We start from the raw sequence: 56801 nt of genomic DNA, 5'->3' as shown, positions 1-56801 counted from the left end.
GTGATCGACATCAAGGACCTCATCGACGACCCTGAGAAGTACAAGGCCAGCCAGCGTGCGCGTCAGGCGGATGAGTCCGCTGTGGACAAGCTCATCGCAGCGCATGAGGCTCGGTCTGCGGCCATCACTCGGTTCGAGACCCTGCGGGCTGAGCAGAAGGCCCACGGCAAGAAGGTGGCCCAGGCTGAGGGTGAGGCCAAGCAGCAGCTGCTGGCCGAGGTCAAGCAGCTGGCCGAGGAGGTCAAACGCGCCGAGGCCGCCTCCGCACAGGCGCAGGACCAGCTGCGCAGCCTGCAGGCGTCCTTCCCGAATCTCATCCACCCCGAGGTCCCGGCCGGCGGGGAGGAGGACTTCGTCACCCTGCGCACCGAAGGCACTCCCCGGGATTTCGCCGCCGAAGGGTTTGAGCCCAAGGATCACCTGGAGCTGGCCGAAGCGGTGGGCGCGGTGGACATGGAGCGCGGCGCCAAAGTCTCCGGCGCACGGTTCTACTTCCTGACCGGCATCGGTGCTCGGTTGGAGCTGGCCATGATGCAGATGGGGCTGGACCAGGCGCTTCAGGCCGGCTTCACGCCGATGATCACTCCGACTCTTGTCCGCCCTGAGGCGATGGCGGGCACCGGGTACCTGGAGGCCCACGACGACGTCTACCACCTCGAGCGTGACGATATGTACCTGGTGGGGACCTCCGAGGTGGCGCTGGCCGGATATCACGGCGACGAGATCCTGGACCTCTCCGGCGGGCCGAAGCGCTATGCCGGATGGTCCACCTGCTACCGGCGGGAGGCCGGCTCGCACGGCAAGGACACCCGAGGCATCATCCGGGTCCACCAGTTCAACAAGCTGGAGATGTTCGTCTACTGCCGCGAGGAGGACTCCATCGCCGAGCATGAGAAGCTGCTGGCCTGGGAGGAGCAGATGCTGCACAAGATGGAGCTGCCCTACCGGGTGATCGACACCGCCGCCGGGGATCTGGGTCTCTCTGCGGCCCGCAAGTTCGACTGCGAAGCCTGGGTGCCCTCCCAGGGCACCTACCGGGAGCTGACCTCCACCTCCGACACCACCACGTTCCAGGCGCGGCGGCTGAACATCCGCGAACGCACTGTGAACCCGGACGGCTCCAAAGGCGCCACCCGTCCGGTGGCGACCCTCAATGGGACCCTGACCACTACGCGCTGGCTGGTGGCCATCCTGGAGAACCATCAGCAGGCCGACGGCTCCATCCGGGTGCCTGAGGCTCTGCGCGGCTACCTCGGCGGCCTGGAGGTCATCGAGCCGCTGGGCTGAACGCCGGGCAGCGCTGACCGGCACAGCAGCATCAACTGCACTGCCAGAGAACATTCAGCCATCTTTCAGGTGCGGCCGGAAGCATCGGGAGATGAGCGACGTCTCCGAGATGTAGGAGGGTGGACATGACTCAGAAGAATGCGGACTACACCGTTCCCGGCCTGGGCAAGGACAACGGCGAGGAGATCGCCGGACTCCTGCAGGGACGGCTGCATGCGCTCAACGATCTGCAGTTGGTGCTCAAGCACGTGCACTGGAACGTGGTCGGCCCCAACTTCATTGCGGTCCACGAGATGCTCGACCCCCAGACCGTCACGGTGCGGGGATTCGTCGACGAGATCGCTGAGCGCATGGCGACCCTGGGCACTGCGCCCTCTGGGCTGGCCGGCGAGCTGGTCTCCGAGCGAACCTGGAACGACTATCCGCTGTTCAAGGCCGACGTCGCCGACCACCTCAAGGAACTGGACAAGGTCTATACCGGACTCATTGAGGACCACCGCCAGGTGATGAGCAAGGTGGGCGACACCGACCCGATCACCGAGGACATTCTGATCGGCCAGATCAAGGAGCTGGAGCAGTTCCAGTGGTTCATCCGCAGCCACTTGGAGAAGATCAGCTAGCTCTACGGCCCCGCCGGTGCCCCGCGGCCTTCAGCAGGCCGGCGGGGCAGATGCGGCACAGACAGTCTGAAGCGCGCCCGGGTGCGGAGGCTCAGCACTCCGCTCCCGGGCGCTGCTGTGCCTGCCCGGCGTCGCCCTACTCCGTCTCCGCCGCTGACTCTGAGGAGAACCAACAGGCGGCGCTGCGCTATCTCGACGAGCACCTTTTCAACGAGGAATATGTGGACCGAATGCTGGAGACCGGCAACATTCCGCCCCTTCAAGGCTTGGGCGAAGAGATCGAGCAGGCCGAGAGCAGCGAGTTCCTGGGCTATGTCTACGATTCTGTGCGGCAGGCTCCCAGCTTCCAGCTCTCCTGGGACCAAGCAGTCGATCCAAGTCAGGAGCAGGCGCTGCTGGAGAATCTCGATCTGGAGTTTCAGCAGGAGATCACCCCTGAGCAGTTCGCTGAGAATATGAATGCCACCCAGCCAGAGGCGTGAGGGGTGTGATCTGGTTGACACCCACCCCGGGACTATTTAGTCTTTCGGCAAGACGAAAAGGGATCACTCGTAACCTGCAGCGTCCCACCCCAGCGCGCGCGACTGACGGGCCTGGTAGACGGACCGTCGCGCCGCCGTCCTGGTGCGGGACCTGCGACATGGAGAAAGGAATAACACGATGACGCGTCACCGGAAGATTCGCACCGGCACCGCCGGACTGGCTGCAGCCTCACTGCTGGCCCTGACCGCCTGCGGAGGCGGCGGCGGGGGAGAGGGCGCCAATGCCTGGATCCTCACCGGAGGGGGCTGGCCCGCTATCGAGGAGGACCTCGACCGCTTCAACGAGTCCCATGATGAGGACATCAGCGTCGAAGCCATGGAGAACGACGCCTATAAGCAGCAGATCCGCACTGCTGTGGGATCCGGCGACGCTCCCACGCTGATTATGTCCTGGACCGGCGGGACGCTGCTGGAATACGTGGAGGAAGACCGCGTGGTGCCCCTGGACGACCACGTCGGGGAGCTCCAGGAGCGTGTCCACGAGTCCGTCTGGCAGAACGGCGTCGTCGACGACTCCGTCTACGCCGTGCCCATGAACGACGTGCAGCCAGTGGTGCTCTACTACAACCAGGACGTCCTGGATGAGCATGGGCTGGAGGTGCCGGAGACCTGGAGCGACGTGGAGGAGATCGTCGACACTCTCGCCGACGTCGAGGATGTCGACGCTTTCTCCCTGGCCGGCGGTTCCATCTGGCCGGCACTGATGTGGCTGCAGTACCTCACGGACCGCCACGGCGGGGAAGGCGTATTCGCCTCTGTGGTGGAGGGCGAAGAGGGAGCCTGGGACAACGAATCCATCCTCTTCGCGCTGGAGACCCTCCAGGAGCTGGGTGAGGAAGGCTTCGTCGACAACTACAACGCCGTCGACGCCGCACAGAATGAGGATGCTCAGCTGCTGGCCGATGGCCGCGCAGCGTTCCTGCTGCAGGGCTCGTGGGTCTATGCCACGATCAACCAGGACTTCCCCGAGTTCGCGGACTCCGGTGCTTTCGGCTACGCCCCCTTCCCGCAGTTGGAGGACGGTGCTGGTGACCCGAGCAATATCGTCGGCAATCCGGCCAATTTCTGGTCGGTCTCCGCTGACGCCTCCGAGGAAGCGCAGCAGGTCGCGTTCGACTACCTCTCCGAGCACCTCTACAACGACGAGGCGGTCGACGACATGCTCAATGCCGGATCTCTGCCGCCGCTCAATGATGTGGAAGACCGCATCGCCGGCACAGAGGCCGAGGACTTCCTGACCTTCGCCAACGACTTGGTCGGCGAGGCGAACCACTTCCAGCTCTCCTGGGACCAGGCGGTCCATCCTGATCAGCAGCAGCCGCTGATGGACAATGTGGCAGCCATCCTGCAGGGCAATATGACCCCGCAGGAGTTCGTGGACGATATGAACGCCCGGCAGTGATGCGGGCCTGAGAGCCGAAAGGCACCGACCAACTTCGTATGTTTGATACTGCCTCGTCTGCCTCCGGGGCCAGGGCCGCCGGCCGGCGCCGTCAGGGACCCAGCTTCCTGATGGCGCTGCCGGCCGTCCTGTTCTTCGGCTTCTTCGCACTGGTGCCCCTGATTGGGGTCCTGCTGATCTCCTTCATGGAGTGGAACGTGCTGTCCAGCCCCACGTGGGTGGGACTGGACAACTGGGACACTGTGATCAGCGACCGCCCCTTCACATGGCGGGCACTCACCCTGACCGGCATCTTCGTCCTGGGGTCCTATCTCTTCCAAGCACCGGTGGCGCTGCTGCTGGGCGTGTTCATGGCCGGCCAGCAGCGCTACCGCGCATTGCTGGCGGTGCTGTACTTTCTTCCGCTGCTGTTCAGCTCAGTGGCGGTTGGACTGACCTTCCAGTCGCTGCTGAGCCCCTACTACGGCATCTCAGCCGCTCTGCCGTTCGACTGGCTTCCCAGCGACTGGCTGTCCAACAGCGATCTGGTCATGTACGTGATGATCTTCGTGGTCGGCTGGTGCTTCATCCCCTTCCACGCGCTGCTCTACCAGGCCGGCGTGCGGCAGATCCCCACTGACATGTATGAGGCGGCAACCATCGACGGCGCGGGGCGGATCAGGCGCTTCTTCTCCATCACACTGCCTCAGCTGCGCTACACCATCATCACCTCCTCCACCCTGATGCTGGTGGGGTCGCTGACCTACTTCGACCTGATCTACGTGCTCACCGGCGGGCAGCCGCAGGACGCGGTGCGGATTCTGCCGCTGGACATGTACATCACCGGATTCGGGGCCAATAACCTGGGGCACGCCTCAGTGATCGCTGTGTTCCTGGTGGCCATCGGCCTGACCATGTCGCTGCTGCTCAACAAGATCTCCGGCTCCACAAAGATGGAGTCTGACAAGGCAGGTGCCTAGAGCTATGACACATGCAGCATCATCCACCGCAGCAACCCCCGATGCCGGTCAGGCGCTGGAGCTCACCCAGCCTGCCGGTGGAGCGCGCGGGGCCGGGCGTCCTGCCCGGACGGGAACCCGCAAACCGGGGGAGCGGCCGAACCTGATCGCCGGAGCTTTCGGCTGGTTCTGGCTGGCCGTGATCATCCTGCCGATCTACTACATCGTCATCACCTCATTCCGCACCAGCCAGGATCTGCGCGCCAATAACCAGCTGGTGCCCAGCAGTGAGCCGACCGTCGCGCCGTTCATACGCGTCATCGAGAATGATTTCTTTCAGTTCTTCCTCAACTCGGTGATCGTGACGGTCTCCACGGTCGCAGTGGTCCTCGCCGTCTCCCTGATGGCTGCCTACTACATCACCCGGTCCACCTCGCTGGGCGGCAGCCGGCTCTTTCAGCTGATCCTGCTGGGCATCGCGATCCCGGTTCAGGCCACTATCATCCCGGTGTACTACCTGATCCGGGAGCTGGGTCTCTATGACACCCTGTGGGCGCTGATCCTGCCGCAGATCGCCTTCGCGATCCCGCTGAGCGTGCTGATCATCGTCAACTTCGTACGTGACATCCCCAATGAGCTCTTCGAATCGATGCGGGTCGACGGCGCCGGGGAGTGGAAGATCCTGGGCAGTCTGGTGCTGCCGATGTCCAAGCCGGCGCTGATGACTGTGGGGATCTACCAGGCGCTTCAGGTCTGGAACGGATTCCTCTTTCCGCTGGTGCTCACCCAATCCCGCGATGTGCGCGTGCTGCCGCTCTCGCTGTGGGAGTATCAGGGACAGTTCGGCGTCGATGTTCCCGCGACCCTGGCCGCCGTGGTGCTCTCAGCAGTGCCGCTGCTGATCGCCTACATTGTGGGACGCCGCTACATTGTGGCCGGTCTGACCGCAGGATTCAGCAAGTGAATGCACACCCGAGCGCCCGCTCCCGCTGCACCGGTCATTTCTGCCGCTGATTGACGCCGCACGCGCGGGAATTAGCGGCACAAGTGGCCATTGGAACCAGAACGAAGGAGACTGACTATGACCCAGCGTGCGGCCGAACATGTGACCGGACCGTGGAACGACCCCGAACTGCCCGTCGACGAGAGGGTGGAGTCCCTGCTGGGCCAGATGACCCTGGAGGAGAAGGTCTCCCAGCTCGGCTCGCATTGGGAGATGCGCGAGGATGAGGAGGCTCAGGGCGAAGTCGCTCCCATGGAGGACGCCATGTCCTCGGGCAAACTGCCCTTCGAGCGCGAGATCGTCGACGGCGAAGGCCACCTGACCAGAACCTACGGCACCGTCGCGCTCTCGGTGCCGGAGGGGGCTGCTGATCTGCGCCGACGGCAGGCCGCCATTGTGGAGGCCAACCGGTTCGGCATCCCTGCCATCGCCCACGAGGAGTGCCTGACCGGCTACACCGCCTATCAGGCCACGGTCTACCCCACCTCGCTGGCTTGGGGCGCGACCTTCAACCCGGAGCTGATCGAGCAGATGGCCGCGGCCATCGGGCGGGATATGGCCGCCACCGGCGTCCAGCAGGGCCTCTCCCCGGTGCTGGACGTGGTCCGCGACGCACGCTGGGGCCGGGTCGAGGAGACGATGGGCGAGGACCCCTACGTGGTGGGCACACTGGGCACCGCCTACGTCAAAGGTCTGCAGTCAGCCGGAATCATCGCCACCCTCAAGCACTTCGCCGGCTACGCGGCATCCCGGGCCGCCCGCAACCACGCCCCGGTGCATATGGGCCGCCGCGAGCTGATGGATCTGATCTTCTTCCCCTTTGAGATGGCAGTCCGCGAGGGCAAGGTCGGCTCAGTGATGAACTCGTATGCCGACATCGACGGCGAGGCGCCGGCGGCGTCGAAATGGCTGCTCACCGACGTGCTGCGGGACCAGTGGGGCTTCGACGGCACAGTCGTGGCCGACTACTGGTCCGTAGCCTTCCTGGAGAAGATGCACCGGGTGGCAGTCGACCAGGCCGACGCCGCACGGCTGGCGATCTCCGCCGGGCTGGATGTGGAGCTTCCGCACACCGGCGGCTACCGCACTCTCTCCCAGCAGGTGCGCGAGGGACGCATCGACGAGGCCGTGATCGACCGTTCGGTGAGGCGGGTGCTGCGTCAGAAGGTGGAGCTGGGTCTGCTGGACCTCACCGAGGACGGAAAGCCGTGGCAGCCTCAGATCGACGAGTCGGTGGATCTGGACTCGGAGTCCAACCGGCGCCTGGCCCGCCGGGTGGCCGCCGAGTCGCTGGTGCTGGTGAAGAACGACGGCGGCACACTGCCGGCGGCTCCTGAGGAGCTGGCCGGCAAGCGGATCGCGGTGGTGGGCCCCTCGGCGGATGAGCCGCGCACCATGATGGGCTGCTATTCCTTCCCCAACCACGTGCTGGCGAAGTATCCGGCCGGCACATTCCCGCACAAGGGAATCGGTCTGCCGATGCCCACAATCCTGGAATCGCTGCGGCAGGCCTACGCCGATTCGGAGGTCACCTACAGCGTCGGCGCGGCGATTGTGGAGCACGACGCCTCGCAGATCGAGCAGGCGGCCCGGGCTGCAGCGGAAGCTGATATGGCCGTGGTGACGGTCGGAGACGTGGCCGGCATGTTCGGCGCCGGCACATCCGGCGAAGGATGCGATGCAGAGGACCTGCGTCTGCCCGGGGCGCAGCAGGAGCTGGTGGAGGCAGTGCTGGCCACCGGCACTCCCACTGTGCTGGTTGTCATCTCCGGGCGCCCCTACGCGCTGGGTGACGTGGCCGAGAAGTGCGCAGCCATTGTGCAGGGCTTCTTCCCCGGGGAGGAGGGCGGCCCTGCTGTGGCGGATCTGCTCACCGGCACCGCCGAACCCGCCGGCCGGCTGCCCATCAGCATTCCCGCCGCACCGGGTGGCCAGCCCTCCGGCTACATCGCCGCGCCCCTGGGCCAGAACAGCCAGGGAGTCTCCAATCTGGACCCGACACCGCTGTATCCCTTCGGGCACGGGCTGAGCTACACCACTGTGGAGTACTCCGACCTGTCCATCGAGTCTGAGGAGATCGCGGTGGACGGGACGGTGAACATCTCCGCCCGGGTGACCAACACGGGGCAGCGGCCGGCCAGCGAGGTGGTGCAGATCTACTTCGGAGACCGCAACGCCCAGGTGGCACGGCCGGTGCGCCAGCTGCTCTCCTACGCGCGGGTTGAGCTGCAGCCCGGGGAGACCAAGGAGGTCACCTTCTGGGTGCACGCAGACCGCTTCGCCTTCACCGGGCTGGACTACACCCGCATTGTGGAGCCCGGTGCGATCGACATCTGGGTCGGCCCCTCGTCCGGGGACCTGCCCCTGTCCGGTGAGCTGCTGCTGGTGGGCCAGACCCGCGAGGTCACCGGAGATCGGGTGATGACCACGCCGGCGCGCATCAGCTGATCACGGCGGCGTCGTGCGGGGTCACACGCGGTCTCCGGCATCGGTGCTGCCGGTAGATTCGTGCCTATGACCGATCAGAGCCCTACTCCCGCTGAGCTGCTCGCCGCCCGCTACGGTTCCGACCCCGGATTCGATCCGCCGCAGTGGAACCAGACGCTGACCACGCTGCTGCAGCACCGCTCGGTGCGCCGCTGGCTGGACCGTCCGGTCTCGGAGGACACCATCCGCACCATCGTCGCGGCGGCGCAGTCGGCCTCGACCAGTTCGAATAAGCAGATCGTCTCAGTGGTGGCAGTGCGCGATGCAGAGCAGAAGCGAGCCCTGGCGGAGGTGGGAGGACCGCGGCAGGCCGCGCATATCTCCACTGCGCCGGTGGTGCTCGTGTGGCTGATCGACACCTCTCGGATCCGCGCCTCGGTGGAACGGGCGCGGAGGGAGAAGCCGGTGATCGAATACACCGCTGCGGAGTACCTCGACGAGGTGCTGGTGGGCGCCTGCGATGTAGGCATCAATGCGCAGAACGCGGTGATCGCGGCCCGCTCCCTGGGGTTGGGAACCTGCTTCCTCGGCTCGCTGCGCAACGACGCCGAACGGGTGGGGGAGATCATCGGCGCCCCGGAGCACGTGGTGCCCTTTGTGGGCCTGGAGATCGGCTATGCGGACCCGGAGGAGCCGGCCGGGGTCAAGCCGCGCATCCCGCAGGGGGCCTATCTTCACTGGGACCGCTACGACGCCGACGCCGCCACCGATGTGGGTGAGTATGACCGTATCCTGGCCGACTACTTCGCCCAGTATGACCAGCCCGGCTCCTGGTCCGCGGGGCTGGTCTCCCGGGTCGGGCCCAAGGCGGTGAAGGTGGCCAAGCGTCACCTGCTGCGAGGGGTGTTCGAACGTGCCGGATTCAGCCTGAAGTAGCGCTGCTCACGTCACCGGCCCGCTGCCGGGCTCCACGAGGTCGGCGTGGATCTGGATGATCATCGGCCGCACGATGCGGGCCAGCAGCACCAGCATGAATGAGGCCAGCAGAAGCAGCACCCAGTCGGACCAGAAGAACACGACTGCTCCGGCGAGGATGGTGGTGCTGATGATGCCCAGTGCTCCCAGCGGGGCAGAGGCTGTCCCGTACATCACTACGCTGAACAGGTCGCGGGTGCGGAAGGTGAAGTTGGCTACGATCACCAGCAGGGCCACCGCGACGATCGCCGCTGCGCAGGCAATGATGATGCCGCCGAGGATGAAGACCCTCGGCACGTCGGCGTAGGCGGTGTTAAAGGCCACCAGCGCGCACAGCGCCACTGCCGGGGTCCAGACGATCATCGACTGTTTGAACGACTCGATCCAGCCCTTCCAGAACCGCAGCCACGGCACAATGTCCTGGTCTGCGCGCCAGGCGTAGATGCCCGCTGAGATGGCGGGACCGAAGAACAGCGCGAACCCCGCGTAGAGCGGGATATTGCTCGGATGCCGCTCGATGAACCGGCCTGGGAATGATGGAGGCTCGGTGAATCAGGCTGCAGCGGTGTTGCTGCGGTCTTGGTGAGCATCATAGTAGGCCTGCTCGAACTCCTCCGGGGGGATGTCTGCGAGGCCGCCGTGCAGGCGTTGGTGGTTGTACCAGTAGACCCACTCGGCGGTGGCGGCCTCGACCTGTCTCCACGAGGACCAGGTGGACCTCTCGTGGTCGATGACCTCGACCTTGTAGAGCCCGATCGTGGACTCCATCAGCGCATTGTCCAGCGCGTCCCCGACTGATCCGATGGACCCGGTGATGCCTGCCTCGGCCAGCGCCTCGGTGAAGGCCAACGACGTGTATTGCTCGGATTCAACTGGTCGTAGCAACACCTTGATCATGGAGGTGTGCAATGGGAAGACCATCAGCATGGGTGCAACAGTTCACAGGCCGTTCAGCGATGAAGTCGCCGGGGGCTCCGTCTCATCGGCAGGAGGTCGAACGAGAGTTCTGGAAGCACATCGCCACCGGGATCGCCGATGGATGTCGGCCGGGAGTACTGTCAGCCGCGCAGATGAGGGGCGACCGAGCGGCTGAAGGCCTCAGCGGTGCGAGCCGCGGTGACGGCGGGGTCCTGGTCCCAGATGGCTGCGTGGAAGATCTCCACCTCAATATCGCCGCGGTAGCCGGTGTCCTCCACCGCCCGGGTCATCGCAGATAAGTCGATGACGCCGTCGCCGGGGAGATGGCGGCTCAGCAGCACGTCCTCTTCCAGCGGTGTGCGCCAGTCGCAGACCTGGTAGGTGGCGATGCGCCCGGCCGCACCAGCGCGGCGGATCTGGGCATAGACTGCCGGGTCCCACCAGATGTGGAAGGAGTCCACCACCACACCGACGTGCTGCGACGCGGTCTCCTCGGCCAGGTCCAGGGCCTGCGCCAAGGTGGAGATCACGGCCCGGTCTGAGGCGTACATCGGGTGCAGCGGCTCGATCGCCAGGGTGACCCCGGCCCCGGCTGCAGCCGGGATGAGCTGACTCAGCCCGTCGAAGAATCGCTGCCGGGCGGCCTCGATGGTTCCGCCGGCCGGTATGCCTCCCGCCACCAGCACCAGCACCGGTGCCGAGCCGTCGGCCCCAGCCTCCGCCAGGGCGGCGGTCTCCTCGATGGCGCGCCTATTGTCCTCCACAGAGGCGGCGAACTCCTCGTCGTCATCGGTGGTGAGGAAGCCGCCGCGGCACAGGCTGGAGAAGCGCAGCCCAGAGCTGCGCAGCGCAGCGCAGGCCGCCTCGAGGCCCACCTCCGCCACCGGTTCGCGCCACAGCCCGATGCTGCCGATCCCCGCCTCGGCGGTGACCTTCAGGGCTTGGTCCAGCGACGCGTGCTTGATGGTGGCTTGGTTCAGCGACAGGCGAGGGTGTGCGCTGCTCATCAGGCGCCTCCGATTCCATGCAGATCCAGCAGCTGGTGCCACCGGGCGTGGGCAAATTCAGGCTTCTCCAGTGCGCCGCAGTCATTGGCCAGCTCCACGATGCGGCTCAGATGCGGCAGGCTGCGTGCGGCATGCAGGCCGCCGACCATCGCCGGGCTGGCCTGGTGACCGTTGAGCCAGGAGAGGAAGGCCACCCCGGTCTTGTAGTAGAAGGTCGGCACGGCGAAGACCTGCCGGCTCAGCTCCTGGGTGGGCAGCAGGATCCGCCGGTACAGATCATGGTCTCCGGCGTCGAGGGCCTGCACTGCGGCTGAGGCATTCGGTGCCAGCACGCTGAAGGCGCCCAGCAGGGCGTCGGAGTAGCGGCCGTCGTCGTCGGTGTCGATCAGGCCCACGTAGTTGAAGTCATCGCCGGTGAACATAGTTGCGGTCTCCGGCAGCCGTGCACGCACTGCCTTCTCCGCCTCGGCGTCCAGCAGGCTCATCTTCACGCCGCTGACCTTCTGCGGGTGGGCCTCGATGATGCTGATCAGCGTCTCGGCCGCCTGGCGCCAGTCGGTGGAGCCGAAGTAGCCGCGCAGCTGCGGATCGAATGCCTCGCCCAGCCAGTGGATGATCACCGGGGTCTGGGCCTGCTGCAGCAGGCTGCCGTAGATTCGCCGGTAGTCCTCGGCGTCGCGGGCGGCGCGCGCCAGATGGCGGGAGGCCATCAGCACCGGGATGGCGCCGCGGGACTCGGCGAAGCTCAGCTGGCCCTGGTAGGCGGCTTCGATCTCATCCAGGGTCAAGTCCTGCTCTGTGCGGGCGTCGGTGTTGACGCCCACGGCCACCGAGGCGCCCTCCTCCTTGGCCACTGCCGCCGAGCGAGCGATCAGCTCCCGGGTGGCCTCGGCGTCCAGCCCCATATTGCGCTGGGCGGTGTCCATGGCGTCGGCCACACCCAGTCCCCAGGAGAACAGCTGACGCCGGTAGTTCAGCGTGGCGTCCCAGTCCAGCTCCGCCGGTTCGCCCGGCACCGTCTCGCTCAGCGGGTCGGGCACCACGTGGGCGGCGGCGAACAGGGTCCGGGAGGACAGCGGCTGCTCAGGGCGGCGGAAGTCCGGTGCGCTCAGCAGCGGGGCGGTGACCAGCTGGCGGTCGGCGTCGATGAGCCGCAGCTGCAGTCCGGTCTCACTACGGGTGCTCAGCGGATCGGTGCTCATGCTCCGGCCTCCTTCCCCGCGCCGGCGGAGAGCGCCTGGGCGTGCTCAGTCAGCGTGACGCGGCGGCCCTGCTCGTGGGAGGCCAGCGCGGCCTCGGCCAGCAGCATGCCGGCGGCTCCGGAGCGGAAGTCGAAGCGGTGCTCCCCGGCGCCGAGTACCGAGCGCAGGAACTCCACCCACTGGAGTTTGAAGCCGTTCTCCGGCTCCTCGTTCTGCGGAACCGGCTGCCAGGTGGCGGAGTAGTCGATGGGATCGGGGATATCCGGGTTCCACACCGGCTTCGGGGTGGCGTTGCGCTCCTGGATCTTGGCGGAGAACAGGCCGACGACGGCGGAGCCGCGGGTTCCGTCCACATGCAGCTCCACCAGCTCATCGCGGTTCACCCGAGTGGTCCAGGAGGAGTTGAACTGCACCAGCGGGCCGTCCTGCAGCTCGAAGATCGCGTAGGCGGCGTCGTCGGCGGTGGCGGTGTAGGTCTTGCCCGACTCATCGACTCGCTGCGGAATATGGGTGCGGGTGGTGGTGTAGACGGTTTCGATCTGACCGAAGAGGTTCTCGATGACGTAGTTCCAGTGCGGGAACATGTCCACCACAATGCCGCCGCCGTCCTCGCTTCGGTAGTTCCAGCTGGGCCGCTGGGCAGGCTGCCAGTCGCCTTCGAAGACCCAGTAGCCGAACTCGCCGCGGACCGAGAGGATCTCGCCGAAGAAGCCGGAGTCGATCAGACGGCGCAGCTTCAGCAGTCCGGGCAGGTAGAGCTTGTCGTGCACCACCCCGTTGTGGATGCCGGCGGCCTCGGCCTCCTCGGCCAGTGCCAGCGCCTCCGCATAGGACTCGGCGGTGGGCTTCTCGGTGTAGATGTGCTTGCCGGCTGCGATGGCCTTGCGGATGGCCGGTACGCGCAGCTGGGTGATCAGTGCATCAAAGTAGATGGGGAAGCCCTCGGTAGCCAGGGCCTCGTCCAGGTCGGTGGTCCAGCGCTCGATGCCGTGGGCGGCTGAGACTTCGGCGAGCTTCTCCGCGTTGCGGCCCACCAGCAGCAGCTCGATGGGGCGGCGGCTGCCATCGGGCAGCGGCACCCCGCCCTCGTCGCGCAGGGCCAGCAGGGAGCGCACTAGGTGCTGACGGTAGCCCATGCGCCCGGTGGCGCCGTTGACGATGATGCCAAGGGGTTCTGCGGTCATGTCCCCATCCGTTCTGCTTCAGCGCGTGAATACGTGGTGAATGCGTTCTCAGGTCAGGCCGGCAGCGGCCGGCAAGTCATCGGTGACGTGAGTCACAGCGTATGGGAAAGCGTTTACCGGCGCAAGTGCAGACCGTCATGCGGAGCAACGGGGGTCGGGGGAGTGAAGGGTCACAAGACGGCGGGCGGCTGGGCCTGCCGGGGGCGAGAGGGCCGCGCGGCGCAGACCCAGGACGGTCGGCGCCGCCAAGGTCGGCGCAGGCGCGCAGCTCAGCGCTGCGGAGTGGAACCGCGCAGGATGACCGAGGTTCCCAGCTGGAGGCTCTCGGGTGCGGGATCCTCGGCCAAAGCCAGCTTCACCGCGCGGTAGCCGGCCTCTTCGAGGGGGACGTCCACGGTGGTCAGCGCCGGGGTGACGTCCTCGGCCAGGGCAATGTTGTCGAATCCCGCCAGGGAGATGTCCTGCCCCGGGATCACACCGGCTGAGCGCATAGCGGTGGCGGCCCCGAAGGCCATCAGGTCGCTGGTGGCGAAGACGGTGTCCAGCTGAAGCTCCTCGCGGCGGCCCAGCAGCTCGGTCATGGCGGTGAAGCCGCCGTCGCGGGTGAACGGCGCCTCGGCGATCGCGCCGTCGGCCAGACTCAGACCGCGCTCGGCCAGCCCGTCGGTGAACCCGGCGATCCGGTCCACGTTGGTGCGCAGGCTCCGCCGGCCGGCAGCGATGCCGAAGCTGCGCCCGCCGCGGTCCACCAGCGCATGAGCCAGCTGCTTGGCGCCGTCGTAGTTCTGGATCTCCACCAGGTCGAAAGGGGAGGGGCCCTGGGAGATGAGCACCACGTGGCCGCCGGAGTCCCGGTAGGTCTGCAGCTGGTTCTCAATCTCGGCGGTCCGCTCATCGGGCTCCTGCCGGGAGCCGACCACAATGATCGCCCGCGGCCGCTGGGCGCGGAAGGTGCGGATCATCTCCAGCTCATCCTCGCTGCGGCGCTCCGAGGTGGCCATGGTGACCATCAGCCCAGCCTCCCGGGCCCCGGCCATCACCCCGGCGCTGATGGAGCTGAAGTACGGGTCGGCGATATCGCTGACCAGCACCGCCACCACCGGGGCGGCCCCCTTGACCACCGTCTGGGCGGAGAGGTTCGGCAGGTAGCCGAGCTCTTCGGCGGTCTGCGCCACCCGCTGGCGGATATCCTCGCTGACTTTGCGGGTACTGCCGTTGATGGCTCGGGATGCGGTGGCGATGGAGACTCCAGCGGCCGCGGCCACCTGGGCCAGGGTCACGTGGGTGCTGTGCGGCATAGCGGCTCCTGCAGGTCGTTTCGGCGTCGGATTCGGCAGGCGCTCACGCCGGCCGCCGGGTGGCATAAGGTGGTCATTGCATAGGGTAAACGTTTTCCTTTAGGCTGTGAAGCGGATCACGGCGTCTAAGGAGTCTGTCATATGTCCAAAATCAGGGCCGGCATCATCGGAGCCGGCGGAATTGCCACCATTGCACATCTGCCCACGCTGAAGGCGCACCAGGACCGCGTGGAGGTGGCTGCCATCGCCGATATCAACGAAGAGGCCGTGGTCAAGGTCGCCGAGGAGTGGAACATCCCCGGGCGGCACACCGACGTGGACCAGCTGCTGGAGGCGGAGAAGCCGGATCTGCTCATTGTGTGCACGCCCCCTTCGGCGCATAAGGAGGCCGTGATCAAGGGCCTGCAGGCCGGCGCGTGGGTCTGGTGCGAGAAGCCGCCGATGCTCACCCTCTCCGACTATGACGAGGTGGAGGCCTATGAGCGTGAGGGCGGCCCCTATGCCAGCTATGTGTTCCAGCACCGCTTCGGCTCCGGAGCGACTGCGCTGAAGAAGCATGTGGCCGAAGGCAGCCTCGGCAAGCCGCTGGTGGCGCTGTGCAACACCCTCTGGTACCGGCCCCACGCCTACTACGACGTCCCCTGGCGCGGTAAGTGGGCCACCGAGGGCGGCGGGCCGGCCATGGGCCACGGCATCCACCAGATGGACCTGCTCTTCGAGGTGCTCGGCGACTGGACCGAGGTCACCGCTATGGCCGACACCCTGGACCGGAACATCGAGACCGAGGACGTCTCCTTCGCGGTGGTGAAGTTCGAATCCGGCGCGATGGCCTCCATCGTCAACTCGGTTCTCTCCCCGCGGGAGACCAGTTACCTGCGCTTCGACTTCCAGGACGCCACCGTGGAGGTGGAGCACCTCTACGGCTATGACAACTCCTCCTGGCGGTGGACGCCGGCCCCCCACCGGGCCGAGGACACCGCCGCAGTGGAGTCGTGGGCCCCGCAGGAGAACATCCCCAGCTCGCATAAGCAGCAGCTGGCTGAGCTGCTCGACGCCATGGAGTCCGGGGTCCGCCCGCGCGCCTCCGGGCACGACGGCCGGCGCACTCTGGAGTTCATCGCCGCTCTCTACCAGTCGGCCGAGACCGGCCAGCGGGTGCGCCGCAGCGAGCTGACCAAGGACGGCATCTACTACACCGGCATGCATGATGAGAACTACGTCTACGGAGGACCCCAGTGACCAGCTTCGAGGTTGAGCACCACGACGGCGGCGCCACCATCGGCGTGCGCGCCGGTGAGGTGGAGATCGCCCGCTATGAGACAGACCCCAACTCTCCGCAGGATGAGGCGCCCAAGCCCTATCTCTACCCGCTGAGGTTCACCGACGGCGGCGAAGCCTCCATCCGCCGTCCCTGGGACCACCGGTGGCACACCGGCCTGCAGTTCACCTGGTCCCACGTCGACGACCAGAACTTCTGGGGCGGAGGCAGCTTCGACAAAGAGACCCAGTGGTACGTGGACAAGGACAACCTGGGCACCATGAAGCACCTGCGCTTCCGCTCCGAACCCACCGGCGGCGACGACGTCGTCCTGGATGAGGACCTGCAGTGGATCACCGCGGCCGGGGAGCACTGGATCGATGAGCACCGCATCCAGCGGATCCACTCCCTGGACCTCCACCGCGGAGTCTGGGCGGTGGACCTGACCACCTCCATCACCAACGTGCGCGGCAGCACCATCGACCTGGGCAGCCCCACCACCGCCGGGCGCCCCAACGCCGGCTACACCGGGTGGTTCTGGCGCGGCCCCCGGGCATGGAACGGCTGCGCGATCACCTCAGCCACCGGGCTGAGCGATGAGGCCGAGATTATGGGCACCGAGTCCGAATGGGTCGCGTTCTCCTCGGCCCACGATGACCTCGACGGCGGAGGCACCGTGCTGGTCTACTCCGGCACCTCCGCCTCGCCGGACACCGAGGTGCCCCCGGTGAAGTGGTTCACCCGCACCGGCATCTTCGCCGTCGCCAGCCCCTCCCCGGCCTTCGACCAGGAGATTCACCTGCCGCACGAGGGTACGCTGAACCTCAACCACCGCTTCGTGTTCGTCGCCCGGCAGTTGGAGGGAGACGAACTGACCGCGACGGCGAAGGAGTACGCACTGTGAGTGCACAGCCCACTTCACCGGTGAGCCGGGCGCTGCCGGGATTCCCCGGCGGCACATCGGTTAGCCACCTCTGCGTCTACGACTGGGAGGCCGCTGACGGATTCCACGGCGGCTCCCCCCACCTGCACACCCTCTCCACCGAGGCCTACGTGGTCACCGCCGGAGAGGGTGAGGTGCACACTGTCAGCTCCGACGGGCCCGCCCGCGATGAGCTGAAGCCCGGTTCGCTGCTGTGGTTCACCCCCGGCACGGTGCACCGCCTGGTCAACCACTCCGGACTGGAGCTGGCAGTGGTGATGTCCAATGCCGGGCTGCCCGAGGCCGGGGACGCGGTGCTGACCTTCCCGGAGGAGATCCTGGCCGACCCGGACAAGTACGCCGCTGCGGTGGCTCTGCCGGAGGATGAGGACGCCAAGGCCGAGGCCGCCCGCGCCCGCCGGGACCTGGCCCTCCAGGGCTACCAGCAGCTGTTCAGCGCCATCGAGTCCGACGGCGTTCAGGAGGCCCTGGGCCGGCTGCACCGCCACGCGGTGAACCTGGTGCAGCTCAAGACTGAGCGCTGGAAGGAGATCTTCGAGGCCAATGTGGCCTCCGAGACCCGCCGCGTTCAGCAGCAGCTGGCCGCACTCTCCGGAGGCGACGGCCACCACCTGGGGGAGGCCTCCGTCATTCGCGGCGAGCCCAAGCCCGGCCCCCGCCTCTACGGGATGTGCGGGCGCCTGCAGACCTGGAAGGCCTGACCCGGTTACATCATTAGCCCGACTTAGCTAAGATGGATGTATGGTGGGTATCCAGGTGAACATGCACGAGGCCAAATCGCAGCTCTCGTCCCTAGTGGAGAAGGTAGTCGCAGGTCAGAAGGTGACAATTGCCCGCGCCGGTGTTCCGGTGGCTGATCTGGTGCCTCATCAGGACAAGCAGGTGGTCTTCGGCCTGGGCAGGGGGGAGCAGCTCCCAGACCCCGAGGTGTTCGACGGGCCGGATGAGGAGATCAACGCCATGTTCTACGGGCAGAATCCTTGATGCTGCTGGACACAAATGCCCTGCTCTGGGTCTATGCGGACAGCTCTCATCTAGGTGCCCAGGCGCGAGAGCACATCACCCAGGCCGGGACCGCCTTCTTCTCCGGAGTGTCGATCGCCGAGATTCAGATCAAGCACATGCTCGGTAAGCTCAGTCTCCCCGGGGGTGAGCACTTTCCGGACGTCTTCCCCCGGTCGGGGCTGGAGGAGCTCCCACTCGGTTCTGCCCACATTGCGGCCATGCGGCACTTCCCAGATCTTGCCCGGCATGATCCCTTTGACCGGATGATCCTCGCGCAGGCCCAGGCGGAGAACCTCGACCTGCTCACCTCAGACCGGACGCTGCTGAGCCTCGGACTGCCGTGGGTACGTGACGCCCGGGTTTAGGACCAGCGAAGGCTGCTCAGCTGGGGCGGACCTGCTGGCAGCGGCAGAGGGTTCGCTTCAGGGCCGTTCGGCGAAGAGATGGCGCCGCTCGGCGTAGCGTTCGCGGACGAACCGGGCGGGCTCGGCGCTGAAGGTGGTCACCGACGACGCCGTCCACTGCGGCGGCTCCGCGGCCCCGGAGAGCACCCATGCGGCTTGGCGGGCTGCGCCGTCGGCCACATACTCCCCGGGCTCAGGAACCTGGATATCGCGTTCGAAGATCGCCGGGGCGATCTGCTGCACCGCCGCCGAGCGCGCAGCTCCGCCGATCAGCTGGATGGAGTTCACCGGTACGCCGAGGTCCGTCATCGCCTCCAGACCATCGGCGAGCCCGCACAGCAGGCCCTCCACCGCGGCGCGGGCCACATCCTGCGGGTTCATCGATGCCAGCGAGAGCCCCACAAAGGAGCCGGTGGCCCGCGGAAGGTTCGGCGTCCGCTCGCCCTCCAGGTACGGCACCAGAGTCAGCCCGTGAGCTCCCGGCTCGGCCTGCAGCGCAAGCTCGGCCAACTGGGTGTGGTCCACACCGAGCATGCGGGCAGCCCCATCGAGCACGCGCGAACCATTCAGAGTCACCGCCAGCGGCAGAAACTCCCCGGTGGCTGAGGCGAACCCGGCGATCAGTCCGCTGGGATCCCGCATCGGCTGCGGAGACACCGCCGCGACCACACCGGAGGTGCCGATGGAGATGGACACATCCCCGGTGCTCATCCCCAGCCCCAGGGAAGCGGTCGCATTGTCCCCGGCGCCGGGCCCCAGGATCATCGCGCCCCAGCCCCGGGACGCATCACCGGTGCCGACCTGCTCACTGGGGCCGGCCACCTTCGGCAGGATGATCTGGCGCGCCTGGTCTTCGCTGATGCGCAGCGCCTGGGCCAGCAGGTCATAGCGGTACTGGCCGGCCGCGGCGTCGTAGTAGCCGGTTCCGGAGACCTCGGACCGGTCAGTGGCCAGATCCTCCAGACGCTGGGCTCCTGAGATCTTCCAGGTCAGCCAATCGTGGGGGAGGGCGACGGCGGCCACGCGCTGTGCGTTCTCCGGCTCGGCGTCGGCCAGCCACCGCAGTTTGGTCACCGTCAGCGAGGCCACCGGGACCGAACCGACCATCCTCGCCCAGGCCGCCTTGCCGGTCTCGGCGCCGCCGTGCTCAGCGATCAGCGCCTCCGCCGCCTCGGCCGAGCGGGTGTCATTCCACAGCAGTGCGTCGCGGATCACCTGACCCTCAGCATCCAGGGCCACCAGACCGTGCTGCTGGCCCCCGACTGATGCGGCGGCAACGTCGTCCAGGCCGCCGGCTGCCTCAGCGGCCTGCAGGAACGCCTCCCACCAGGCCTGCGGGTTCACCTCAGTGCCGTCAGGGTGCTTCGCCGAGCCGGAACGGACCAGTTCGCCGGTCTCGGCATCGCGGATGACGATCTTGCAGGACTGAGTGGAGGAATCGATGCCTGCCACGAGCGTTGCCACGGGTTACTCCTTCGCAGAACGGGCGCTGGGGACTCCCACCAGGAACTGAACGGTCATGCCTTCAACATACAGCGAGCGGCCAGTGCGAGGCCTCGCCGACGCCCACAGCGCTGGCCCGGTCCACGCATCGGCCGCTCGCGTCGCCAGGTGAGCCGCTCAGCCCACCAGGTGCTTCAGCGCCAGCTGGTTGAGCCGGACAAAGCCGAAGTTCCGCTCCGCGGCCTTCTCCGGGTCGAAGTCCTCATAGGCGCTGCGGTCATTGAGCAGATCGCTGATCGACTCGCCGGCCGCCAGCGTGGGCTCGGCCAGCTCGAAGATGCCGGACTGTTCGAAAGCCTCCTGCACCTCCGGGTCGGCGCGGTAGGCCTTGGCCTTATCCGCCAGCATGGTGACCATCTCGGCATTGGCCTTGGCAGAGTCCCAGATGCCGTCCAGGTAGTCGGTGCGCGAGGGCTTGTAGTCGAAGTGCAGCCAGCCGTCGTAGCGCGGCCCGCCGTTGGGGAAGCCGTTGACCAGCAGGTCGATGGTGAAGAACGCGGAGATCAGATCACCGTGGCCGAACACCAGGTCCTGGTCATACTTGATGGAGCGCTGACCGTTGAGGTCGATGTGGAACAGCTTCCCGGCCCACAGCGCCTGGGCGATGCCGTGGGTGAAGTTCAGCCCGGCCATCTGCTCGTGACCGGTCTCCGGGTTCAGGCCCACGATGTCGCCGTTGTCCAGCTTCGCGATCAGAGCCAGGGCGTGGCCGATGGTGGGGAGGAAGATATCGCCGCGCGGCTCATTGGGCTTCGGCTCCAGCGCAATGCGCAGATCGTAGCCCTTCTCCTTGATATAGGCGGCCACGGTGTCCACGCCCTCGGCGTAGCGCTCGTGGGCGGCGTTGAGGTCCTTGGCGTTGTCATACTCCGAGCCTTCGCGCCCGCCCCACATCACAAAGGTCTCCGCGCCGAACTCTGCGGCCCGGTCCACATTGCGCAGCAGCTTGCGCAGGCCGAAGCGGCGCACAGACCGGTCGTTGGAGGTCAGCCCGCCGTCCTTGAACACCGGATGGGAGAAGGTGTTGGTGGTGACCATCTCCACCTTCAGCCCCACCTGCTCCGCGGTCTCCTTGAACCTGGTGAAGTACTTCTCCCGCTCGGCGTCGTCGGTGCCGAAGGGTGCCACGTCGTCGTCGTGGAATGTCACCCCGGAGGCGCCGGCCTCCTTGAGCTTGGGCAGGTAGTCCCAGGGCTCCAGTGCGGGCCGTGAGGCCTCGCCGAACTGGTCGCGGGCGGTCCAGCCGACGGTCCACAGGCCGAAGGAGAGTTTGTAGTCAGCAGGCGTCGATGTCATGGGTTCCTCCACAGGTTAGGGTGGCGAGTCGAGACGGATCGCCGCGATGTCCCCAGCGGAGGGGGCACGACGGCGGCCGGTGATCCGCGTCTCATTTTGTTTCTAGATGAAACCTAATTGCTCGTAGGGCTAAGATCAAGTCCATGATTCGCAACGGCGCCGGTTCGACGACGCCCAGCTCCTTCGCGCGCTTGGGACGGCGGTCGCTGACGCGCGCCTTCGGGCTCAACGGCGGCAGCAACGGGCAGGGCCGCCACGACTTTCAGCGCCCGCAGCGGCGCGACCGGCCGCCGCACCACGAGGCGCTGCGCCCCGGGGCCCGGCAGGAGACGCTGCGGGAGGCCAACCTGCTGCTGATCACCGAGGAGATCTTCGCCTCCACGGAGGCGCTCTCCCGGGCCGACCTGTCCATCCGCACCGGTATGACCCGCTCCACCGTCTCGCGTCTGGTCGATGACTTGCTGGCCGCGGGCATCGTGTGTGAGGGGTCCCCGGTGGTCGGCGGCACCCGCGGGCGCCCGGCCGTACCGCTGACACCTGCCCGCCGCACCCTGGTGGGGCTGGGGGTGGAGGTCAACGTGGATTTCATGGCCGCCCGGGCGCTGGACCTGACCGGCGCGGTGCTGGCCGAGGAGATCATCTGGGCCGACTACCGCTCCTCCGATCCGGCCGCTGTACTGGTGGAGGCTGGCCGGCTGGCGCTGCGGGTGGCTGATGAGGCCGCCCGTGCCGGGGCCCGCACCGTGGGAACTGTGCTGGCCGTGCCCGGCCTGGTGGACTCTGATGAACGCACGCTGCTGCTGGCTCCGAACCTGGGCTGGAAGGACGTGGACCTCGTCGCCCTGCTGGGCCGAGCCTCAGAGGCAGGCGAGGGCGACGAGGGCTTCGGCTCCTTCATCACGGCGGCCAATGAGGCCAAGCTCGCCGCACTGGCGGTGGCCCAGGAGCTGACCCGCGAGGAGGATAAGGAGCAGACGTTCCTCTATGTCTCCGCGCAGATGGGCATCGGCTCGGCCGTGGTGGTCGACGGAGTGGTAGAGGCCGGTCCGCACGGCTGGGGCGGGGAGATCGGCCACGTCGCAGTCGAGCCCAACGGGCCGGAGTGCGGCTGCGGCTCCACCGGATGCCTGGAGGTCTACGCGGGCAAGCGGGCGCTGATGGCCTCGGCCGGGTTGCCGGCCGGGGTGACGGCGGAGGATCTCTACGTCCTCACCCAGTGCTCGGCCCCGGAGAGCGCAGCGAGCACCGCAGTCGAGGCGGTGGAGCGTGCCGGCTGGGCACTGGGAGTGGCGCTGTCGGCTGCGATGAACGTGCTGGACGTCCACGACGTGGTGCTCGGCGGAGAGTTCGGCCCGCTGACCGACCTGCTGCGCCCCTGCATCGAGGAGGAGCTGCAGCGCCGGGTGCTGGCCTCGCCGTGGACCCAGTTCAGCGTCCGCCAGCGCGACACCGGCAACGCCCCGGCCACCACCGGCGGTGCGCTGCGTGCCCTGCGCGCGGTGGTGGATGCCCCGCAGGACTGGATCCCCGCCGCCTGACAGCCGGGCTGGAGGGCAGCCAGGCAGGGGTAGCGCTAGCGGCGGATGGCTTCGATGCTGTAGCCCACGCGCACCCACGGGCTGGGCGTCGCCGCGCCGTCGTCGTCGCCTCCTGCGGTGAGCGTCATCAGATCCTCACCGGAGTTGAAGGCATCCGGCGGGCAGGTCATCGGCTCCACGGCAACCCCGGCGCGGCTGATCCGGTCCCCGGTGTAGACCTGGGCCCACGGGGTGTCAGAGATCATCCGCACCACCAGTCCGCTGGGCCCGTGCTGCAGCTCCGCACTCCAGCCCTCCTGGGGCAGGTCGGTGTAGGCGTGGTCGATCCGCAGTCCGGCCAGCAGCGGTCCGTCGGTGAGATCCAGATCCCCGGAGACGGGCTGCCTCCCGGTCACCCGCCCATTGGCCTGGGTCTGGGCCACGGTGGAAGCCGGAAGTCGGAGGCGGCAGGCCTTCAGCGGTGCATCATCGGCGGTGAGGTAGGGATGGAACCCGACGCCGAAGGGCGCGCTGGTCCCCGGCTCGGCCCCATCCTCGGCAGCCGGCGCGAAGCGGGTGCTCAGGGTGGCAGTCAGCCCCAGATGCCCGGCTACGCGGTAGACCAGCGAGACCTCCAGGCGGAAGGGGTAGCCCTCGCTGGGCGGCAGCACTCCGGCGAGGTGGACCTCATTGTCCTTCTGGTGCTGCACCTGCAGCAGCGTGCTGAACAGCAGCCCGTGCAGCGCGGCGCCGGTCTCCTGCTCATTGGCGGTCAGCGAGTACTCGGTGCCCTCATAGGTGTAGCTGGCCCCGGCAATCCGGTTCGGCCAGGGCGCCAGCACCATCCCTGGGTAGGCGCCTTCGCCGCGCTCGGCGGGCACCACCAGGTTCTGTGCCTTCCCGCTGGCGGGGTCGGCGCTGGTCAGGGACAGCAGCTGGCCTCCCCGCAGGGCGATCTCAGCGGTGTATCCATCTGCGGTGATGGTCACCGACGGCGTCGTCGTGCTCATCAGGTAAAGCTCCTCACGTCAGGGCCTGGGACTCGCGCTCGCAGAGCACGCCAGGTGACAACTGGGTCAACATCGGGCAAACAGCACACGACGCCGCCCACTCGCCCTGCGGCGGCGTCGTACACTGATCATCCTATGGATTCTGCACTCTACACCGCTGAAGGGCACCGTCAGGCAGATTTTTCCGTGCCGTCGGCAGGCGATGGCGGAAGCTTCGCCCACCAGCCCGGAAAGAAGATGGTCTGCCTGGACGTCGACGGCACCATCGTCAACCACGACGGTCACATGTCAGAAGCGGTGCGTCAGGCCGGCCGCGCCCTGGTGGGGGACGGGCACACTGTGGTGATCTCCACCGGCCGGTCACTGCCTGCGGTGCTTCCGATCATCGAGAAGTTCGGCATCACGCACGGCTATGCAGTCTGCTCCAACGGCGGGGTGACCCTGCGGATTGATGCACGCAGCCCGGAAGAGGGCGGGCTGGAGGACGGCTATGAGGTGATCGATCAGCAGGTGTTCGATCCGGAGCCGGCCCTGCGCGCCCTCCACGAGCGGCTGCCCACCGCCCGATTCGCGGTGGAGACCTCGGCCGGGCACTTCATCGCCACCGAGCGCTTCGACGACCTCACCTTCGGCATGGCGCCGGAGGTGATGGGTCTGAAGGAGATGAAGCAGATCGAGGCGGTGCGCCTGGTGGTGAATTCCGATGACTCCACCGCCCAGGAGTTCGCCCGGACTGTGGAGGACATCGGCCTGCACGGAGTGACCTACTCGGTGGGGTGGTCAGCCTGGCTGGACATCGCAGCCAAGGGTGTGACCAAAGGTTCATCCCTGGAGGCCCTGCGGGACTCCTTGGGCATCCCGAGGGAGCAGACCCTCGCCTGCGGGGACGGGCGCAATGACATAGAGATGCTGCAGTGGGCCCACCGCGGCATCGCCATGGGGCAGGCGGTCGAGGAGGTCAAGGCTGTGGCCGATGAGGTCACCGGCACTGTGGAGGAGGACGGCCTGGTCCCGGTGCTCTGCTCTGTCCTGGAGCAGGACTGACTCTTCGCAGGCGGTTCTCAGCGCAGCTGTCCGGCCAGCTCCCCGATCGCCTCAGGTCCCACCAGGTCGCCGCCGAGCATCGGGAGAGCGTCCAGCGGCGTCTGCGGCAGCAGCCGGCGCAGCTCGTCCAGATGCCGCTGCTCCTGCTCGCGCCGCCGGGCCAAAAACTCCCCCTGGTCCTTCGGGGCCAGACGGTTGACCACCACACCTCCGACGTCGACTCCCAGCCGGTCGAGTTCGGCAGTCAGCTCCGCGGACTCCAGCACCGGGAGCCGCTCGGCGGTGAGCACCACCACGAAGCTGCACCTCGAGGAATCAGTCACCAGGTCGCGCAGCCGCTCAAACCGCTGGCGCCGGGCGGTGAGCACCTGCCGGATCCGCCGGTCCCGGTTGGCGGCCTGCGAGGAGGCGGGGTCGTCGTCGCCGTCCAGGGCGCGCACCGCCGCGCCGAACCGTTCAGCTTTGGTGCGCCGCTGCAGCAGACCCTCGGTCCAGGCGGACATGATCTCTGGAAGCGCCAGCAGTCGTGCGGTATGGCCGGAGGGCGCGGTGTCGAACAGGATGAGGTCATAGTCGCCGGCGGCATCCTGGGTCAGCTGCGCGATGCGCTCCAGGATCGCCGACTCATGGGTGCCCGGGGACTGGGCAGCCAGGCGCAGGTGCTCGTCGACCTGCTTGTGCAGATGCTCCGGCATGAAGTCCCGCAGTGTGGCACCCACCTGCCGCAGATGGTCCTCAATAGTGGCCTGCGGGTCGACCTCCACTCCGGCGAGCACCCCGCCGGCGTCGTCATCGGCCAGCAGCACCGGCTCATCACCGACCGGCCTGCCCCACAGATGCCCCAGGTTATGGGCCGGGTCGGTGGAGACCAGCAGCACTCGCCGTCCCGCCTGCGCCTGAGACAGGCCGACGGCGGAGGCCACCGAGGTTTTGCCCACACCGCCCTTGCCGCCGATGAACAGGACCTCGCGTCCCTGTGCCAGCTCTAGCAGCATGAGAACCCATCGATGGGGGAGCGGTCCAGGCCCTGGCGGATGTGCCAGTCATGCATCCGGTCCAGCATCTCCGGCAGCAGCTCCAGGGTCGCCCCGGAGGCAGGATTGGGCACGCCCAGCGCTTCGGAGAGCACCAGCATCATAAACAGGTCCTCCTCGTCGCGCTTAGCCCGGCCGAAGATACGCCGATAGGGGGCCGCGTAGAACTCACGCAGCCCCCTCTCAGCGGTGCTGAACCAACCCATAGCACCGAGCCTACGGGGTGGAACCGGAGATCTTCTCCTCCTCGGTGAGCGCGACGTCGTCCTCCGGCTCCTTGGGACCCTTCCACGCCTTGAGCATGGACAGCACGGCCTCCAGCAGCACCCAGGTGGCGGCCACCACGATCACCACATCAAGGATGAACAGCAGCCAGTCCCCGGCCACGAACAGATCCACCAGCTGCACCAGCGCGGCGTAGATGGTCATGAACAGCACGAACACCGCCGGCAGCAGCACCGGCAGGAACGGCCGGCCCTTCCGGATGAGCATCACCGTCAGAATGGTCAGCGTCAGGCCGGCCAGCAGCTGATTGGTGGTGCCGAACAGCGGCCACAGCCGCATACCGCCGGAGGCATCGGCCCCCTGGGAGAAGGTCAGGCCGAAGGCCAGCACCACGGCGATGACCGTAGCCACCACGGTGGGAACCTTCACCCCGGCGATCTGTCCGATCTCCTGAATCACGAACCGCTTCAGACGGGTCGCCGTGTCCAAGGTGGTGGCGGCGAACAGGATGGTCATCGTCGCCAGGATGGTGGCGGCCAGGTCGTTGGGCACGCCCAGTCCCGCATTCACGATGCTCGCGCCGCCTTCGACGAACAGCGGCACACCGCCGGCATCGAAGGAGGAGTAGAGCTCGCGCCACTGTGCAGCGGTCTGGAACCCGGCTGTGGTGGCGATGATCGCGCCCAGGGCCAGCAGACCTTCGCCCACCGCGCCGAAGTAGCCCACGAACTTCGCATCGGTCTCCAGGTTCAGCTGCTTGGAGCTGGTTCCCGAGGAGACGATGCCGTGGAACCCGGAGATCGCACCGCAGGCGATGGTGACGAACAGCAGCGGCACGATGGAGGGCGTATCCTCCGGCAGGGCGTCGTTGACCGCCGGGGCCACCACCGACGGGGTGGCGAACAGCACCGCCGCGTAGATGATGCCCAGGCCGATGAACAGCTGGACGCCGTTGATGAAGTCGCGCGGCTGCAGCAGCACCCAGACCGGCAGCATCGAGGCCACACCGCTGTAGAGGAACAGCAGAATGATCCAGATCGCATTCGGGGTCAGGCCGGCCACGCCCTCCTCGGGAAGCGAGATCGGGTAGGCGTTGCCCAGCAGGATCAGCGCGTAGAGGGCGACGACGCCGACCGCGGTCACTGCCATCAGATTCCACTTGAACCGGTAGATCGCCTGGCCTACCAGCACAGCCACCACCAGGGCGCCCCAGGTGGGGATCACCGCCCCGGGCTGAGCGACCAGCAGGTTGGAGATCACCACAGCGAAAGCGGCCAGCACCATCAGAATGAGCAGGAAGATGACCACCAGGAACAGGTTGCGGCCCCGGTTGCCGATGTAGGTGCCGGAGAGCGCGCCCATCGACTTGCCCCGGTTGCGGACCGAGGCCCACAGGGCGCCGAAGTCGTGCATACCGGCGATGAACACCGTCCCGATGGTGACCCAGAGGAAAGCGGGAAGCCATCCCCAGATCACCGCGACGGCAGGACCGACGATCGGCGCCGCTCCGGCCACCGAGGTGAAGTGGTGGCCCCAGAGCACGTAGCGGTTGGTGGGCACGAAGTCCACGCCGTCGTTGAACTGGTGAGCAGGGGTCTTGAACTCAGCATTGAGCTTGTAGACCTTCTTGGCCAGGAATTTTGAGTACAGGAAGTAGCCGGCCAGCATCATCACGATGCCGATGATGGCCAGCACCAGGGAATTCGGCGCGTCCATGTCGATCTCCTGTCCAGCGGAAACGAGTGACTCGTAGGTGCGGTGCGGTCGCCTGAGGTCCGCATGAGGCTCAAACGGGCTGGGGCCAGTATATGGCCCTGTGTTATCCGGGACACGCACCGGGCGCGCCGTGGGCCCGCGGAGGTAAGCAAACGTCCAGGTCACGCTGATTGGCTGGTGTTCACCGCACCGCAGGGGGCAGGACGCCGTCGGTATGAGTCCCCGACCAGGAAGCCGTTGCAGCCATGGCCTATTCACACAGCTCACACCCCACCACCGGCAGCATCCGCGTGCCGGAACCAGTCTCCTCGGCAGCCGGGCCCAATGCGGTGCAGAACCCGCTGCCGAGGGCCACCGCTGCCGAAACAGCTCAAATACTGGCGGAGGTGGAGCTTCCCACCGTTGCCAAGGGCCCGATCATCCGCCGTCCGAGGGTGGTCGCCGCCGTCGAGCGTTTCGGCCTGGAGGCCAGGGCGGTGAAGTGGATGCAGGCGGTGGCTGAGAAGTACGGCAAAGGCCCGCTGATGCTGAAAGTGCCGGGCAGGAACATGGCGCTGGTGCTGGACCCAGAGCATGTGCACCGCATTCTGGAGGAATCTCCGGAGCCCTTCGCGCCGGCGGAGACGCTCAAGCGGCATGCGCTGAAGCACTTCGAGCCGAAGGTCGCGCTGGTCTCCCACGGATCCGAGCGGCGGCGACGCCGCCAGGTCAACGAGGAGGCCCTGGACCATGGACATCCGATCCACCGGATGGCCGAGCAGTTCATGCCGGCCGTGCGCCAGGAGGCTGCCGCGCTGCTGCGGGAGGTGGACGCCGCCGGCGGCCGGCTGGACTACAGCGCCTACTTCGCCGCCTGGTTCCGCATGGTCAACCGGGTAGTGCTGGGGGACTCCTACCGCGACGACGACGAACTGCTGGAGCTGATGGAGACCCAGCGGGCACGCGGCAACTGGGCGTTCCTGCGGCCGGTGGACACCGAGGCGCGGCAGCAGATTCCGGACCGGATTCAGCAGGCCATCGACCGGGCTGAGCCCGGCAGCATCGCCGCATTCATGGGGCAGCAGGACTACCAGGCCGAGGACGCCCCCGAGCAGCAGGTTCCCCAGTGGCTCTTCGCCTTCGACCCCGCCGGAATGGCCAGTTACCGCGGGCTGGCGCTGCTTGCCAGCCACCCGGACCGGCTGCAGTCCGCGCGGCTGCAGATCACCGAGCAGGCCGCCGAAACCGCGCCCACGCTGCCGCTGCTGCGCGCCACGGTGCTGGAGTCCCTGAGGCTCTGGGCCACCACCCCGATGCTGCTGCGCGAGACCACCCGGGAGGTGGAGTTTGAGCACGGCGTGATGCCCCGCGGCACCTCAGTGCTGATCTTCACGCCGTTCTTCCACCGCGATGAGCGCAACCTGGACTTCGCCCACCGGTTCGTCCCGGAAGTGGGGGACCACGAGCGAACGCGCGAGGAGTGGCCGCTGGTGCCGTTCAGCGCCGGTCCCGGAATCTGCCCGGGACGTCATCTGGTGCTGCTGCTGACCAGCACGTTTATGGCGGAGCTGCTGGCCGAGCGGCAGATCGAAGTCACCAGCCACCAGCTGGTTCCCGGGGAGCTGCCGGCCCTGCTGAACAACTTCTCCTTAGAGTTCGCGCTGTCCTGAAGGGCGGCGGCGCCGGCGGGCCACGGCATAGGGTGGTCGCATGAGTGAGTTCCGCCTCCACGCCGATCACCCTGCCCACACTCTGGAGGAGGTGTGGCCCCCATTCGGGCTGCGCATCGAGTCTCCCCGCCTGGTGCTGAGGCAGCTGCGCGAGACCGACTTCCCCGCCTATCTGGCTGCCGCGTCCTCGGGGGTGCGCAACTCGCAGAAGTGTCCCTTCATCTCCCCCTGGGATGAGAACTCTCCCGAAGAGATGGCGCGGAACTCGCTGACCTGGGTCTATTCGCGCCGTGCGAGCATCGGCCCCGACTCCTGGTTCCTGATGCTGGCGGTCTTCGAGAAGGACGACGACGGCGGCGAAGGACGGCTGATCGGGATGCAGGACGTCTCCGCGGACCGCTGGCAGGTGCTGCGCACAGTTGTGACCGGCTCCTGGATGCGCCGCGACGCCCAGGGGCAGGGCTACGGCAAGGAGATGCGCGCCGCCATGCTGATGTGGGCCTTCGACCATTTCGGCGCCCAGTACGCCGAATCCGGGGCCTATGAGTGGAATGAGCCGTCCAAGCGGGTCTCCCAGTCCCTGGGGTACTTCGTCTCCGGCACCAAACGGGTCGCTGATGCCTACGGCGAGCAGGCCGAGTGGGAGCTGCAGTTCCGCATGGCCGCCGACGACTTCCTGCGCCCGCCGTGGACTGTGACGGTGAAAGGCAGCGACCGGCTGAAGTCGTTCTACCAGTTGGAGGACACCGAGGTATGAGCACCACTGAATGGCCAGCCGTACGTGCCGGCCTGGAGCACCGGCTGGCGGGGCGCAGCCGGTGAGCGGAGGAACCGGGGCCGTGCTGCAGACCGGCCGGCTGCGGCTGCGTCCGCCGGTGCAGCAGGACCTCGAGTTCGTCCTGGACATGTACTCCCGTCCGGAGGTGGTCCGATACATCGGCAAGGGCGAGGTGCAGACCACTCGCGAGCAGGCTGCGGCGCGGATCGAGCGCTACGGCTCCCTGTTCGGCCCGGCAAGCGGTGTGTGGCTGGTCGAGCGCCGTGCCCGGGGCGCCGCGGATCCCGAGCCCGCCGGATTCGCGCTGCTGAAGCCCATTCCCCTCTCCGACGGGGTATCCGGGCAGCAGGATGAGACGGAGATCGGCTGGCACCTGCACCCCACAGCCTGGGGACAGGGCATCGCCTCCGAGTCAGCCCAGGCGCTGGTGGAGCATGCCTGCGCCCAGGGGCTGGCCAGACTGGTAGCGGTCACCCATCCGGACAACGCTGCCTCCCAGGCCGTGGCCCGGCGGCTCGGCATGACCTATCGGGGCACCACCCGCCGCTACTACAACACTGTCTGCGAGCTCTTCGACCTTGAACTCTGAGGCGCCCCGGAGCGTGTCGCGGTGCCGTGGCAGGATGGGGCCTGTGACTGCCGACACAATCCCGGTCACCCAGGAGTGGGTGCGTGCCGCCGTCGTCTCTGCCCAAAGGATCCCCGATCCGAGCGGTCCGGGTGAGTACAGCACTGCGGCCGATGTTCTGCGTTCTGCTGGGCTGATCCAGCTCGATCCGCTCATGCGGGTCTCCACCGCTCAGCGGCTGACCTGTCTGACCCGGCTGCCCCGGCAGCACCGGGCCGACGACGTCGATGCGTCCCTGTGGCCTCAGAAGAGTCCGGTCTCCTTCGAGGCGTTCACCAAAGTGGCCTGCCTGTTCCCGATGCAGGACTGGCCGCTGCTGGAGCTGCGCAGACAGTATTTCCGCGAGCGGGCCCGCCAGCGCTACGCCGGGACGCTCACCCCCGCGCTGCGCTCGCAGATCCGCGAGGTGGTCGGCGCCCAACCCCGCGGTGTGCAGATCGGCACCATAGAGAAGGCCCTCGGTTCGGCGCGGACCACCGGATGGAACTGGTCAGAGGTGAAACAGGCTGCCGAGTATATGGTCAGGACCGGGGAGCTGGTGATCACCGCCCGCGACGGCGTCGTGCGGCTCTTTGACCTGCCCGAGCGGGCCCTGCCGGCCGCCGTGCGCGAGGCCGAGCACGACCCGCCGGACGCGCTGCGTGCCCGCCTGGCGCAGCGTGCCGCCGCGCATTTGGGCGTGATGACCGCCGCGGACTTCGCCCACCACTATCACCTCAGCCGGCCCGACGCCGAGCAGGGCATTGCTCTGGCACAGCTGGCGCAGCTGACCGTGCCCGGCTGGAAAGAGACGGCGTACTGCCTGCCGGAGCTGCTGGATGCCCCGATGCCGGAGGACCACGGGCTGGGAGAAGCCCGGACTGCGCGGCTGATCGGCCCATTCGACCCGCTGCTGCGTGACCGCGGCCGGGCCCGGCGGATCTTCGGCTTTGACTACACCTTCGAGGCCTATGTTCCGCGCAGCAAACGGATCTACGGCCACTATGTGATGGCTCTGCTCTCGGGTCACCGGCTGATCGGACGGGTGGATCTGCAGCGCGCCGGCGGCCTGCTGCAGGTCAACACGGTCTTCCCCGAACCGGGCGTACCGACCCGCAGCGTGACGGCTCGGGTGAAGACTGCCGGCCGCACGCTGGCCCGGCAGCTTGGTGTAGAGCTGAGCCTGCCGAGCTGAACAGCGCTGCTGCAGGGGACTCTTCTCGCAGCTGCGGTGGAAAGTCCGGGGCGGAGTGCACGCCGGATACGGCGCCGTTGCCTGTCCGCAGCGGTCCGTACAGCGAAACGTCGCTTAGATGAGGTGCATCACGCAGCTGAATGATAGGGCTGTCACCCCGACTCTTTCCCCGAGCCTTCAGCAGAGGAGCAGCGCCCCGATGCCCATCTACACCCGGGCCCACGGCCAGGAGCAGCCGTATTGGCCCCTCGGCCCCTTCAAGATCCGTCTGCCGCTGGTGCATTACCGGTTGGAGCTTCCCGAGTTCATCCAGGGCATGGTCATGTTCGTGGTCGGCCTGGGCCTGATCCCGCTGCTGCAGCAGACCATGGGCATGTCCTTCGAGGTGGCGCTGGCCTTCGTGATCACGTTCAAAGTCTTCATGCTCGCAGGCATCGCTCTAGGAGTGCCGATGTTCCCGGGATTCATCACTGCCGGGATCCCGATCGTGCTGATCTACCTCAGCGACTGCGAACCCGGTCCGGAAGCAGTCCAGGCCGTCTTTGCCCTGCAGCTGCTGGTCTTCGCGCTGATGACGGTGCTGGGTGTGACGAGACTGGGTGGGAAGCTGGTCACCAATCTGCCGAAGTTCATCAAGGCTGGAATCCTCATCGGGGCCGGGATCGCCGCGTTGCTGGGCGAGATCTCCGAGGGCGAATCCGTGGTGGAGACCCCGGTCTCCATTGTTGTTGGAGCCCTGCTGTCGTTCATCTTCCTCTTCTCACTCTCCTTCCGCCGGCTGGCGGAGAAGAACAAGCTTGCGCGGCTGATCTCCAGTTACGGTCGCATCCCGCCGATGCTCATTGCTATCGCCATCGGCTGGGCCGTGGCTGAGTATCCGCGTCCGGATGTGGAGTGCTGCATCGCCAAGCCCGACTTCGTCGGAATGTTCAGCTACACCCCGTTTGCCGTGGGTCTGCTGCCTGCCGAAGTCTTCCTGCTGGCGATCCCCACCGCGATCATCGCCTATGTCATCGCCTTCGGGAACATGGTGGTGGGCAATGAGCTGACCACGAACGCGGACAAGGTCCGCCAGGACGAAAAGATCGACACCAGCATCACCCGGCTGCATCTGGTCACCGGAGTGCGCAATCTGGCAGTCGCGCTCCTGGCGCCCCCCCGGCGCTGGCCGGACCGATCTGGACCGCCGGACACGCCTCCGTGCTGGAACGCCATAAGCAGGGCCGCAAAGCCATGGACTCCATCTATGGCGGCATCGGCACCATGATGCTGGCATTCATGATCGGGATCTTCCTGCTGCCGCTGGTGTCCATCTTCCAGCCGGTGCTGCCGATCGCGCTGGCGCTGACCCTGATCCTGACCGGATATGTCAGCATCACCATCGGTTTGGGTCAGATTGAGACCTCCGCCCAGCGCGGCGTCGCCGGTGTGACAGCGGTGGTGCTGGCCACTCACGGCGCTATCGCCGGCATCGTCACCGGCGTGGTGCTCTACCTCGCCATCGAAAGAACCCGTCTCTTCCGCCGAGGGCCTGCCGAGCAAGAGGGCGACGGCGCGGCCGGGCCTGCGCCCCAATCTGAGGACACTCCTTCGGCGGACCGGCGCTCCGGCGCCGAGCAGTCCTGATGGGGCGCGAGGGCCGAAGGTAGGCGCACAGCGGAGATGGCTGGCGCCGTTATACGCTGAGCAGTGAATTTTTCCATGTTCTTGAAGGAGGAACCGTGGCCCTCGTCCGCGATGTGACCATCGAAATCCCTGCCGGCTCCCGGGTGAAGTACGAAATCGACCACGAGACCCACCGGCTCCGCCTGGACCGCGTGCTGTACACCCCCATGCAGTACCCCACTCACTACGGCTACTTCGACGACACCCTGGGTGAGGACGGCGACCCCCTGGACGCACTGGTCTACATTCCGGGTGTGGACCTGATCCCCGGCGTGGTGGTGGAGGCTCGTCCCATCGGCGTGCTGAATATGACCGACGACGGCGGCGGCGACGCCAAGCTGGTCTGCGTCCCGGACGACAAGCGGTTCGATGAGATCCAGGACATCTCAGACCTCAATGACTTCCTGGTGAAGGAGATCGAGCACTTCTTCACCCGGTACAAGGATCTGGAGCCCGGCAAATGGGTGAAGATCGAAGGCTGGGCCGGCCGTCAGGAGGCCGAGGCGGAACTGCAGCGCTCTATCGAGCGCTTCGCCGGCTGAACCCCCAGCCGCTCACGGCCTGCGCCGCCCGCCCCCACTACCGTCGAGTGGCGGATTTACTGCACCTCATCGGCGATTCTGACCGGTTTGCTGCAGTAAATCCGCCACTCGACGCGGGAGTTCAGAACCTGCGGTCCGCAGCGCCCAGCCAGTGGGCCACGAACGCGTAGTCCCAGGCGCGGTCCTTCCACTTCTCATACCGTCCGGAGGCGCCTCCGTGGCCGCCGTCCATCTCGGTCTTCAGCACAATCGGGGCATCCCCCTGCTGGTGCTCGCGCAGCCTCTGCACCCACTTGGCCGGCTCCACGTAGAGCACGCGTGTGTCATGCAGTGAGGTGACCGCGGCGATCGCCGGATACTGCGCCTCCTGCACGTTCTCATACGGCGAGTAGGACTTCATGTACTGATACACCTCCGGGTCCTGGATCGGGTTGCCCCACTCTTCCCACTCCAGAGCCGAGAGCGGAAGATCCGGATCCAGGATGCTGGTCAGATTGTCCACGAACGGCACCTGCGCCACGATCGCCCGGTACTTCTCCGGCGCCATATTCGCCACAGCGCCCATCAGCAGCCCGCCAGCTGATCCTCCCAGGGCCGCGATTCGCTGCGGATCAGCCCAGCCGGTCTCCACCAGGTAGTCGGTGGCGGTGAGGAAGTCGGTGAAGGTGTTCTTCTTCTGCAGCTTCTTGCCGTGGTCGTACCATTTGCGGCCCAGCTCGCCGCCGCCGCGCACGTGGGCCACTGCGAACACGATCCCGCGGTCCAGCAGGCTCAGCCGCGGAATGCCGAATCCCGGATCCATGGAGATCTCATAGGACCCGTACCCGTAGACCAGCGTCGGATTGGTGCCGTCAGGGGTCACATCCTTGTGATGCAGCACCGTGACAGGAATGCTGACCTCGCTGCCGTCGGGCCACTGCTGGCCGGTGGGGGCCCACAGCCGCAGAGCCCGGTAGTTGTCCAGGTCGACGTCGTTGACCGGAGTCTCCCTCCGCAGCAGCGGTGTGGGTTCGGCGTGCGGGACGTCGTAGACCCGGTCGGGAATCAGCCAGGAGGAGAACCGCACGCGGAAGAGCGGAGCCTCATATTCGGCCTGGACCAGCTCCACGGTGAACATCTCCGCTTCGAATGCTGGACCAGACAGTTCGGAGGTCGGCACCGCAGCTGCGCCGTCACGCACCGCCCGCACAGTCTGCAGCGGCAGCAGGTAGACCGACTGGTTGGTGTTGACCCGGGCCTGCACCAGAATCTGGGCCCGGGTCACAGCCACTGAATCATCCAGCTTCACCGTGTCCTCATGGGCCAGCACGCGCGGACCCAGGTCCAGACTAGGCGCCTCGAGCTGAGACCGCAGCGCCTCGGCAGTGGTCAGCGAGACAGACTTATTCGGCCCGTCCTGGTTGTGGGTGATCAGCAGCATGCGCTCACCGTCGAGCTCGAAGGGCTCCACATTGTGCTCCAGCCGGCGGTCTGCGCCGATGAGCAGCACCGGTTCGGAGGCCGGATCGCTCAGGTCCATGATCCGGGTTTCGTTGTACTCCGAATTGCCGGAGTAGATGACCAGATCGCGCTTATCGGCCGACAGGTAGGGGAAGCTCCACAGCTGCTCGTCGGTGACCTCCAGCAGCAGCCGGTCGGCGGCGGGGTCGGTGCCGAGGCGATGCTGGTAGAGCCGGTAGGGCCGCCAGGCGGCGTCAGCCACCATGTAGTAGGCATAGTCACCAGCAGGGTCCAGCAGCGGTCCGCCGTGGACGTTGCTGATCTGCTCCTCCAGTGTCTCTCCGGTATCCAGGCGGCGGAAGCGCAGGGTGTAGTGCTCATCGCCGGTGGTGTCCTCGGAGTAGGCCAGCAGCGTGCCGGCGTCGTCGGTGGCCATCCCGCCGATGGAGTAGAACGGGTGCTTGGCGGCTTCCGCGTTGGTGTCGAAGTAGGTCTCCTCGCCCTCCAGCGGGACCCCAGGCTCGATGACCGGCGGCTCCCAGGACTCGGGGTCCGCCACCGGAACGCGGCAGTAGATCGGGTGCTGCTGCCCCTCAATGGTCCGGGTGAACCACCACCAGTCGCCCCGCCGGGCCGGCACCGAGAGGTCGGTCTCCACTGTGCGGTGCTTGATCTCGGCGAAGATGGCATCCCGCAGCGGCTGCTGGTCTGCGGTCACCTGCTCGGTGTAGGCGTTCTCCGCCCGCAGATGCGCCAGGACCTCCTCGGACTCCTTGTCCCGCAGCCATTCGTAGGGGTCGGCGACCGTGTCTCCGTGGTGAGTCCGCTCAGTGGGGATCTTCTGCGCGACGGGCGGTGTGGGGTGGGTGGTCATCGGGCTCGCTTCCAGGTTCCGGGCAGGTGCGGGTGCCGTAAACGGCATCGTCTCCGCAGACCATTCAATCAGAGCACGTTCAAGCCTTGATGTTCTGGTCCAGCCGCAGCACAGCACACGCACGGGCTGCGGGGGTTCGTCTGCGCAGCCCGGCCTTCGTGGCATTGCAGTGAGCGCACAGTGGCGCTCCCACAGACGGGCGCTACTCGCCGGCGCGGACCAGCCCGGATTCGTAGGAGGTCACCACGATCTGGGTGCGGTCCCGCAGGCTGAGCTTGGACAGGATCCGGGACACGTGGGTCTTCACCGTCTGCTCGGCCAGATGCAGCTCATCGGCGATCTCACCATTGGAACGGCCCCGGGCCACCAGCCGCATCACATCCAGTTCGCGGTCGGTCAGCGCATTCAGCAGGGTGGAATCCGGGGTTGGGCCGGAGGGGCGCGTTGCGTAGTCGGCGATCAGGGTGCGGGTGATCTTCGGCGAGAGCAGCGCCTCGCCTGAGGCCACCACCCGCACCGCGTGCACCAGCTCCTCCGGGGTCGCATCCTTCAGCAGAAAACCGCTGGCGCCGGCACGCAGCGCGGAGAATACGTACTCGTCGGCATCAAAAGTGGTGAGCATCAGGATTCGTGGCGGGTCGCCCGGCATACTGAGCACTGTGCGCGCAGCTTCCAGACCATTGACCTTGGGCATCCGGATATCCATGATGACCACATCGGGCCGGGTGCGGCGCACCACGTCGGTGATTCCGGCTCCGTCCTCTGCTGTGCCGACCACCTCCAACCCTTCCTGGGCGTCGAGCAGAGCAGCGAATCCGGCGCGAATCATCGACTGGTCGTCCACTATCAGCACTCGCACCGGGAATGGGTCAGTCTTGCTCACGGCCCCACGCTATCCCAGAGCCGCCTGCGTTGTCGGGGTTCCCGCGCCTCTGGCGCACCATGTCCCTCCGAAGTATGAGCCTCGCCGACTCATCTGTGACCTGCAGGGTGATGCGCGCAGGGCTGATCGGGGTCCAGTGTGAAGATCGTGACCTCCCTGGCCCGCCACTACGCCTACCTGCTGCCGGGACCGCCGATAGCTGTCTTCAGCTTCAGCCTGCTGGCCGCGATGACCGCCGTCTCCCTGGCCACTGCCGTGATCTGGGTGGGCGCGCTGCTGATGCCGCTGACCCTCATGGTGGCCTCCGGGTTCGCCGAGCTGGACCGCAGCCGGCTGCGGTACTGGGGGATGCAGGTGGAGCCGATGGTCTACCGGCCGCCCGGCCCGGGCCTGACGGGGCCGCTGCGGCTGATGGGCGATCCCAGGCGCTGGCTGGACTTGGTGTTCGAAGCGCTCATAGCTCTGCCGCTGCGGCTGCTCACCGGCCTGACCGCGCTGGTGTGGACGCTGGCGGCACCCGCCGGGATCACCTACTTCTTCTGGTCGCTGTTCCTGCCCGAGGGCGGAACGCTGATCCAGCTGCTGGAGCTGATCGAGCCGGAGCTGGTGCCGGAGTCCGCCTCCGTGCAGTATCTGCTGGACTCCTCCGTGCACTTTGTGCTCGGGCTGATGCTGCTGGTCACCCTCCCGCGAGCACTGACCGGACTGGCCCGGGCGGATGCGCAGCTGACCGCCGCGCTGCTGGGATCCGGGGCGCAGAGGACCGACGACGCCGACGCCGGCAGGCCGACCACCACGGCGCGCGGCACCAGCGCCTCATTCAGCCCCCAGGCCTGGTCCTGGATCGGCGCGAGCTTCGCCGCAGTCGTGCTGCTGGCAGTGGGCTGGCCGGTCACAGCCGCCGTCTACCAGGTCCCCGTCGCCCTGGCCATGGTGCTGGTGGCCGCACACAGCGCGTCAGTGGTGCTGGCCCTGCGGTGGGCGTGGCGGGGACTGGGGCTGTCCCTGGCCGCAGCCGGCACCCTCATGCTGGCCACCTTCGCAGGGGAGTCGGTCTGGCCGTGGCCGGTGACCGCGCTGATCACCCAGTGCGCAGCGCTGACGGTCGGCGCTCTCGCCCGCCCCTGGTACTACGCAGCCTCGGCATGGTGCGCCGGAGCAGTGCTCACCCTGGCCGCCCTGCTGGGAGCCTCCCCGGGACTGCAGCCCGGCGTTGTGGCCTCCAGCATCGTCTTCGCCTCCGTCAGTGCCGCCGTCGTACTCATCGGATCCCTGGCACGGCTGTGGATCCTCAACGCAGGCCGGCTGGAAGCCGCCGAGCGCTCCAGTGCAGAGCAGGACCGGCGCAGCAAGGAACTGCAGGAGCGCAACCGGATCGCCCGCGAACTCCACGACGTGGTGGCCCACAGCATGTCGGTGATCAGCGTGCAGGCGGCCACCGCCCAATACCGCAATCCCGGAATGGATGAAGCCGCCCGCCGGGAGTTCGCCGAGATCGCCGGATCCTCACGCCAGGCGCTGGGGGAGATGCGCATGCTGCTGAGCATCCTCCGCGGGGAAGGGGACGAGGCGCCCACCGCACCGGAGCCGGGATTGGAGGACATCGACGCTCTGGTGGAGGCCACCCGGGCCTCCGGCACACCCATCCGCCACCGCGGATTGGCGGCAGCGGAGCTGCCGGCGACCAGCTCAGCCACCGGACTGGCGGCCTACCGCATTGTTCAGGAGGCGCTGAGCAATGCTCTGCGCCATGCCCCCTCTGCCGAGGTGAGCGTGGACTGTGAGATCTCCGACGACGACGCCGGGCACCCGCAGCTCCGCATCCGCGTAGTCAACACCGCCCCACCGGAGCCGGCGGTGGATCCCGCCCCCGGAGCCGGACTCGGCCTGGCCGGACTCAGGGAGCGAGCGGCCGCCGTCGGAGGTCAGATGCACGCCGGCCCTACCCCAGACGGGGGATTCTCAGTGCAGGCCCTGCTGCCGCTGCGGTAGCGCCTGATTCGGCGGAGCAGGGCACGCATCTGCACACCTGCAGCCTGCACTCCCAGAGCCTCTGGCGGAGGAGCGGCCCTACTGGGGTAGGGGGTCAGGTTGGCTCTCTGGGGTGACGCGCAGGCGCATAGTCTCCACCTAGCGTGAAACCATGACGATCACACAGAATGCGCCGGCGGTCTCGCCCCCGGGCACTCCGGCGCCCACAGCGCAGCCGGCGGCCACCCCCCACACTGGCCGCAGGACCGTTGCTGGAAGGTCCAAAGCGGGCGCGGGCAACCGGCAGACCAAGGACTTCCTGGAGCTTTCCCGTCAGGTGAAGGACGCCGGACTGATGGAGACCGGCGCGGCAAGCTATCTGGGCCGCGCTGCCGTGCTGGTGGCAGGCTTCGCCGCCGCCGGAGCACTGCTGGCCACCCTCGGCGAGAGCATGTGGCAGCTGGCAGTGGCCGCACTCTTCGGAGTGCTGTTCACCCAGGTCGCGTTCCTCTCCCACGACGCCGCTCACCAGCAGATCTTCAGCACCGGTACGCGCAATGAGTGGACGGCACGCATTGTGGGCAACCTGGTGGTCGGGCTCTCCTACGGCTGGTGGACCCACAAGCACAGCAAGCACCATGTGCACCCCAACACCATCGGCAAGGACGGCGATATTGAAGCCGGCGCCCTGGTGTTCGTCCCCGAGGACGCGGCCAAGCGCACCGGCTTCATGCGCTGGCTCGGCCGCCGCCAAGGCTGGTTCTTCTTCCCGCTGCTGACCCTGTTCGGCCTGGTGCTGCACTACAAGGCCGCCGAGACGATCCTGCGGGCCGATAAGCTCAAACACCGCGGTGCAGAGGCGGCGCTGCTGGCGGTGCGGGTCATCGGCTTCCCAGCCCTGGTGATCTGGCTGCTGGGCCCCTGGCTGGGCCTGGGCTTTCTGGCCGTGCAGCTGGCAGTCTTCGGCGTCTACATGGGCGCCAGCTTCGCGCCGAACCACAAGGGCATGCCGCTGATCCCGGCCGGAGTCAAGGTGGACTTCCTGCAGCGTCAGGTGCTGACCTCCCGCAATATCCGCGGCGGACGCCTGACGGACTGGGCCATGGGCGGGCTGAACTACCAGATCGAGCACCACATCTTCCCCCGGATGCCCAGCCCGAATCTGCACAAGGTTCAGCCGATGGTCCGCCGGTTCTGCGCCGAACGCGGCATCCCCTACACCGAGGCGGGCCTGGTGGAGTCCTACGGCATCGTGATCTCCTACCTGAATCGTGTGGGCCTGGGCAAAGGCGGGAACCCGATGGAATGCCCGCTGATCTCCCAGTTCCGCGCCCGCTGAGCCGCTGAAGCATCGACACCGGAGCAGGTCTCCCGCTACAGTAGGTGTATCGATATTCATCAATATGCCGTCTGGATGAGTGAAGGAGCCCCGGATGTCCGCAGCTGAGGATCTGGCATGCTGCACCTCTCCGCCGCAGCCGCCGCGCCTGGAGTCCGAAAGCGCGGCGGAGCTGGCGGCGCGGTTCAAGGCGCTGGGCGACCCCAACCGCCTGATGCTGCTTTCGCTCATCGCAGCCGGAGAGAACGGTGAGGCCTGCGTCTGCGACCTCACCGAACCGCTGAACCTGGGCCAGCCCACGGTGTCCCACCACCTGAAGATCCTGATGGACGCTGGGTTCCTGACCCGCCAGCGGCGCGGCACCTGGTCCTACTACTCCCTGGTCCCCGCAGCGCTCGCCGGCCTGTGCCACCAGCTGTGCTCCGACACCGATCTCCTCACCGAGTCCGGCGCAGAACGGACGCCCCGCGGATGAGCCTGGAAAGCACCCCGGCAGTGCTGTTCGTCTGCGTGCGCAACCGGGGCAGGTTCCGCCGGTGGACGGCGTTGAGGTGGAGCGCTGGGAGACTGACGAACCCAGCGCCCGCGGAATCGAAGGCCGCCAGCGCATGGAGATCATCCGTGACGATATTCACCGCCGGGTGAGGAGCCTGGTGTCCCAGCTCATCAGCACAACGTCCTGACTCCTCGTCGCCCAGGGGGCGACCCCAGACCTCCTGCTTGGGCTCTGACCGGTGTCGCCGCCGTGATCCTGGCTCGTGGCTGACTACTCTGGTGCCTATGAATCAGCGCCGCCGTCATTCCCCTGCCGTCTACCGCCGGCGGCGGCTGGTCGCGGCGCTGCTGGCGGTCTTCGTTCTGGCGCTGGCGGCCTGGGGTGTCCGTGCCCTCATCGACACCTTCACCGGTCAGGACGAGGCGCCCGCAGCCGCGCCGCAGCAGAGCGCAGAGGACCACGACGACGCCGGCACTGCAGCCTCATCCTCGGCTGAGGAGTCCCCGGCTGAGGAGCCGGAGGAGACCCCCGCCGGCGAGGACGCCGAGGCGCAGACAGAGGCCCCCGCTGAGGAGGACGAGGACTCTGAGTCCGACGGCAGGTGCGCGCCCTCCGATATAGAGGTCCGAGCCTCCACCAACCAGGAGTCCTACGGCACCGATGTGGCCCCGCTGCTGATCATGGAGATCGAGAACACCGGAAGCCAGGAGTGCACGCTGGACGTCGGCACGGCTGAGCAGGTCTTCCGGGTCAGCAGCGGCAGCCGGGAGATCTTCAACACCGACCAGTGCGGACTCAGCGGGGAGTCCCTGGAGATGGAGTTCGAGCCGGGACAGACCGAAAGCGCCCACCTGGTCTGGCCGCGCTCTGACTCGTCCGTGGACTGCACCGAAGCCGCCGAACTGGTCACCGGCGAGTACCAGCTGATCGTCTCCGTCTCCGGGATCAGCAGCGAGCCGCACACCTTCGAGGTCTTGGGGGTGGAGCCGTGAGCCGGCAGAGCACCGCCGAATTCAGCATCCGGCCGGCACGCACCTCCGATGTGCGCCGCATCATCGACATGGCGGCCCCCCTGGTGGCCAAGCGCGTGCTGGTGCCCAAAGAGGCTGTGGCCTACTACGAGTCCATCCAGGAGTTCCTGGTGGCCGAGGGCCCCGAGGGCGAACTCATCGGCTTCGGCGCCCTGCACGTGATGTGGGAGGACCTCGCGGAGGTCCGCACGCTGGCCACGCTGGACTCCTGGCGCGGCCGGGGTGTGGGCTCAGCCCTGCTGCGCGCGCTGCTGGACCGCGCCGAGACTCTGGGGGTCTCCCGAGTCTTCTGCCTGACCTTCGAGGTGGAGTTCTTCATCCGCCATGGATTCGAGGTGATGGCCGACCAGACACCGGTGGATCCGGAGGTCTATGTCGAGCTGCTGCGCTCACCGGATGAGGGTGTGGCGGAGTTCCTGGACCTGGCCCGGGTGAAGCCCAACACCCTGGGCAACACCCGCATGCTGCTGCACCTGCATCAGTGAGAGGCGCATCACACCGTCGGGCCAGCTCAACCGTTTAGTCCCTCGCTGTTCACCGCCCGTTCATCTTGTCAGCAACTTCCTGTCACTTTGCCTGCCTAGCGTGATCCTCGGTCCGCTCAGGGCAGAGAGCCCCACCGCGCCGGCTTCTGCCGGATCCTGCGGCGGACCGGCACATCGGCACCTAGGATTCTCAGCGCTGCTGACGCGCTGACGTTGACACCTCAGAGAGGGACATTGTGAAAGCATCAAGCTTCGGCCGCGCAGCGGCCATTCTGTCCGTGGTATCGCTGGGCCTGGTGGCCTGCGGCGAGGCCAACAACCCCCCCGCCGAGAACGGCAACGGCGGGGACAACGGCGGAGGCGAGAGCGTCGAGGTCCAGGGCACTCTGGTCGGCGGCGGCGCATCCTCCCAGGAGGCCGCGATGACCGCCTGGACCCAGGGCTTCGCTTCGGTGGCCTCCAGCGCGCAGGTCAACTACGCCTCCGTGGGCTCCGGCTCCGGACGCGAAGGATTCCTCGGCGGAGAATACGACTTTGCCGGGTCCGACGCCGCCATGGATAACGAGGAGTGGGAGGCCTCCAAGGAGATCTGCGGCGAGAACGGCGCATTCCACATCCCGTCCTACATCTCCCCGATCGCTGTGGCGTACAACCTCGAAGGCGTCGAGGGCCCCATCAACCTGGACCCCGACACCCTGGCGAGCATCTTCGCCGGTGAGATCGACACCTGGAACGACGAGGCCATCGCCGAGCACAACGAGGGCGTGGAGCTGCCTGACACTCCGATCACCGTTGTGCACCGCTCGGACGACTCCGGCACCACGGAGAACTTCACCGAGTATCTGGAGGCTGCCGCCGAGACCTGGGAGTGGGAGGCCTCTGAGACCTGGCCCTCCGATATCACCTCGGAGAATGCCCAGCAGACCTCCGGCGTGGTGGACCTGACCACCCAGACCGACGGCGCAATCACCTACGCGGATGCCTCTCAGATCGGCGACCTCGGCACCGTGGCTGTCCAGGTCGGTGAGGAGTACGTGGAGTACAGCGCCGAGGCGGCCTCCCAGGCTGTGGCCTCCTCCACCCCGGTGGAGGGCCAGGCCCCCAACAACATGGCCGTGGAGCTGGACCGCGAGACCGAAGAGTCCGGCGCGTACCCGATCGTGCTGGTCTCCTACCACATCTTCTGCAGTGAATACCCGGACCAGGAGACCGCCGACCTGGCGATCGCCTTCGCCGAGTACGTCGTCTCCGAAGATGGCCAGGCCACTGCTGAAGAGGCCGCAGGCAACGCTCCGATGTCTCAGGATCTGCGCGACCAGGCCATGGAGGCCATTTCCGAGATCTCGGCAGCTGAGTGACGCTTGCGACGTCGAGCAGCTGCTTTTCCATGGTGCGAGTGAGGACGTCGGGGTCGGAGGGCGCAATGCGCTTCGCCGGCCCCGGCGTCCGCGCCATGCACCGCGCGGCCGATTGTCCCCCAGCATCTGAGAGGCTTATCTCGTGACCAGTTCAGACGAGCCGCAGTCTTCTCCCACCGCCGTCAGCACTGCGACGAGACCCCAGGCCTCATCGCTGCGCACGTCGGATTCGCCCGGAGTCTTCGGAGACCGCGTCTTCTCCACTCTGGCCCTGCTGGCCGGCGTCACCATTCTGGTGACGCTGGCCTTTGTGGCACTGTTTCTGACGGCCAACTCCACCGGAGCGATCCACCGGGAGGAAGAAGGCTGGATCGTCGGGCAGTTCGTGGAATATGCCTACCCGCTGGTGGTCGGCACACTGATCGCCGCGTTGATCGCACTGGTGCTGGCCACCCCGGTGGCGGTGGGCGTGGCCCTCTACATCTCACATTTCGCGCCGCCGCGGCTGAGCAAATCGATCGGATACGTGATCGACCTCCTTGCCGCCATTCCCTCTGTGGTCTACGGCGCATGGGGTATGAGCTTCCTGGGTCCGGCTCTGGTGCCGGTCTACGCCTGGCTGCACCAGTACCTCAGCTTCATCCCGCTGTTCTCAGGCAGCCCATCGCAGACCGGTCGCACGATCCTGACTGCCGGAGTGGTGCTTGCCGTGATGGTGCTGCCGATCATCACCTCGGTCTGCCGCGAGATCTTCATCCAGACGCCGAAGCTCCATGAGGAGGCCGCCCTGGCGTTGGGAGCCACCCGCTGGGAGATGATTCGCATGGCCGTCTTCCCCTTCGCGCGTGCCGGCATCATCTCCGGAGTCATGCTCGGCCTGGGGCGTGCGCTGGGAGAGACGATGGCAGTCACGCTGGTGCTCTCGCCCGGACTGCTGACCGCCTCGCTGATCTCGGCGGGCAACAGCACCATCCCCGCGGAGATCGCCCTGGGCTTCCCGGAGGCTCCGCCGGGCTCGGAGCGGCAGGCGCAGCTGATCGCCATCGGGCTGGTGCTGTTCATCATCACCCTCATCGTCAATATGACGGCCCGCTGGATCGTAAGCCGGCATAAGGAATTCTCGGGAGCCAACTGATGAGCCAGACCGACCAAAAGCAGCCGACGCCGACCTCTGTGGAGGGGCCTGCCGGCCCCCCTGCCCAGCGACGGCCGGATCCCGCAGCAGCGCTGCGGCCCCGCTCGCTGACCCAGAACTCCATCCCGTGGTGGGTAGGGCTGGTGGTGCTGGCAGCCGCTGCCGTCCTCGGGGCTGCGCTCAGTGCTCTGATCTCATTCAGCATCGCCCTGTGGCTGATCTTCACCGCTGTCAGCTATGTGATCATCAGCTATGTGGTGACCCGGACACGGGTCAACCGGCGCAAAGCCACCGACGGCTTCTGGAAGAACCTGGTCTACCTGGCTTTCATCGTCGCCCTGCTGCCGCTGGTCTCGGTGATCTGGTCAGTGGTCTCAGTGGGCGTGCCCGGCCTGCTGGAGCCGGGCTTCCTGGCCTCCGATATGCGCGGCATCGACGGCAGCATCGATCAGCAGTCCCAGGAGGAGGGCACTGCAGTGCTCGGCGGAATCCGCCACGCAATGATCGGCTCCCTGCTGATCACGCTCACGGCCACGCTCATCTCCGTGCCGATCGGCCTGATGACCTCCATCTACCTGGTGGAGTATTCCCGGGGCGGAACGCTGGCGCGCGCCATCACCTTCTTCGTGGACGTGATGACCGGCATTCCCTCGATCGTGGCCGGCCTCTTCGGCGCAGCCGCAATGGGATGGTTCCTCAGCACGGCCAACAGTCTGGGCCTTCCCCTGCCGAGCCGCTCCACCATGGGCATCACTGCCGCCGTCGCACTCTCGGTGCTGATGATCCCGGTGGTGGTGCGCACCACTGAGGAGATGCTGCGCGTGGTGCCCAATGAGCTGCGTGAGGCCTCCTACGCGCTGGGAGTGCGCAAATGGCGCACCATCCTCAAGGTGGTCATCCCCACTGCGATCTCCGGCATCGCCGCAGGCGTCACGCTTGCCATCGCCCGGGTCATCGGTGAGACCGCTCCCATCCTGGTCACCGCGGGATTCGTGGTCTACACCAACTGGAATATGTTCCAGGGGTGGATGACGGCGCTGCCGGTCTACATCTACCGTCAGTTCCAGAATCCCACCTCCCCGAACTTCTCCGACCCCTCCCACCAGCGGGCCTGGGCCGCCGCCCTGGTCCTGATCCTGATCGTGATGGGGCTGAACCTGATCGCCCGCATCATCGCCGCCCTCTTCGCGCCGAAGAAGACCGGCCGCTGACAACATCTGACCCAGAAAGAGTGAGCTGAAGCCCATGTCCAAGAGCATCACCGCCAAGGACCTCAACGTCTACTACGGAGACTTCCTGGCCGTGGAGGGCGTCAACATTGAGATCGCCGCCCGGTCGGTCACCGCGTTCATCGGGCCCTCCGGCTGCGGGAAGACGACCTTCCTGCGCTCACTGAATCGGATGCACGAAGTGCTGCCCGGCGCCCGCGTGGAGGGCGAGCTGCTGCTCGATGACGACAACATCTACGCTCCCGGGGTGGACCCGGTGACCGTGCGCACCATGGTCGGCATGGTCTTCCAGCGGCCCAACCCGTTCCCCACTATGAGCATCCGGGAGAACGTGCTGGCCGGCTACAAGCTCAACGGCGCCCGGCTCTCCCGGTCGCGCGCCGATGAGATTGTGGAGGAGGCGCTGCGCGGGGCCAACCTGTGGAACGAGGTCAAGGACCGGCTGGACAACCCCGGCTCCGGTCTCTCCGGTGGTCAGCAGCAGCGGCTCTGCATCGCCCGGACCGTGGCGGTGAAGCCGGACGTGATCCTGATGGACGAGCCCTGCTCCGCGCTGGACCCCATCTCCACGCTGGCCATCGAGGACCTCATCGGCGAGCTGAAGCAGGACTACACCATCGTCATCGTCACCCACAATATGCAGCAGGCGGCTCGGGTGAGCGAGAAGACCGCGTTCTTCAACATCGCCGGCACAGGCAAACCGGGGAAGATGATTGAGTACGATGACACCCACGTCATCTTTAACAATCCCTCCAACGAGCAGACCGAGCGCTACGTCTCCGGCAAGTTCGGATAAGCACCGCTCCCGGTGACTGAGGGCGGCGTCCGGCCCGCGCGGGCGCGACCTCAGAGCAGCGCGCTGAGGCTGAGGGTCAAGATCGCGGCAGCAGTGCCCGATGCCACAGGGGTGGCCGCCCAAAAGAACGCTACGCGCCGGAACTGCCGCCAGTTCAGCGTGGCGAAGCGCTGATTGGTTCCCGCACCCATAATCGTGCTGGCAGCGGTCAGCGATGTCGACAGCGGCAGTGCCAGCCCCATCGAGCCGATGAACAGCAGCCCGGAGGTCGTCACCGTGGCCACCATGCCCCGCAGCGGGTCGATGGCCACCAGCCGGTGGGCCAGAACGTGGCCGATCCTCCAGCCGCCGTGCAGCACGCCGGCCCCGATCAGCACAGCCACTGGGACCGCGGCCCACCCCACCCAGGTGGCCGGGTCGCTCACCCCGGCTGCGCCCAGAGCCACCAGCAGCAGGAACGCGAACCGCTGCCCCTGCTGAAGCCCGGTGCCCAGGGACGTCACACCCACCGAGACTGACTGCAGTCCGCGTGCGATCCGGTTCACGTCGTCGGGATCCTCACCCCGGGCTACCCGCACTGCGAGAAAGACCAGCAGATAGGCAGCACCGAAGGCCACCAGAGGGGAGAGCAGCAGAGTGGCCAACGGGGTCAGCCACGGCAGCCCCAGAATCTGGGAGGTGTCGATATCTGCCGTGATCAGTGCCGCCAGCGAGCTTCCCAGCAGCGCGGCCAGCAGCGCGTGGGTCACGGAGGTCGGCATCCCCCGGAAATAGGTGAACAGGTTCCAGCCCAGCACCGCAGTCAGGGCCGAGAGGATCACCGCCAGTGTCAGGCCCGGGTCCATGTCCGGGAAGTCGAACCAGGCATAGAGGTAGATGCCCAGGGGAAGCGCCAGCAGCACGCCCAAGGTGTTGAAGACGGCGGCCACGCGCACCGCCATCCGCGGGGTCAGTGCCCGGGTGCGCACCGGAATGGCGATGGAGTTGGGCACATCATGCAGGCCCGCAACGTAAAGGTTCGGCACCAGCACGGCGCCGACCAGCACTATCAGCAGCAGCTCCACCGCGGATCAGGACTCCCGCACAATGATTGATCCGCAGATCACTGCGACCTCCCGCTGAGCATGGACCGCCCGCAGAATCTCACCGGAGAGCTCAGACTGCTGCAGTGCGATATTGGGCTGGAAAGCGCTGTCGGTGGAGGTGATCCACTCCCGGTGGGTCCGGTTGGCCTGCTTGGAGAGTCGCTGCATCTTCGCCCAGTAGTCCTCCAAATGGTCAAAGTCCTCCATCCGGCTCATCGCGGTCGAGGTCAGCTCCACCTGACGCTGCAGAGTCTCCACCTGGTCCTGGCTGGCGGGCGGAAGCTGCAGGCTCTCCCGGGAGAGGATGAGGTCCCCGGCAGCCACCACATGCTCCATTGTGCGGTTCAGCTGCTGAGAGAGCGCGTAGATGTCCTCCCGGGGCAGGGGAGTGAGAAAGACGCTGCGGATGTGCGTCATCAGGGCGAAGTGCAGGTCCATCGTCCTGCCCTCCAGTCCGAGCAGCCGCTCGCGGTGGGCAGACCTCTGCCCGGCAGGAGTGCCCAGCAGCTGGGCCAGCAGCCCGACGCCGGCCCGAACTTCCTGGGCGATGTCGGTCAACAGGTCCGTGGCCTGGGCGTGGCGCTGTCGGTTGATCATCAGGTGAGCACTTCCCCCGCGGTGCTAGTCCAGCAGTTGAACGGCAGGTGTCCTGCACGTGGTGAGTGTATAGCCACCGGGTGAATGGCCGAAGATACGCTACCCCAGAATGACGCGCAGGGCGTGATCAACCGTTCCAGTTCTGCCGGGCGGGGACGCGTACTGAAAGAGAGGGGGCGGTGCCGGGCTGGGAACGCCTCACGGCGCGTGGCCGCTCGAAGCGGCTAAAGGTTGGAGCCCGGGGGTTGCCTGCAGCCCGACACCTGCATCCAGTGTGCCGCTGTCTCCCCAGCACGGTCAAACTCCCGCGGCACCGGCCGCTGGATCCGGGCGACGGCGCCTCGAGCACGGCGCGGGGCCGCGGTGAGCGGGCCTATTTGATGTAGGGAACGCCCTCAGCTGCCGGGGGACGCACGCGGCCGACGAATCCTGCCACAGCGAAGATGGTGATGATGTAGGGCAGCATCAGCAGCATCTCGCTGGGCACCGGCGTCCCGATGGTGGAGAGCACATTCCCGATGGAGGTGGAGAAGCCGAACAGCAGGGCCGCGCACAGCGCACCCACCGGGTTCCACCGTCCCAGAATCATCGCAGCCAGCGCGATGAATCCCTGCCCGGCCGACATCTCTGCGCCGAAGGCCAGTCCCTGACCCACGGTGAAGAAGGCGCCGCCCAGACCGGCGATGCAGCCGGCGAAGATCGTATTGACCGCTCGGGTCCGGTTGACGTTGACGCCCACTGTGTCCGCGGCCTTGGGGTGCTCGCCCACGGACCGCATGCGCAGTCCCCACCGGGACTTGAACACGAAGATCTGCAGCAGGATGACCAACGCGTACATCAGATAGACCAGGATGGTCTGGTTGAACAGCACCGGCCCGATGATCGGGATCTGGCTCAGCCCAGGGATCGGCAGCCGCGGCAGCTGCTGGCGGGCGTTCCACAGCTCGGCGTTCTGGGTCAGCACTGTGGAGTACAGGAAGCTGGTCACACCGATCACCAGGACGTTGAGCACCACGCCCACAATGATCTGGTTGACGTGGTACTTCACAGAGAACAGCACCAGCAGCGCACCCACAGCGGCCCCGGCGAAAGGGGCGGCGAGCAGCCCCACATAGGCTGAGGTGAAGAAGGAGGCGGCGACGGCGGCCAGGAACGCTCCGGCCAGCAGCTGACCTTCGATGGCGATGTTGATGATTCCGGAGCGCTCCCCGACCAGGCCGCACATGGCCCCGAAGATCAGCGGTACGGACAGGGCGAGTGTCCCGGTGAGCACCGTCACCAGCGGAATCACGGCATCCCTTCCGGCGCCGGCCCACACCAGGAAGGCCAGCACGAACAGCACGCCGAAGAGGATCGGGTGCCACACTCCGAGCCGGCGTCGGCGCACGGCGAAGTGGATAGCCAGCCCGGCCAGTGCTGCCAGGGCGATCCCCAGGACCCAGGCGGTGGGTGCTGCGGGCACATTCACCAGCGGGATGGTGAAGAAGTCGGCAGCGGTGGCCAGCCGGAACTGAGTCTGCGTTCCGGCGGGGCTGAAGGCGGCGAAGACTCCCAGGGCGAGCAGCGCCAGCACGGCGTAGGTGATGGGGAACTTCCAGCGGATCGGCTGCAGCCGCGCCTCGCCCTCGGGCTGCTGCTCGGCCTGCACGGCGGTGGTGTCGATGCTCATCGGCTGCTCCCTCCGGCCTGTGAGGCGGCTGTGGTGTCCTTGGTCGGCTGCTCGCCGTCGTCATCTCCGGCGGAGCCGGAGCCCGCGGTGCGTGCGCGCAGTCTGCGCGGCTTTCCGTCGGGGCGGGGCAGGAAGAAGATGGCGCGCACCAGCGGGGGAGCAGCGATCAGCAGAACGATCACCGACTGCAGCACCAGCACAATGTCGATGGGCGTGCCGGTCTGGGCCTGCATCAGCACACCCCCGGCCTTCAGACCGCCGAAGAGCAGACCGGCCAGGAAGGTGCCCAGCGGACGGGAGCGTCCCAGCAGGGCGACGGTGATCGCGTCAAAGCCGATGGTTCCGGCGATGCCTGCGGTGAGCCGGTACTCGGTGCCCAGCAGGTGAGCGGCCCCGCCGAGTCCGCACAGCGCCCCGCCGATGATCAGCACCAGGGCGGTGGCTTTGACTACGGAGACCCCGGCAGTGCGCGCAGCCTCGGGGTTCTCTCCGATGGCCCGGAACTCAAATCCCAGGGTGGAGCGCTCCATGAGCCACCACACGAAGATGGTGGCCAGCACGGCTACCAGGATGCCGGCGTGCAGTCGGAAGCTGCCGCCGAGCAGGCTGAACAGCCGGGCGGTGTCCTCCACGGCCGCTGTCTGCGGCTGGGCGGAGCCGGTCTGGGTGAACCACTGCTGGCGCAGCAGCCAGGCGAGCAGGAAGATGGCGATGTTGTTGAGCATGATCGTCACGATCACCTCATTGGCGCCGGTGCGTGCTTTGAGCACACCTGCGATGCCGCCCCAGATGGCGCCGCCGAGCAGCCCGCCGGCCAGGGCAAGCAGCATGTGGGCTCCCAGCGGCAGGCCGAAGCTGTATCCGATGAAGCCGGCGAAGGATGCGCCCAGGATGATTTGGCCCTGGCCGCCGATGTTCAGCATTCCGGAGCGGAACCCGATGGCGATGCCCAGGCCGGCCAGGATCAGCGGCACAGCGTTGACCATGGTCTCGGTCAGCGGCCGCACGGAGCGCTGGAGGGTGGTCGCGTTCCAGTCGAAGACGGCTCCGCGGAACAGTGCGGAGTAGGCGTCGCGGAGGACCTGGAAGCTGGTGGCGAAGAAGTCGGTGGGTCGGGCGAAGAAGTAGCCCAGGGTGGCCTGGACCTGCGGATTGGCGGCCAGGATCAGCACCGCACCCACGGCCAGGGCGACGACGACGGCCAGCGCAGAGATCAGCCAGTTGGACTGTCCGAGCTCGCGCAGGGCGTGGTGCAGCCGGCCTTCGGCCTCCTGCAGCGCGCCCGAGGGGTCCTCGGGGGTCTGTGAGGTGGTGGTCTTCTCACTCATGCCAGGTCGCTCTCCCCTTCGGCTGCTTCGTCGGCCTCACCGAGGACGGTGTGATGCTGGGCGGCTTGGACCTCCGCCTCTGCGGCGGGCACCCCGGCCATCATCAGTCCCAGCACATCGCGGGAGGTGCCGGCCTCCACAATGCCGACGATCCGGCCGCGGTACATCACCGCGATCCGGTCTGCCAGGTTGAGCACCTCGTCCAGTTCGGTGGAGATGATCATGCACCCGGTGCCCTTATCGCGCTCTTCGATGATGGTGCGGTGGACGAATTCGATGGAACCGACGTCGAGCCCGCGCGTGGGCTGGCTGGCCACCAGCAGCTTCAGGTCCCGGCTGAGCTCCCGGGCCAGCACCACCTTCTGCTGATTGCCTCCCGAGAGCGTGGAGATCGGATCGTCCACCGTGCCCAGGCGGACGTCGAAGCGGGAGGTCTGCTCTTCGGCAGCGGCCCGCATCACTGCGGGCTTCATCGCGGTGCCGTTGGAGTAGGGCGGCTGGTCGTACATGTCCAGCACAAAGTTTTCGGTGATGGAGAAGCCGGCGACCACACCGTCGGTGGAGCGGTCCTCGGGCACGAAGCCCAGCCCGGAGTTCAGCCGCTGCTTCACGCTGAGGTCGGACCAGTCTTCGCCGTCGAGTGTGATGCGGCCGGCGGCCGGCTCGCGGGTGCCCAGAATCGCTTCGGCCAGTTCGGTCTGTCCGTTGCCGTCCACTCCGGCCACTGCGAGGATCTCACCGTGGCGGACAGAGAGGCTGACGTCGTCGAGCATGACTTTGCCGGCGGCGTCGAGCACGGTGAGGTTCTCCACCTGCAGGGCGTCCTCGCCGGGCTCGGCCGGGGTCTTCTCCGAGGTGAGGCTGACTTCCCGGCCCACCATCATGCTTGCCAGCTCGGTCTCGGTGGATTCTGGGGTGGCCTGGCCCACCACCTTGCCGCGGCGGATCACGGTGATGGTGTCGGCGATCGCCCGGACCTCGCGCAGCTTGTGGGTGATGAACACGATCGAGGTGCCCGACTCCTTCAGCTGGCGCATGATGCTGATCAGCTCGTCGGTCTCCTGGGGGGTCAGCACTGCAGTGGGCTCGTCCAGGATGAGCACCTCCGCGTCGCGGGAGAGCGCTTTGATGATCTCCACCCGCTGCTGGGCGCCCACCGGGAGGTCCTCGATATAGGCGTCGGGGTCCACATCGAAGCCGAACCGTGCGGAAATCTCCTGCACCCGGCGGCGCGCAGTCTGGAAGTCGATGAGCCCGGCCCGCTTGGTGGGTTCGTAGCCGAGCATGACTGATTCGGTGACGGTGAAGACCGGCACCAGCATGAAGTGCTGATGCACCATGCCGATGCCGGCCGCCACGGCGTCTCCGGGCCCGTGGAAGCTGACCGGCCGGCCGTCGAGGAGGATCTGCCCCTCGTCCGGCTGGTAGAGCCCATAGATGGTGTTCATCAATGTGGACTTGCCGGCCCCGTTCTCACCCAGCAGAGCGTGGATCTCTCCGGGCTCGACGGTTAGGTCGATGGCGTCATTGGCGGTGAAGGTGCCGAACCGCTTAGTGACACCTCTCAGCTCTAGCTTCACGGGCGTGGTGTTCCTTCTGCCGGATCAGGCGACGATCACGGAGCGTTCTCGGACTCGACGGGGGTCTCGCCGCTGATGATCTCCTCGCGGAGCTGCTCCAGCTTCTCCTTGACCTCCTCGGGAACTTCGTCCTCGTAGTCGTGGAAGGGAGCCAGGCCGACGCCGTCGTTCTCCAGGTCACCGATGTAGGGCTCGGAGCTGAATTCGCCGTTGACGCCCTCCTCGATGGTGTCGTAGACCGCCTGCGAGATTTCCTTGAGCACGGAGGTCAGGATGATGCTGCCGTAGTCGGTGGACTCGTAGCCGTCGGAGTCCACCCAGATCATCAGAGCCTCGCCGTCCTGCTCGATCGCGGCGGCGCCGCCGATGCCGGCGTTGCCGGCCACCGGCATGATGATGTCGGCATCCTGGGCCAGCAGCTGCTCGGTCAGGGTGCGGCCGGCGTTCTGGTCGTCGAAGCTGCCGGCGAAGGAGCCGTCCTGGGCGTCCTTGTCCCATCCGACCAGCTCGACGTCGTCGTCGTTGTCAGCGTTGTAGCGCTCCACGCCGTCGGCGAAGCCGTCCATGAACACGGTCACCGAGGGGATCTGGAGTCCGCCCCAAGTGCCCACTGTGCCGGTCTCGCTCATCGCGGCCGCCAGGTAGCCGGCCAGGTAGGCGGCCTCGGAGGTGTTGAACACCAGAGACTTGGCGTTCTCCGGCTCGTCAGGCAGCCACTCGTCGATCAGGCCGAAGGTGAGGTCCTCATTCTCCAGGGCGGCGTCGTTGATCGCGTCAGCCAGCAGGTAGCCGACACCGAAGGTGATGTCGCAGCCCTGCTGGACCATGGAGTCCACATTCGGGACGAAGTCCGACTCGGAGGAGGACTCTGCCTCGGCGTGGTCGACGTCGAAGTCTTCCACGGCGGCCATCAGGCCCTCGTGGGCCGACTGGTTGAAGGACTGGTCGTTCCAACCGCCTTCGTCGGAGACCACACAGGCGGTGTAGTCGGAGTTTTCGCCGCCGGCGGCAGCGTCGTTGCTCTCCTCATCGGGGGCTTCGCCGCAGGCGGACAGGGCCAGCGCGGCGACTCCGGCGAGTGCGACGCCGGCGCGCGAGGGGGTGCTCCTCATCATTGGGGGTTCTCCTGGTGCATGTACGAGTGAAGGTTCGGTGCGCCAGGGCGTGAGGTGTTCGCCACACACACCGGCGCGGTGCACCATATCCTACGGGTATGTGAGCCGTGATGGTATTACGCGCCTGTGACAGCTGCCGGGGTTCGGTGTGCGCTCAGTCCAGGGTGCCGCTGCGGTAGGCCCGCGCGGAGGCTTCCAGCTCTTCGGCGGTGCGCACCAGCTGGTTGGCCTTGGAGGTCAGCTGGCGAGCGTCTTCGGCGGGGGAGCGGTGGGTGTCTGCCCACAGCGCCTGGCCGCGGGCGATGACGCGGCAGAATGCGGCGGCACGGTCGAATGCGACGTCGATGTCCCCGGCGTACATCCCGGCGAGGATCATGTCCGCCAGTTTGGTCATCTCCTCGGCGGTGGGTGGCTCCGGCACCCCTGCAATGGCCGAGGGGGCGGAGTGGGAGCGTCCGAGCCGGTAGTACTCGCTCATCCGTTCCGGGCTGCGCTGGACGGCGGCCCGCAGGGCGTAGATCCGCCACAGGCTTCCGGCCAGGGAACGCGGCGGGGAATGGGCCCAGAGCTCAGCGATGGCCTCGATGCCTTCGGTCTCGGCCAGCCGGACGAAACGTTCGGTGATCTCCGGGTCGGCGGAGTCGCGGCCCTGGCGGACTAGGGCGTGGGCCGTGTCATGGGCGGCTTGGGAGATGTCGGCCGGGTCGGCACCGCCCTCGCGCTGATCGAAGGAGGCAGGGTCGGTGTAGGCCGGGCGGCGGAAGCGCTGGCTCATCGGGCCCTCCTTTCGCGCACCTATTATGCCGCCCACGGCGGCCGGGACTCCAGGGGCGGGTGTGCGATACCATGGGGGCTGGCCATTTTCGGCCGCAGACCACACACCAGGGCCTTTAGCTCAGATGGTAGAGCATCGGACTTTTAATCCGCTGGTCGCGGGTTCGATCCCCGCAGGGCCCACCAGATCGTCGTTGTTCAAACCGCCGACATCACCGGTTTGAGTCCTACTGAGGTCTCCGTCCGCCTGTCGGCGTCGTGCGGTGGCGTGGACTTCGGGGTTGAACATGATGTTGAAGGGCACACCCGGCTGACCGTCCACGGTGTCAGCCTCGGTGACGTACAGCTTGTCGAAGAAGGCCTGGTTCGCGATCCGGCGCAGTGAGTCATCGATGCTGGTGTAGATCGCGTGGCAGTCCTTCGCCAGGGCTAGGCAGTCGTCCAGGTGTGCCTGGGCTTGTTCGTACTCAGTGGCCCCGGCCTCGATCTGTGCCTCTAGGAAGGCCAGGCGCTTGCTGATCCTGTCCTGCTCGGTCTTCAGCAGGTCCAACGGCACCGCCCCGGCGTAGTGGGCTTGGAGCAGCTTGGTCCGTTCATCCAGCAAGTCATCACGTTCACGCTGGTATGCCTGACGTTCCTGCTTGCTGGTGGCGCTGAGCCGGTCGAACTCTGCGGTGATCAGTTCCCGCAAGGCGGTGATCACGTGCTCAGGTATCTGCACCCGCCGGTAGTAGTCCTCCACCGCGCGTTCCACATCGGGGATGAACATGGACTTCTGTTCACAGTTGGTCCGCTTGGAGTGAAGCGCCCCGGGTCTGGTAGAGACCCTGATTATTGGATCCCAGCAGCAGCTGGGTGATTTTGAGCATACTCATCGACCGGGTGCTTGCTCCAGTAAAGCTCCTCGGCTTCGGCGGGCGGGATGTGGCCGATCTCGCCGTGCAGGCGCCGGTGGTTGTGCCAGTCGATGTACTCCGCGACCGCGATCTCCACATCATTGATCCCCCGCCCACCGCCGCGGCGCATGATCGGATTGCGCACGCATTCGGCTTTGAACAGCGAGATGAACGCCTCGGCCATCGCGTTGTCGTAGGAATCGCCCTTCGATCCCACCGAGGCCACAGCCTCTGCTTCATCCAGGCGCTCGGTGTAGCGAATCGCTCGATACTGCTCGGATTCAACTGGTCGTAGCAACACCTTGATCATGGAGGTGTGCAATGGGAAGACCATCAGCATGGGTGCAACAGTTCACAGGCCGTTCAGCGATGAAGTCGCCGGGGACTCCGTCTCATCGGCAGGAGGTCGAACGAGAGTTCTGGAAGCACATCGCCACCGGGATCACCTCTGAGAAGGCAGCAGAGGCTACTGGTGTGTCTCAAGCCGTCGGCGCTCGGTGGTTCCGCAATCGTGGTGGCATGCCGC

General features: G+C 67.0%; 53 protein-coding genes, 1 tRNA gene and 2 pseudogenes. 34 read left to right on the top strand and 22 right to left on the bottom strand.

What is annotated here, in order from left to right; translation table 11 throughout:
- The 8 genes from serS to Q1K09_RS07805 all read left to right on the top strand — a co-directional run bounded on the left by serS (position 1) and on the right by Q1K09_RS07805 (position 9155).
- Positions 1 to 1287: a serine--tRNA ligase gene (serS, locus tag Q1K09_RS07840; RefSeq protein ID WP_300344429.1), complete on the top strand. Its 1287-nt coding sequence runs from the start codon at positions 1 to 3 to the stop codon at positions 1285 to 1287.
- A gap of 125 nt (positions 1288 to 1412) precedes the next feature.
- A complete protein-coding gene (locus Q1K09_RS07835) occupies positions 1413 to 1907 on the top strand; it encodes a DNA starvation/stationary phase protection protein (protein WP_300344428.1) in 495 nt (164 codons plus the stop codon).
- Positions 1908 to 1957: 50 nt separating this feature from the next.
- Positions 1958 to 2389: a hypothetical protein gene (locus tag Q1K09_RS07830; RefSeq protein ID WP_300344426.1), complete on the top strand. Its 432-nt coding sequence runs from the start codon at positions 1958 to 1960 to the stop codon at positions 2387 to 2389.
- A 178-nt stretch (positions 2390 to 2567) separates the two neighbouring features.
- A complete protein-coding gene (locus Q1K09_RS07825) occupies positions 2568 to 3851 on the top strand; it encodes an extracellular solute-binding protein (RefSeq protein ID WP_300344425.1) in 1284 nt (427 codons plus the stop codon).
- 38 nt (positions 3852 to 3889) lie between these two features.
- Positions 3890 to 4810 (top strand): sugar ABC transporter permease, encoded by a 921-nt coding sequence (locus tag Q1K09_RS07820; protein WP_300344424.1) that lies wholly within the window; start codon positions 3890 to 3892, stop codon positions 4808 to 4810.
- A gap of 4 nt (positions 4811 to 4814) precedes the next feature.
- Positions 4815 to 5753 (top strand): carbohydrate ABC transporter permease, encoded by a 939-nt coding sequence (locus Q1K09_RS07815; protein ID WP_300344423.1) that lies wholly within the window; start codon positions 4815 to 4817, stop codon positions 5751 to 5753.
- A gap of 117 nt (positions 5754 to 5870) precedes the next feature.
- On the top strand, positions 5871 to 8240 hold the full coding sequence (locus Q1K09_RS07810; RefSeq protein ID WP_300344422.1) for a glycoside hydrolase family 3 N-terminal domain-containing protein: 2370 nt from the start codon (positions 5871 to 5873) through the stop codon (positions 8238 to 8240).
- 66 nt (positions 8241 to 8306) lie between these two features.
- Positions 8307 to 9155: a nitroreductase family protein gene (locus Q1K09_RS07805; protein ID WP_300344420.1), complete on the top strand. Its 849-nt coding sequence runs from the start codon at positions 8307 to 8309 to the stop codon at positions 9153 to 9155.
- Positions 9156 to 9161: 6 nt separating this feature from the next.
- Here the strand turns inward: Q1K09_RS07805 and Q1K09_RS07800 are convergent, their stop codons facing one another.
- From Q1K09_RS07800 to Q1K09_RS07775, 6 genes and pseudogenes are all read right to left on the bottom strand, one after another.
- Positions 9162 to 9608, bottom strand: a complete 447-nt coding sequence (locus Q1K09_RS07800) for a hypothetical protein (protein WP_366909179.1) — start codon at positions 9606 to 9608, stop codon at positions 9162 to 9164.
- Between the two features lie 138 nt (positions 9609 to 9746).
- A pseudogene (locus Q1K09_RS07795) lies at positions 9747 to 10055 on the bottom strand (integrase core domain-containing protein); the annotation flags it as partial.
- Between the two features lie 197 nt (positions 10056 to 10252).
- Positions 10253 to 11119 (bottom strand): sugar phosphate isomerase/epimerase family protein, encoded by an 867-nt coding sequence (locus Q1K09_RS07790; RefSeq protein WP_300344419.1) that lies wholly within the window; start codon positions 11117 to 11119, stop codon positions 10253 to 10255.
- Positions 11119 to 12321, bottom strand: a complete 1203-nt coding sequence (locus Q1K09_RS07785; protein ID WP_300344418.1) for a dihydrodipicolinate synthase family protein — start codon at positions 12319 to 12321, stop codon at positions 11119 to 11121. Before Q1K09_RS07785 ends, Q1K09_RS07790 begins: the two co-directional genes overlap by 1 nt.
- Positions 12318 to 13505: a Gfo/Idh/MocA family oxidoreductase gene (locus Q1K09_RS07780; RefSeq protein WP_300344416.1), complete on the bottom strand. Its 1188-nt coding sequence runs from the start codon at positions 13503 to 13505 to the stop codon at positions 12318 to 12320. The genes Q1K09_RS07785 and Q1K09_RS07780 overlap by 4 nt, the downstream gene beginning before the upstream one ends.
- Positions 13506 to 13774: 269 nt before the next feature.
- Positions 13775 to 14803: a LacI family DNA-binding transcriptional regulator gene (locus Q1K09_RS07775; RefSeq protein ID WP_300344414.1), complete on the bottom strand. Its 1029-nt coding sequence runs from the start codon at positions 14801 to 14803 to the stop codon at positions 13775 to 13777.
- 141 nt (positions 14804 to 14944) lie between these two features.
- Here Q1K09_RS07775 and Q1K09_RS07770 point away from each other — a divergent pair, with 141 nt between their 5' ends.
- The 5 genes from Q1K09_RS07770 to Q1K09_RS07750 are packed head-to-tail and all read left to right on the top strand — an operon-like array spanning position 14945 to position 18374.
- Positions 14945 to 16042 (top strand): Gfo/Idh/MocA family oxidoreductase, encoded by a 1098-nt coding sequence (locus Q1K09_RS07770; RefSeq protein ID WP_300344413.1) that lies wholly within the window; start codon positions 14945 to 14947, stop codon positions 16040 to 16042.
- Positions 16039 to 16965 carry a PmoA family protein gene (locus Q1K09_RS07765; protein WP_300344412.1) on the top strand — a complete coding sequence of 309 codons (927 nt, stop codon included), beginning with the start codon at positions 16039 to 16041 and terminating at the stop codon, positions 16963 to 16965. Before Q1K09_RS07770 ends, Q1K09_RS07765 begins: the two co-directional genes overlap by 4 nt.
- Positions 16962 to 17705: a cupin domain-containing protein gene (locus Q1K09_RS07760; protein WP_300344411.1), complete on the top strand. Its 744-nt coding sequence runs from the start codon at positions 16962 to 16964 to the stop codon at positions 17703 to 17705. The genes Q1K09_RS07765 and Q1K09_RS07760 overlap by 4 nt, the downstream gene beginning before the upstream one ends.
- 40 nt (positions 17706 to 17745) lie before the next feature.
- Positions 17746 to 17988 (top strand): type II toxin-antitoxin system prevent-host-death family antitoxin, encoded by a 243-nt coding sequence (locus Q1K09_RS07755; RefSeq protein ID WP_300344409.1) that lies wholly within the window; start codon positions 17746 to 17748, stop codon positions 17986 to 17988.
- A complete protein-coding gene (locus Q1K09_RS07750; RefSeq protein ID WP_300344408.1) occupies positions 17988 to 18374 on the top strand; it encodes a type II toxin-antitoxin system VapC family toxin in 387 nt (128 codons plus the stop codon). The genes Q1K09_RS07755 and Q1K09_RS07750 overlap by 1 nt, the downstream gene beginning before the upstream one ends.
- Before the next feature lie 57 nt (positions 18375 to 18431).
- Here Q1K09_RS07750 and xylB read toward each other — a convergent pair whose 3' ends face one another.
- Complete coding sequence (xylB, locus tag Q1K09_RS07745; protein WP_300344407.1) at positions 18432 to 19877, bottom strand: xylulokinase; 1446 nt, start codon at positions 19875 to 19877, stop codon at positions 18432 to 18434.
- Between the two features lie 156 nt (positions 19878 to 20033).
- Positions 20034 to 21212: a xylose isomerase gene (xylA, locus tag Q1K09_RS07740; RefSeq protein ID WP_300344406.1), complete on the bottom strand. Its 1179-nt coding sequence runs from the start codon at positions 21210 to 21212 to the stop codon at positions 20034 to 20036.
- 143 nt (positions 21213 to 21355) lie between these two features.
- Between xylA and Q1K09_RS07735 the strand changes: the two genes are divergently transcribed.
- Positions 21356 to 22750, top strand: a complete 1395-nt coding sequence (locus tag Q1K09_RS07735; RefSeq protein WP_300344405.1) for an ROK family transcriptional regulator — start codon at positions 21356 to 21358, stop codon at positions 22748 to 22750.
- 35 nt (positions 22751 to 22785) lie between these two features.
- Here the strand turns inward: Q1K09_RS07735 and Q1K09_RS07730 are convergent, their stop codons facing one another.
- Positions 22786 to 23739, bottom strand: a complete 954-nt coding sequence (locus tag Q1K09_RS07730; RefSeq protein ID WP_300344403.1) for a galactose mutarotase — start codon at positions 23737 to 23739, stop codon at positions 22786 to 22788.
- A gap of 237 nt (positions 23740 to 23976) precedes the next feature.
- Here Q1K09_RS07730 and Q1K09_RS07725 point away from each other — a divergent pair, with 237 nt between their 5' ends.
- Positions 23977 to 24783: an HAD family hydrolase gene (locus tag Q1K09_RS07725; protein ID WP_300344451.1), complete on the top strand. Its 807-nt coding sequence runs from the start codon at positions 23977 to 23979 to the stop codon at positions 24781 to 24783.
- A gap of 17 nt (positions 24784 to 24800) precedes the next feature.
- Here the strand turns inward: Q1K09_RS07725 and Q1K09_RS07720 are convergent, their stop codons facing one another.
- Genes Q1K09_RS07720 through Q1K09_RS07710 form a run of 3 tightly spaced genes read right to left on the bottom strand, consistent with a single transcriptional unit; the run spans position 24801 to position 27758 of the window.
- Positions 24801 to 25778 (bottom strand): ArsA family ATPase, encoded by a 978-nt coding sequence (locus tag Q1K09_RS07720; RefSeq protein WP_300344401.1) that lies wholly within the window; start codon positions 25776 to 25778, stop codon positions 24801 to 24803.
- Positions 25769 to 26023: a cory-CC-star protein gene (locus tag Q1K09_RS07715; protein WP_300344399.1), complete on the bottom strand. Its 255-nt coding sequence runs from the start codon at positions 26021 to 26023 to the stop codon at positions 25769 to 25771. The genes Q1K09_RS07720 and Q1K09_RS07715 overlap by 10 nt, the downstream gene beginning before the upstream one ends.
- A 10-nt stretch (positions 26024 to 26033) precedes the next feature.
- On the bottom strand, positions 26034 to 27758 hold the full coding sequence (locus Q1K09_RS07710) for a carbon starvation protein A (protein WP_300344397.1): 1725 nt from the start codon (positions 27756 to 27758) through the stop codon (positions 26034 to 26036).
- Between the two features lie 245 nt (positions 27759 to 28003).
- Between Q1K09_RS07710 and Q1K09_RS07705 the strand changes: the two genes are divergently transcribed.
- From Q1K09_RS07705 to Q1K09_RS07675, 7 genes are all read left to right on the top strand, one after another.
- Positions 28004 to 29407 (top strand): cytochrome P450, encoded by a 1404-nt coding sequence (locus tag Q1K09_RS07705; RefSeq protein ID WP_300344395.1) that lies wholly within the window; start codon positions 28004 to 28006, stop codon positions 29405 to 29407.
- A 40-nt stretch (positions 29408 to 29447) separates the two neighbouring features.
- Positions 29448 to 30164, top strand: a complete 717-nt coding sequence (locus tag Q1K09_RS07700; RefSeq protein ID WP_300344394.1) for a GNAT family protein — start codon at positions 29448 to 29450, stop codon at positions 30162 to 30164.
- Between the two features lie 82 nt (positions 30165 to 30246).
- Positions 30247 to 30774 (top strand): GNAT family N-acetyltransferase, encoded by a 528-nt coding sequence (locus Q1K09_RS07695; protein WP_300344393.1) that lies wholly within the window; start codon positions 30247 to 30249, stop codon positions 30772 to 30774.
- 43 nt (positions 30775 to 30817) lie between these two features.
- On the top strand, positions 30818 to 31987 hold the full coding sequence (locus tag Q1K09_RS07690) for a crosslink repair DNA glycosylase YcaQ family protein (RefSeq protein WP_300344391.1): 1170 nt from the start codon (positions 30818 to 30820) through the stop codon (positions 31985 to 31987).
- 199 nt (positions 31988 to 32186) lie between these two features.
- Entirely contained in the window at positions 32187 to 33254 is a 1068-nt protein-coding gene (locus Q1K09_RS07685; RefSeq protein ID WP_300344390.1) for a hypothetical protein, read from the top strand.
- Entirely contained in the window at positions 33221 to 33613 is a 393-nt protein-coding gene (locus tag Q1K09_RS07680) for a hypothetical protein (RefSeq protein WP_300344389.1), read from the top strand. The genes Q1K09_RS07685 and Q1K09_RS07680 overlap by 34 nt, the downstream gene beginning before the upstream one ends.
- 95 nt (positions 33614 to 33708) lie before the next feature.
- Complete coding sequence (locus tag Q1K09_RS07675) at positions 33709 to 34194, top strand: inorganic diphosphatase (protein WP_300344388.1); 486 nt, start codon at positions 33709 to 33711, stop codon at positions 34192 to 34194.
- 121 nt (positions 34195 to 34315) lie between these two features.
- On the opposite strand, the gene Q1K09_RS07670 is transcribed toward Q1K09_RS07675, so the two are convergent.
- A complete protein-coding gene (locus tag Q1K09_RS07670; RefSeq protein WP_300344387.1) occupies positions 34316 to 36508 on the bottom strand; it encodes a S9 family peptidase in 2193 nt (730 codons plus the stop codon).
- A 202-nt stretch (positions 36509 to 36710) separates the two neighbouring features.
- Entirely contained in the window at positions 36711 to 37391 is a 681-nt protein-coding gene (locus Q1K09_RS07665; RefSeq protein ID WP_300344386.1) for a response regulator transcription factor, read from the bottom strand.
- A 147-nt stretch (positions 37392 to 37538) separates the two neighbouring features.
- On the opposite strand from Q1K09_RS07665, the gene Q1K09_RS07660 reads away from it, so the two are divergent.
- From Q1K09_RS07660 to pstB, 10 genes are all read left to right on the top strand, one after another.
- Complete coding sequence (locus Q1K09_RS07660; RefSeq protein ID WP_300344385.1) at positions 37539 to 39383, top strand: sensor histidine kinase; 1845 nt, start codon at positions 37539 to 37541, stop codon at positions 39381 to 39383.
- A gap of 151 nt (positions 39384 to 39534) precedes the next feature.
- Entirely contained in the window at positions 39535 to 40701 is a 1167-nt protein-coding gene (locus Q1K09_RS07655; RefSeq protein ID WP_300344384.1) for an acyl-CoA desaturase, read from the top strand.
- A 94-nt stretch (positions 40702 to 40795) separates the two neighbouring features.
- Positions 40796 to 41176 carry a metalloregulator ArsR/SmtB family transcription factor gene (locus Q1K09_RS07650; protein ID WP_300344383.1) on the top strand — a complete coding sequence of 127 codons (381 nt, stop codon included), beginning with the start codon at positions 40796 to 40798 and terminating at the stop codon, positions 41174 to 41176.
- A 61-nt stretch (positions 41177 to 41237) separates the two neighbouring features.
- The gene (locus Q1K09_RS07645) at positions 41238 to 41384 is read left to right on the top strand and encodes a hypothetical protein (RefSeq protein WP_300344381.1); all 147 of its coding nucleotides are present in this window, start codon (positions 41238 to 41240) and stop codon (positions 41382 to 41384) included.
- A 97-nt stretch (positions 41385 to 41481) separates the two neighbouring features.
- Positions 41482 to 42189: a hypothetical protein gene (locus Q1K09_RS07640; protein ID WP_300344380.1), complete on the top strand. Its 708-nt coding sequence runs from the start codon at positions 41482 to 41484 to the stop codon at positions 42187 to 42189.
- Positions 42186 to 42713, top strand: coding sequence for an amino-acid N-acetyltransferase (locus tag Q1K09_RS07635; RefSeq protein WP_300344378.1), 528 nt, complete (start codon positions 42186 to 42188; stop codon positions 42711 to 42713). Before Q1K09_RS07640 ends, Q1K09_RS07635 begins: the two co-directional genes overlap by 4 nt.
- Positions 42714 to 42949: 236 nt before the next feature.
- Positions 42950 to 44071, top strand: a complete 1122-nt coding sequence (gene pstS, locus Q1K09_RS07630) for a phosphate ABC transporter substrate-binding protein PstS (RefSeq protein ID WP_300344377.1) — start codon at positions 42950 to 42952, stop codon at positions 44069 to 44071.
- Positions 44072 to 44285: 214 nt separating this feature from the next.
- The gene (pstC, locus tag Q1K09_RS07625; protein ID WP_300344450.1) at positions 44286 to 45206 is read left to right on the top strand and encodes a phosphate ABC transporter permease subunit PstC; all 921 of its coding nucleotides are present in this window, start codon (positions 44286 to 44288) and stop codon (positions 45204 to 45206) included.
- A complete protein-coding gene (gene pstA, locus Q1K09_RS07620; RefSeq protein WP_300344376.1) occupies positions 45206 to 46417 on the top strand; it encodes a phosphate ABC transporter permease PstA in 1212 nt (403 codons plus the stop codon). Before pstC ends, pstA begins: the two co-directional genes overlap by 1 nt.
- 34 nt (positions 46418 to 46451) lie before the next feature.
- Complete coding sequence (pstB, locus tag Q1K09_RS07615) at positions 46452 to 47231, top strand: phosphate ABC transporter ATP-binding protein PstB (protein ID WP_300344374.1); 780 nt, start codon at positions 46452 to 46454, stop codon at positions 47229 to 47231.
- Positions 47232 to 47281: 50 nt separating this feature from the next.
- Here pstB and Q1K09_RS07610 read toward each other — a convergent pair whose 3' ends face one another.
- From Q1K09_RS07610 to Q1K09_RS07580, 7 genes are all read right to left on the bottom strand, one after another.
- Positions 47282 to 48295 carry an inorganic phosphate transporter gene (locus Q1K09_RS07610; protein WP_300344373.1) on the bottom strand — a complete coding sequence of 338 codons (1014 nt, stop codon included), beginning with the start codon at positions 48293 to 48295 and terminating at the stop codon, positions 47282 to 47284.
- Between the two features lie 6 nt (positions 48296 to 48301).
- Positions 48302 to 48913: a nuclease PIN gene (locus Q1K09_RS07605; protein WP_300344371.1), complete on the bottom strand. Its 612-nt coding sequence runs from the start codon at positions 48911 to 48913 to the stop codon at positions 48302 to 48304.
- Between the two features lie 373 nt (positions 48914 to 49286).
- Complete coding sequence (locus tag Q1K09_RS07600) at positions 49287 to 50582, bottom strand: ABC transporter permease (RefSeq protein ID WP_300344369.1); 1296 nt, start codon at positions 50580 to 50582, stop codon at positions 49287 to 49289.
- Complete coding sequence (locus Q1K09_RS07595) at positions 50579 to 51910, bottom strand: ABC transporter permease (RefSeq protein ID WP_300344368.1); 1332 nt, start codon at positions 51908 to 51910, stop codon at positions 50579 to 50581. Before Q1K09_RS07595 ends, Q1K09_RS07600 begins: the two co-directional genes overlap by 4 nt.
- Entirely contained in the window at positions 51907 to 53490 is a 1584-nt protein-coding gene (locus Q1K09_RS07590) for an ABC transporter ATP-binding protein (RefSeq protein ID WP_300344367.1), read from the bottom strand. Before Q1K09_RS07590 ends, Q1K09_RS07595 begins: the two co-directional genes overlap by 4 nt.
- Before the next feature lie 35 nt (positions 53491 to 53525).
- Positions 53526 to 54602 carry a BMP family ABC transporter substrate-binding protein gene (locus Q1K09_RS07585; RefSeq protein ID WP_300344366.1) on the bottom strand — a complete coding sequence of 359 codons (1077 nt, stop codon included), beginning with the start codon at positions 54600 to 54602 and terminating at the stop codon, positions 53526 to 53528.
- A 157-nt stretch (positions 54603 to 54759) separates the two neighbouring features.
- Positions 54760 to 55380, bottom strand: coding sequence for a hypothetical protein (locus tag Q1K09_RS07580; RefSeq protein WP_300344365.1), 621 nt, complete (start codon positions 55378 to 55380; stop codon positions 54760 to 54762).
- A 109-nt stretch (positions 55381 to 55489) separates the two neighbouring features.
- Between Q1K09_RS07580 and Q1K09_RS07575 the strand changes: the two genes are divergently transcribed.
- Positions 55490 to 55565 (top strand) — tRNA-Lys (locus Q1K09_RS07575).
- A 645-nt stretch (positions 55566 to 56210) separates the two neighbouring features.
- On the opposite strand, the gene Q1K09_RS07570 is transcribed toward Q1K09_RS07575, so the two are convergent.
- Positions 56211 to 56615: an integrase core domain-containing protein gene (locus tag Q1K09_RS07570; protein WP_300344364.1), complete on the bottom strand. Its 405-nt coding sequence runs from the start codon at positions 56613 to 56615 to the stop codon at positions 56211 to 56213.
- Positions 56616 to 56617: 2 nt separating this feature from the next.
- Here Q1K09_RS07570 and Q1K09_RS07565 point away from each other — a divergent pair.
- A pseudogene (locus Q1K09_RS07565) lies at positions 56618 to 56801 on the top strand (IS30 family transposase); the annotation flags it as partial.

It is taken from the genome of Nesterenkonia sp., assembly GCF_029265375.1.
GTDB lineage: Bacteria > Actinomycetota > Actinomycetes > Actinomycetales > Micrococcaceae > Nesterenkonia.
Note: the sequence above shows the minus strand (reverse complement) of the source record. Positions and strands in the feature narration are given on the sequence as shown.

Bases quoted from the DNA above. Each gene is read 5' to 3' on its own strand.
- Q1K09_RS07595 (WP_300344368.1), bottom strand. From the start codon at position 51,910: ATGAGTGAGAAGACCACCACCTCACAGACCCCCGAGGACCCCTCGGGC.
- xylA (WP_300344406.1), bottom strand. From the start codon at position 21,212: ATGACATCGACGCCTGCTGACTACAAACTCTCCTTCGGCCTGTGGACC.
- Q1K09_RS07780 (WP_300344416.1), bottom strand. From the start codon at position 13,505: ATGACCGCAGAACCCCTTGGCATCATCGTCAACGGCGCCACCGGGCGC.
- Q1K09_RS07580 (WP_300344365.1), bottom strand. From the start codon at position 55,380: ATGAGCCAGCGCTTCCGCCGCCCGGCCTACACCGACCCTGCCTCCTTC.
- Q1K09_RS07720 (WP_300344401.1), bottom strand. From the start codon at position 25,778: ATGCTGCTAGAGCTGGCACAGGGACGCGAGGTCCTGTTCATCGGCGGC.
- Q1K09_RS07820 (WP_300344424.1), top strand. From the start codon at position 3,890: ATGTTTGATACTGCCTCGTCTGCCTCCGGGGCCAGGGCCGCCGGCCGG.
- Q1K09_RS07605 (WP_300344371.1), bottom strand. From the start codon at position 48,913: ATGATCAACCGACAGCGCCACGCCCAGGCCACGGACCTGTTGACCGAC.
- pstB (WP_300344374.1), top strand. From the start codon at position 46,452: ATGTCCAAGAGCATCACCGCCAAGGACCTCAACGTCTACTACGGAGAC.
- Q1K09_RS07685 (WP_300344390.1), top strand. From the start codon at position 32,187: ATGCCCATCTACACCCGGGCCCACGGCCAGGAGCAGCCGTATTGGCCC.
- Q1K09_RS07825 (WP_300344425.1), top strand. From the start codon at position 2,568: ATGACGCGTCACCGGAAGATTCGCACCGGCACCGCCGGACTGGCTGCA.
- Q1K09_RS07585 (WP_300344366.1), bottom strand. From the start codon at position 54,602: ATGAGGAGCACCCCCTCGCGCGCCGGCGTCGCACTCGCCGGAGTCGCC.
- Q1K09_RS07715 (WP_300344399.1), bottom strand. From the start codon at position 26,023: ATGGGTTGGTTCAGCACCGCTGAGAGGGGGCTGCGTGAGTTCTACGCG.
- pstA (WP_300344376.1), top strand. From the start codon at position 45,206: ATGAGCCAGACCGACCAAAAGCAGCCGACGCCGACCTCTGTGGAGGGG.
- Q1K09_RS07805 (WP_300344420.1), top strand. From the start codon at position 8,307: ATGACCGATCAGAGCCCTACTCCCGCTGAGCTGCTCGCCGCCCGCTAC.
- Q1K09_RS07705 (WP_300344395.1), top strand. From the start codon at position 28,004: ATGGCCTATTCACACAGCTCACACCCCACCACCGGCAGCATCCGCGTG.
- Q1K09_RS07680 (WP_300344389.1), top strand. From the start codon at position 33,221: ATGGACTCCATCTATGGCGGCATCGGCACCATGATGCTGGCATTCATG.
- Q1K09_RS07770 (WP_300344413.1), top strand. From the start codon at position 14,945: ATGTCCAAAATCAGGGCCGGCATCATCGGAGCCGGCGGAATTGCCACC.
- Q1K09_RS07570 (WP_300344364.1), bottom strand. From the start codon at position 56,615: ATGCTGATGGTCTTCCCATTGCACACCTCCATGATCAAGGTGTTGCTA.
- Q1K09_RS07790 (WP_300344419.1), bottom strand. From the start codon at position 11,119: ATGAGCAGCGCACACCCTCGCCTGTCGCTGAACCAAGCCACCATCAAG.
- Q1K09_RS07670 (WP_300344387.1), bottom strand. From the start codon at position 36,508: ATGACCACCCACCCCACACCGCCCGTCGCGCAGAAGATCCCCACTGAG.
- Q1K09_RS07785 (WP_300344418.1), bottom strand. From the start codon at position 12,321: ATGAGCACCGATCCGCTGAGCACCCGTAGTGAGACCGGACTGCAGCTG.
- Q1K09_RS07750 (WP_300344408.1), top strand. From the start codon at position 17,988: ATGCTGCTGGACACAAATGCCCTGCTCTGGGTCTATGCGGACAGCTCT.
- Q1K09_RS07700 (WP_300344394.1), top strand. From the start codon at position 29,448: ATGAGTGAGTTCCGCCTCCACGCCGATCACCCTGCCCACACTCTGGAG.
- Q1K09_RS07650 (WP_300344383.1), top strand. From the start codon at position 40,796: ATGTCCGCAGCTGAGGATCTGGCATGCTGCACCTCTCCGCCGCAGCCG.
- Q1K09_RS07810 (WP_300344422.1), top strand. From the start codon at position 5,871: ATGACCCAGCGTGCGGCCGAACATGTGACCGGACCGTGGAACGACCCC.
- Q1K09_RS07710 (WP_300344397.1), bottom strand. From the start codon at position 27,758: ATGGACGCGCCGAATTCCCTGGTGCTGGCCATCATCGGCATCGTGATG.
- Q1K09_RS07640 (WP_300344380.1), top strand. From the start codon at position 41,482: ATGAATCAGCGCCGCCGTCATTCCCCTGCCGTCTACCGCCGGCGGCGG.
- Q1K09_RS07730 (WP_300344403.1), bottom strand. From the start codon at position 23,739: ATGAGCACGACGACGCCGTCGGTGACCATCACCGCAGATGGATACACC.
- Q1K09_RS07775 (WP_300344414.1), bottom strand. From the start codon at position 14,803: ATGCCGCACAGCACCCACGTGACCCTGGCCCAGGTGGCCGCGGCCGCT.
- Q1K09_RS07735 (WP_300344405.1), top strand. From the start codon at position 21,356: ATGATTCGCAACGGCGCCGGTTCGACGACGCCCAGCTCCTTCGCGCGC.
- Q1K09_RS07835 (WP_300344428.1), top strand. From the start codon at position 1,413: ATGACTCAGAAGAATGCGGACTACACCGTTCCCGGCCTGGGCAAGGAC.
- Q1K09_RS07755 (WP_300344409.1), top strand. From the start codon at position 17,746: ATGGTGGGTATCCAGGTGAACATGCACGAGGCCAAATCGCAGCTCTCG.
- Q1K09_RS07725 (WP_300344451.1), top strand. From the start codon at position 23,977: ATGGTCTGCCTGGACGTCGACGGCACCATCGTCAACCACGACGGTCAC.
- Q1K09_RS07815 (WP_300344423.1), top strand. From the start codon at position 4,815: ATGACACATGCAGCATCATCCACCGCAGCAACCCCCGATGCCGGTCAG.
- Q1K09_RS07600 (WP_300344369.1), bottom strand. From the start codon at position 50,582: ATGAGCATCGACACCACCGCCGTGCAGGCCGAGCAGCAGCCCGAGGGC.
- Q1K09_RS07655 (WP_300344384.1), top strand. From the start codon at position 39,535: ATGACGATCACACAGAATGCGCCGGCGGTCTCGCCCCCGGGCACTCCG.
- Q1K09_RS07830 (WP_300344426.1), top strand. From the start codon at position 1,958: ATGCGGCACAGACAGTCTGAAGCGCGCCCGGGTGCGGAGGCTCAGCAC.